Origin of the sequence: Streptomyces coerulescens, assembly GCF_042657965.1 — a bacterium.
GTDB lineage: Bacteria > Actinomycetota > Actinomycetes > Streptomycetales > Streptomycetaceae > Streptomyces > Streptomyces coerulescens.
Genome location: NZ_JBHSKM010000022.1, coordinates 1 through 57,671, shown reverse-complemented (window position 1 = coordinate 57,671; position 57,671 = coordinate 1). Strand labels below are relative to the sequence as shown.

At 70.5% G+C, this 57,671-nt stretch carries 48 protein-coding genes (1 of these 48 running past the window's edge); 28 read left to right on the top strand and 20 right to left on the bottom strand.

Annotated elements, in window-relative coordinates:
* The 4 genes from ACFPQ9_RS27665 to ACFPQ9_RS27650 form a co-directional block, all read left to right on the top strand.
* Positions 1-442 carry the end of a 5-(carboxyamino)imidazole ribonucleotide synthase gene (locus ACFPQ9_RS27665; protein WP_380858866.1) on the top strand. Its footprint begins 698 nt before the window's first position, so 442 of the gene's 1,140 nt are visible here — the last part of the coding sequence; its start codon lies off the left edge, out of view; its stop codon occupies positions 440-442.
* Between the two features lie 77 nt (positions 443-519).
* Complete coding sequence (purE, locus tag ACFPQ9_RS27660) at positions 520-1,023, top strand: 5-(carboxyamino)imidazole ribonucleotide mutase (RefSeq protein ID WP_380858863.1); 504 nt, start codon at positions 520-522, stop codon at positions 1,021-1,023.
* Between the two features lie 5 nt (positions 1,024-1,028).
* Positions 1,029-2,213, top strand: coding sequence for a dipeptidase (locus ACFPQ9_RS27655; protein WP_380858860.1), 1,185 nt, complete (start codon positions 1,029-1,031; stop codon positions 2,211-2,213).
* 151 nt (positions 2,214-2,364) lie between these two features.
* Positions 2,365-3,510: a dipeptidase gene (locus ACFPQ9_RS27650; protein WP_380858857.1), complete on the top strand. Its 1,146-nt coding sequence runs from the start codon at positions 2,365-2,367 to the stop codon at positions 3,508-3,510.
* Positions 3,511-3,795: 285 nt separating this feature from the next.
* Here ACFPQ9_RS27650 and ACFPQ9_RS27645 read toward each other — a convergent pair whose 3' ends face one another.
* Positions 3,796-5,139 carry a UDP-glucose dehydrogenase family protein gene (locus ACFPQ9_RS27645; protein WP_380858854.1) on the bottom strand — a complete coding sequence of 448 codons (1,344 nt, stop codon included), beginning with the start codon at positions 5,137-5,139 and terminating at the stop codon, positions 3,796-3,798.
* Positions 5,140-5,328: 189 nt separating this feature from the next.
* Here ACFPQ9_RS27645 and ACFPQ9_RS27640 point away from each other — a divergent pair, with 189 nt between their 5' ends.
* Positions 5,329-6,486: an acyl-CoA dehydrogenase family protein gene (locus tag ACFPQ9_RS27640; RefSeq protein WP_380858851.1), complete on the top strand. Its 1,158-nt coding sequence runs from the start codon at positions 5,329-5,331 to the stop codon at positions 6,484-6,486.
* A 105-nt stretch (positions 6,487-6,591) separates the two neighbouring features.
* On the opposite strand, the gene ACFPQ9_RS27635 is transcribed toward ACFPQ9_RS27640, so the two are convergent.
* A complete protein-coding gene (locus tag ACFPQ9_RS27635) occupies positions 6,592-7,149 on the bottom strand; it encodes an acyl-CoA thioesterase (RefSeq protein ID WP_380858848.1) in 558 nt (185 codons plus the stop codon).
* A gap of 119 nt (positions 7,150-7,268) precedes the next feature.
* Here ACFPQ9_RS27635 and ACFPQ9_RS27630 point away from each other — a divergent pair, with 119 nt between their 5' ends.
* Entirely contained in the window at positions 7,269-8,555 is a 1,287-nt protein-coding gene (locus ACFPQ9_RS27630) for an LCP family protein (RefSeq protein WP_380858845.1), read from the top strand.
* Positions 8,556-8,720: 165 nt separating this feature from the next.
* On the top strand, positions 8,721-9,086 hold the full coding sequence (locus tag ACFPQ9_RS27625) for a hypothetical protein (protein ID WP_380858842.1): 366 nt from the start codon (positions 8,721-8,723) through the stop codon (positions 9,084-9,086).
* 80 nt (positions 9,087-9,166) lie between these two features.
* On the opposite strand, the gene ACFPQ9_RS27620 is transcribed toward ACFPQ9_RS27625, so the two are convergent.
* Together ACFPQ9_RS27620 and ACFPQ9_RS27615 are read right to left on the bottom strand one after the other, a co-directional pair.
* Positions 9,167-9,526 (bottom strand): four-helix bundle copper-binding protein, encoded by a 360-nt coding sequence (locus tag ACFPQ9_RS27620; protein WP_380858839.1) that lies wholly within the window; start codon positions 9,524-9,526, stop codon positions 9,167-9,169.
* A gap of 203 nt (positions 9,527-9,729) precedes the next feature.
* Positions 9,730-11,184 carry an LCP family protein gene (locus ACFPQ9_RS27615; RefSeq protein ID WP_380858836.1) on the bottom strand — a complete coding sequence of 485 codons (1,455 nt, stop codon included), beginning with the start codon at positions 11,182-11,184 and terminating at the stop codon, positions 9,730-9,732.
* A 142-nt stretch (positions 11,185-11,326) separates the two neighbouring features.
* Between ACFPQ9_RS27615 and ACFPQ9_RS27610 the strand changes: the two genes are divergently transcribed.
* Complete coding sequence (locus tag ACFPQ9_RS27610; protein ID WP_380858833.1) at positions 11,327-12,364, top strand: glycosyltransferase family 2 protein; 1,038 nt, start codon at positions 11,327-11,329, stop codon at positions 12,362-12,364.
* A gap of 59 nt (positions 12,365-12,423) precedes the next feature.
* On the opposite strand, the gene ACFPQ9_RS27605 is transcribed toward ACFPQ9_RS27610, so the two are convergent.
* Genes ACFPQ9_RS27605 through ACFPQ9_RS27590 form a run of 4 tightly spaced genes read right to left on the bottom strand, consistent with a single transcriptional unit; the run spans position 12,424 to position 15,130 of the window.
* Positions 12,424-12,843: a hypothetical protein gene (locus ACFPQ9_RS27605; RefSeq protein ID WP_380858830.1), complete on the bottom strand. Its 420-nt coding sequence runs from the start codon at positions 12,841-12,843 to the stop codon at positions 12,424-12,426.
* 48 nt (positions 12,844-12,891) lie between these two features.
* Positions 12,892-13,761, bottom strand: coding sequence for a BAR domain-containing protein (locus ACFPQ9_RS27600; protein ID WP_380858827.1), 870 nt, complete (start codon positions 13,759-13,761; stop codon positions 12,892-12,894).
* Positions 13,758-14,699, bottom strand: coding sequence for a hypothetical protein (locus tag ACFPQ9_RS27595; RefSeq protein ID WP_380858824.1), 942 nt, complete (start codon positions 14,697-14,699; stop codon positions 13,758-13,760). The genes ACFPQ9_RS27600 and ACFPQ9_RS27595 overlap by 4 nt, the downstream gene beginning before the upstream one ends.
* Before the next feature lie 17 nt (positions 14,700-14,716).
* Complete coding sequence (locus ACFPQ9_RS27590; RefSeq protein WP_380858821.1) at positions 14,717-15,130, bottom strand: hypothetical protein; 414 nt, start codon at positions 15,128-15,130, stop codon at positions 14,717-14,719.
* Between the two features lie 262 nt (positions 15,131-15,392).
* Between ACFPQ9_RS27590 and ACFPQ9_RS27585 the strand changes: the two genes are divergently transcribed.
* From ACFPQ9_RS27585 to ACFPQ9_RS27565, 5 genes are read left to right on the top strand one after another with little or no spacing between them, the layout of a single operon-like run.
* Positions 15,393-16,742, top strand: a complete 1,350-nt coding sequence (locus tag ACFPQ9_RS27585) for a peptidoglycan-binding protein (RefSeq protein WP_380858817.1) — start codon at positions 15,393-15,395, stop codon at positions 16,740-16,742.
* Entirely contained in the window at positions 16,739-17,440 is a 702-nt protein-coding gene (locus tag ACFPQ9_RS27580) for an ABC transporter ATP-binding protein (RefSeq protein ID WP_380858814.1), read from the top strand. The genes ACFPQ9_RS27585 and ACFPQ9_RS27580 overlap by 4 nt, the downstream gene beginning before the upstream one ends.
* A gap of 41 nt (positions 17,441-17,481) precedes the next feature.
* Positions 17,482-18,705, top strand: a complete 1,224-nt coding sequence (locus ACFPQ9_RS27575; protein WP_380859466.1) for an ABC transporter permease — start codon at positions 17,482-17,484, stop codon at positions 18,703-18,705.
* A gap of 60 nt (positions 18,706-18,765) precedes the next feature.
* Complete coding sequence (locus ACFPQ9_RS27570) at positions 18,766-19,647, top strand: hypothetical protein (protein ID WP_380858811.1); 882 nt, start codon at positions 18,766-18,768, stop codon at positions 19,645-19,647.
* Positions 19,648-19,697: 50 nt separating this feature from the next.
* Positions 19,698-20,123 carry a peptidase M23 gene (locus ACFPQ9_RS27565; protein WP_380858808.1) on the top strand — a complete coding sequence of 142 codons (426 nt, stop codon included), beginning with the start codon at positions 19,698-19,700 and terminating at the stop codon, positions 20,121-20,123.
* Between the two features lie 107 nt (positions 20,124-20,230).
* On the opposite strand, the gene ACFPQ9_RS27560 is transcribed toward ACFPQ9_RS27565, so the two are convergent.
* From ACFPQ9_RS27560 to ACFPQ9_RS27545, 4 genes are all read right to left on the bottom strand, one after another.
* Complete coding sequence (locus ACFPQ9_RS27560) at positions 20,231-21,808, bottom strand: LCP family protein (protein WP_380858805.1); 1,578 nt, start codon at positions 21,806-21,808, stop codon at positions 20,231-20,233.
* Between the two features lie 393 nt (positions 21,809-22,201).
* Positions 22,202-23,944, bottom strand: a complete 1,743-nt coding sequence (locus ACFPQ9_RS27555; protein ID WP_380858802.1) for an LCP family protein — start codon at positions 23,942-23,944, stop codon at positions 22,202-22,204.
* A 228-nt stretch (positions 23,945-24,172) separates the two neighbouring features.
* Positions 24,173-25,339: an LCP family protein gene (locus tag ACFPQ9_RS27550; RefSeq protein ID WP_465269585.1), complete on the bottom strand. Its 1,167-nt coding sequence runs from the start codon at positions 25,337-25,339 to the stop codon at positions 24,173-24,175.
* Positions 25,340-25,698: 359 nt separating this feature from the next.
* On the bottom strand, positions 25,699-26,454 hold the full coding sequence (locus ACFPQ9_RS27545) for a TIGR03089 family protein (protein ID WP_380858796.1): 756 nt from the start codon (positions 26,452-26,454) through the stop codon (positions 25,699-25,701).
* Between the two features lie 140 nt (positions 26,455-26,594).
* Between ACFPQ9_RS27545 and ACFPQ9_RS27540 the strand changes: the two genes are divergently transcribed.
* Together ACFPQ9_RS27540 and manB are read left to right on the top strand one after the other, a co-directional pair.
* Positions 26,595-28,340 (top strand): N-acetylmuramoyl-L-alanine amidase, encoded by a 1,746-nt coding sequence (locus ACFPQ9_RS27540; protein WP_380858793.1) that lies wholly within the window; start codon positions 26,595-26,597, stop codon positions 28,338-28,340.
* 240 nt (positions 28,341-28,580) lie between these two features.
* The gene (gene manB, locus ACFPQ9_RS27535; RefSeq protein ID WP_380858790.1) at positions 28,581-29,663 is read left to right on the top strand and encodes a mannose-1-phosphate guanylyltransferase; all 1,083 of its coding nucleotides are present in this window, start codon (positions 28,581-28,583) and stop codon (positions 29,661-29,663) included.
* Between the two features lie 560 nt (positions 29,664-30,223).
* Here manB and ACFPQ9_RS27530 read toward each other — a convergent pair.
* The 4 genes from ACFPQ9_RS27530 to ACFPQ9_RS27515 are packed head-to-tail and all read right to left on the bottom strand — an operon-like array spanning position 30,224 to position 34,101.
* A complete protein-coding gene (locus ACFPQ9_RS27530) occupies positions 30,224-31,225 on the bottom strand; it encodes a DNA-3-methyladenine glycosylase family protein (RefSeq protein WP_380858787.1) in 1,002 nt (333 codons plus the stop codon).
* Positions 31,226-31,284: 59 nt separating this feature from the next.
* Positions 31,285-32,616, bottom strand: coding sequence for a coenzyme F420-0:L-glutamate ligase (locus ACFPQ9_RS27525; protein WP_380858784.1), 1,332 nt, complete (start codon positions 32,614-32,616; stop codon positions 31,285-31,287).
* Entirely contained in the window at positions 32,613-33,572 is a 960-nt protein-coding gene (gene cofD, locus ACFPQ9_RS27520) for a 2-phospho-L-lactate transferase (protein WP_380858781.1), read from the bottom strand. The genes ACFPQ9_RS27525 and cofD overlap by 4 nt, the downstream gene beginning before the upstream one ends.
* A 34-nt stretch (positions 33,573-33,606) precedes the next feature.
* Positions 33,607-34,101, bottom strand: a complete 495-nt coding sequence (locus ACFPQ9_RS27515; RefSeq protein WP_380858778.1) for a cysteine dioxygenase — start codon at positions 34,099-34,101, stop codon at positions 33,607-33,609.
* Between the two features lie 650 nt (positions 34,102-34,751).
* Between ACFPQ9_RS27515 and ACFPQ9_RS27510 the strand changes: the two genes are divergently transcribed.
* The 3 genes from ACFPQ9_RS27510 (at position 34,752) to ACFPQ9_RS27500 (ending at position 40,459) form a co-directional block, all read left to right on the top strand.
* Positions 34,752-35,015, top strand: a complete 264-nt coding sequence (locus tag ACFPQ9_RS27510) for a WhiB family transcriptional regulator (protein WP_010986447.1) — start codon at positions 34,752-34,754, stop codon at positions 35,013-35,015.
* A 246-nt stretch (positions 35,016-35,261) separates the two neighbouring features.
* Positions 35,262-38,933 (top strand): glycosyltransferase family 2 protein, encoded by a 3,672-nt coding sequence (locus ACFPQ9_RS27505; protein WP_380858773.1) that lies wholly within the window; start codon positions 35,262-35,264, stop codon positions 38,931-38,933.
* Complete coding sequence (locus ACFPQ9_RS27500; RefSeq protein WP_380858770.1) at positions 38,930-40,459, top strand: DUF5719 family protein; 1,530 nt, start codon at positions 38,930-38,932, stop codon at positions 40,457-40,459. Before ACFPQ9_RS27505 ends, ACFPQ9_RS27500 begins: the two co-directional genes overlap by 4 nt.
* Positions 40,460-40,506: 47 nt before the next feature.
* Here the strand turns inward: ACFPQ9_RS27500 and ACFPQ9_RS27495 are convergent, their stop codons facing one another.
* Entirely contained in the window at positions 40,507-40,950 is a 444-nt protein-coding gene (locus ACFPQ9_RS27495) for a metallopeptidase family protein (protein WP_125528256.1), read from the bottom strand.
* A 263-nt stretch (positions 40,951-41,213) separates the two neighbouring features.
* Between ACFPQ9_RS27495 and ACFPQ9_RS27490 the strand changes: the two genes are divergently transcribed.
* The 7 genes from ACFPQ9_RS27490 (at position 41,214) to ACFPQ9_RS27460 (ending at position 49,092) form a co-directional block, all read left to right on the top strand.
* Positions 41,214-41,672, top strand: coding sequence for a DUF3499 domain-containing protein (locus ACFPQ9_RS27490; RefSeq protein WP_380858767.1), 459 nt, complete (start codon positions 41,214-41,216; stop codon positions 41,670-41,672).
* A 169-nt stretch (positions 41,673-41,841) separates the two neighbouring features.
* Positions 41,842-43,458, top strand: coding sequence for an L-lactate permease (locus tag ACFPQ9_RS27485; RefSeq protein ID WP_380858764.1), 1,617 nt, complete (start codon positions 41,842-41,844; stop codon positions 43,456-43,458).
* A 104-nt stretch (positions 43,459-43,562) separates the two neighbouring features.
* On the top strand, positions 43,563-44,927 hold the full coding sequence (locus ACFPQ9_RS27480) for a phosphomannomutase/phosphoglucomutase (RefSeq protein ID WP_380858761.1): 1,365 nt from the start codon (positions 43,563-43,565) through the stop codon (positions 44,925-44,927).
* Between the two features lie 151 nt (positions 44,928-45,078).
* A complete protein-coding gene (locus ACFPQ9_RS27475) occupies positions 45,079-45,249 on the top strand; it encodes a Trm112 family protein (protein WP_093746251.1) in 171 nt (56 codons plus the stop codon).
* A gap of 249 nt (positions 45,250-45,498) precedes the next feature.
* Positions 45,499-46,626 carry an SIS domain-containing protein gene (locus ACFPQ9_RS27470; RefSeq protein WP_380858757.1) on the top strand — a complete coding sequence of 376 codons (1,128 nt, stop codon included), beginning with the start codon at positions 45,499-45,501 and terminating at the stop codon, positions 46,624-46,626.
* A gap of 146 nt (positions 46,627-46,772) precedes the next feature.
* The gene (gene manA, locus ACFPQ9_RS27465; protein WP_380858754.1) at positions 46,773-47,924 is read left to right on the top strand and encodes a mannose-6-phosphate isomerase, class I; all 1,152 of its coding nucleotides are present in this window, start codon (positions 46,773-46,775) and stop codon (positions 47,922-47,924) included.
* A 187-nt stretch (positions 47,925-48,111) separates the two neighbouring features.
* Positions 48,112-49,092, top strand: a complete 981-nt coding sequence (locus tag ACFPQ9_RS27460; RefSeq protein ID WP_380858751.1) for a cation diffusion facilitator family transporter — start codon at positions 48,112-48,114, stop codon at positions 49,090-49,092.
* Between the two features lie 150 nt (positions 49,093-49,242).
* Here ACFPQ9_RS27460 and lepB read toward each other — a convergent pair whose 3' ends face one another.
* Positions 49,243-49,923, bottom strand: coding sequence for a signal peptidase I (lepB, locus tag ACFPQ9_RS27455; RefSeq protein ID WP_380858748.1), 681 nt, complete (start codon positions 49,921-49,923; stop codon positions 49,243-49,245).
* 402 nt (positions 49,924-50,325) lie between these two features.
* The gene (locus ACFPQ9_RS27450; RefSeq protein WP_380858745.1) at positions 50,326-52,494 is read right to left on the bottom strand and encodes a fructose-specific PTS transporter subunit EIIC; all 2,169 of its coding nucleotides are present in this window, start codon (positions 52,492-52,494) and stop codon (positions 50,326-50,328) included.
* A 506-nt stretch (positions 52,495-53,000) separates the two neighbouring features.
* On the opposite strand from ACFPQ9_RS27450, the gene ahcY reads away from it, so the two are divergent.
* On the top strand, positions 53,001-54,458 hold the full coding sequence (gene ahcY, locus ACFPQ9_RS27445) for an adenosylhomocysteinase (protein ID WP_380858742.1): 1,458 nt from the start codon (positions 53,001-53,003) through the stop codon (positions 54,456-54,458).
* Between the two features lie 174 nt (positions 54,459-54,632).
* Positions 54,633-55,247, top strand: a complete 615-nt coding sequence (locus ACFPQ9_RS27440; protein ID WP_380858739.1) for a hypothetical protein — start codon at positions 54,633-54,635, stop codon at positions 55,245-55,247.
* 5 nt (positions 55,248-55,252) lie between these two features.
* On the opposite strand, the gene ACFPQ9_RS27435 is transcribed toward ACFPQ9_RS27440, so the two are convergent.
* Positions 55,253-56,206, bottom strand: a complete 954-nt coding sequence (locus tag ACFPQ9_RS27435; RefSeq protein ID WP_380858737.1) for an RDD family protein — start codon at positions 56,204-56,206, stop codon at positions 55,253-55,255.
* A 131-nt stretch (positions 56,207-56,337) separates the two neighbouring features.
* Between ACFPQ9_RS27435 and ACFPQ9_RS27430 the strand changes: the two genes are divergently transcribed.
* Positions 56,338-57,345, top strand: a complete 1,008-nt coding sequence (locus ACFPQ9_RS27430; RefSeq protein WP_380858734.1) for a stage II sporulation protein M — start codon at positions 56,338-56,340, stop codon at positions 57,343-57,345.
* The last annotated feature ends 326 nt before the right edge of the window (positions 57,346-57,671 follow it).

The window sequence follows — 57,671 nt, the reverse complement described above, 5'->3', positions numbered from 1 at the left end:
GATGGCCCTGACCATCGCCAAGGAGCTCGGCGTCGTCGGCCATCTCGCGGTCGAGCTGTTCCAGACCCGCGACGGCCGCATCCTCGTCAACGAGCTCGCGATGCGTCCGCACAACTCGGGCCACTGGAGCCAGGACGGCGCCATCACCTCGCAGTTCGCCAACCATGTCCGGGCCGTCCTCGACCTCCCCCTCGGCGACCCGCGCCCGCGCGCGAAGTGGACCGTCATGGTCAACGTCCTGGGCGGCGACTACCCGGACATGTACTCCGCGTATCTGCACTGCATGGCCCGCGACCCCCAGCTGAAGATCCACATGTACGGCAAGGACGTGAAGCCCGGCCGCAAGGTCGGACATGTCAACACCTACGGCGACGACCTGGACGACGTGCTGGAGCGCGCCCGTCACGCTGCCGGCTACCTGAGAGGCACGATCACCGAATGAGCCCCGCCCACCCGTCGCCCGACCACCACCCCTCAACGAGCGCTGACGCGCGCCCCTATCCATCGGTTGGCATCGTCATGGGTTCGGACTCCGACTGGCCCGTCATGGAGGCAGCCGCCCAGGCCCTCGACGAGTTCGAGATCGACTACGAGGTCGACGTCGTCTCCGCGCACCGCATGCCGCGCGAGATGGTCACCTACGGCGAGCGGGCGGCCGAGCGCGGACTGAAGGTGATCATCGCCGGGGCGGGCGGCGCCGCCCACCTCCCGGGCATGCTCGCCTCCGTCACGCCCCTCCCGGTGATCGGCGTGCCCGTCCCGCTGAAGTACCTCGACGGCATGGACTCCCTGCTGTCGATCGTGCAGATGCCGGCCGGTGTCCCGGTCGCCACGGTCTCGGTCGCCGGTGCGCGCAACGCCGGTCTGCTCGCCGCCCGCATCCTCGCCACCCACGACGAGGACCTGCTCCAGCGGATGCGCGAGTTCCAGCAGGATCTGAACGACCAGGCCACCGAGAAGGGCAAGCGCCTGCGCGCCAAGGTCGAGGGAGCGGGCGGGTTCGGCTTCGGCGCGGGGAAGTGACGCCGATGACCTCCCTGGAGGCAGCCCGGGAACTGCTGCGCGAGTTCCCCGTGGTCGACGGCCACAACGACCTCCCCTGGGCGCTGCGCGCACAGGTCAACTACGACCTCGACGCCCGCGACATCGCCGCCGACCAGGGCGCCCATCTGCACACCGACATCCCCCGCCTGCGCGAGGGCGGCGTCGGCGCGCAGTTCTGGTCGGTGTACGTGCGGTCCGACTACGCCGGCGACAAGGCGGTCAGCGCCACCCTCGAACAGATTGACTGCGTACGGCAGTTGATGGCGCGCTACCCGGCCGACCTGCGCCCGGCGCTGACGGCGGCGGACATGGAGGCGGCCCGCGCGGAGGGCCGTATCGCCTCCCTGATGGGAGCGGAGGGCGGGCACTCCATCGCGAACTCCCTCGCCACGCTGCGGGCCCTGTACGCGCTCGGCGTCCGCTACATGACGCTCACGCACAACGACAACATCGCGTGGGCGGACTCGGCGACGGACGAACCCGGCGTGGGCGGCCTGTCGGCCTTCGGCCGCGAGGTCGTGCGGGAGATGAACCGCGAGGGCATGCTGGTCGACCTCTCGCACGTGGCGCCGACGACGATGCGCGACGCCCTGGACGCCACGTCGGCCCCGGTGATCTTCTCCCACTCCTCCGCCCGCGCGGTGTGCGACCACCCGCGCAACATCCCGGACGACGTGCTGGAGCGGCTGCCCGGCAACGGCGGCGTCGCGATGGTGACGTTCGTGCCGAAGTTCGTGCTCCAGGCGGCGGTCGACTGGACGGTCGCGGCCGACGAGAACATGCGCGCGCACGGCTTCCACCACCTCGACACCACCGCCGAGGCGATGAAGGTGCACCGCGCCTTCGAGGAGTCCAACCCGCGCCCGATCGCCACGGTGTCCACGGTCGCCGACCATCTGGACCATATGCGCGAGGTCGTCGGCGTCGACCACCTCGGCATCGGCGGCGACTACGACGGCACGGCCTTCACCCCGGACGGTCTGAACGACGTCTCCGGCTACCCCAACCTGATCGCCGAGCTGCTGGACCGCGGCTGGTCCGAGCCCGATCTGGCCAAGCTGACCTGGCAGAACGCGGTACGGGTGCTGGGCGCGGCGGAGGACGTGGCCCGTGACCTCCGCACGACGCGGGGCCCGTCCAACGCGACCATCGAGGCGCTGGACGGCTGAGCGCCGAGGGCGGGGCGGCCGGTCGCCCCGCCCGGTGTCCCGAGGTGCCCGGCGTACCCCCGAACGCCCCGTCCACCAGGAAGGACGCGCGGGTCCGTGCGACGGTGAACCGTACTGCTGATCAGTACGTCGATCACGTACGGAGACCGCCATGGCAGACCTCAAGTACGACGCGGACGCCGGCCCCGAGGTCGGTGAGATAGGTGATCTGCCGGAACCGCTGCCCGCCGCCCCGCCCGAGCCCGCCGCCCCGCCCGAACCCGTCGCCGACCCGGGTGAGGACTCCCGCACCGATCGCCTGGCCCGCGCCCACCGCCTGCTGGCCGCACATCCCGTCGCCGACGGCTACAGCGGACTGCCGTGGGCGCTGCGCCGGCTGTCCTGGTTCGACCTGGAGCTCGGCGAGAGCGCCGTCGACACCGATGTGCCGAGGATGCGTGAGGGCCATGTCGGCGCGCTGTTCTGGGCACTGCACCTGCCCGAGGCGCTGGACGGGGACCGGGCCGTCGGCGCCACGCTGGAGCAGCTGGACCTGGTCAAGACCGTCGTACGGGCCCATGCCGAGGGGCTGCGCCTGGCCGACGCCTCCGGCCCGATCACCGACGCACGCCACAGCGGCCGGGTCGCCGTGCTGCCGGGACCGGCGGGAGCCGCCGCGCTCGGCGACTCGCTCGGCATCCTGCGCTCCCTGCACGGCCTCGGGCTGCGTGCCCTGACGCTGTCCGGCGTCTCCTGGGCGAGCGAGTCGGGGCTGACCAGGTTCGGCGAGGAGGTGCTGCGCGAGATGAACCGCCTCGGGGTGCTGGCCGACCTCTCCGGCGCCTCCGAGGACACGGTGCGCCGGGCGTGCGCGGTGTCCAAGGCACCGGTCCTGTGCGCCCGCTCGGCCGCCCGCGCCCTGCGCCCGCATCCTGCCAACCTCCCCGACGACCTGCTGGCCGCGCTGAGCGCGGTGCGGGGCCTGTGCATGGTGCCGCTCACCGCCGAGCAGACCGGCCCGTCCGTCCGGGACGTCGCCGACCATCTCGACCATGTGCGCGAGGTCGCCGGCCCCGAGTGCGTCGGCCTGTCCGGCACCTATGACGCAGGCGCCGCCCATCCGCAGGACCTCAGCGACGCCTCCTGCTACCCGCACCTCATCGCCGAACTGCTGCGCCGGGGCTGGCCGGAGTCCGATATCGCCCTGCTGACCTGGGGCAACGTTCAGCGCGTACTGCGCGAGGCCGACTTCAAGGCCCGGGAGGCACAGCGGCGCCGGGAGCCGTCGACGATGAAGATCGCCGAACTGGACGGGTAGCGGCCCGAGCCGGGTGAGGCCTTGAGTGACGCATCAGATTACGTATCAAGTGATGCATCAAGTGAGGTATTTAGAAAGGTCGTTGAAGATTGATTCGGCGTGATACGCCCGGGTGCGGCAGAATGCGAAGGACGCCGTTTCGGCCGACTGAGCCTCGGCCGAAACGGCGTCGCCCCGAAGGGGCGCGGGGCCGTATCCATGTGGGGCTCCGCCGCGTGGGCGCGACCAGCCACGACGGCGCCGCAGCCGAACGACGGCGCCCATCAGGGCACGGCCGGCGGAGCGCTAGGCGGTCGGCCGGCCCATCGCCCGGTAGCTCCAGCCCGCCTTGCGCCACAGCTCGGGGTCGAGGGCGTTGCGACCGTCCAGGATGACCCGGGCCGCCGCGGCCTCGCCGAGCGCCCTCGGGTCCAGCTCGCGGAACTCCCGCCACTCCGTCAGATGCAGGACGACGTCGGCGCCGCGCACCGCCTCGATCGCGCTGTCGGCGTAGCCGAGGGTGGGGAAGAGACGGCGGGCGTTGCCCATGCCCTTGGGGTCGTAGACCGTGACCTGGCCGCCCTGGAGGTGGATCTGCCCGGCGACGTTCAGCGCGGGCGAGTCCCGTACGTCGTCCGAGTCGGGCTTGAAGGTGGCGCCGAGCACCGCGACCCGCTTGCCGAGGAACGGTCCGCCGCCCAGCGCCTGCCGGGCGAGCTCCACCATCTGCCCGCGCTGGCGCATGTTGATCGAGTCGATCTCGCGCAGGAACGTCAGCGCCTGGTCGGCGCCCAGCTCACCGGCGCGGGCCATGAAGGCGCGGATGTCCTTGGGCAGACAGCCGCCGCCGAAGCCGATCCCGGCCCGCAGGAACTTCTTTCCGATCCGGTCGTCGTGCCCGATGGCCTCCGCGAGCCTGGCGACATCGCCGCCGGCGGCCTCGCAGACCTCCGCCATCGCGTTGATGAAGGAGATCTTGGTGGCCAGGAAGGAGTTGGCGGAGGTCTTCACCAGCTCGGCGGTGGGGAAGTCGGTGACGACGAAGGGGGAGCCGTCGGCGATCGGCGTCGCGTACACCTCGCGCAGCAGCTTCTCGGCGCGCTCGCTGCGCACGCCGACCACGATCCGGTCCGGGTGCAGGGTGTCGTCGACGGCGAAGCCCTCGCGGAGGAACTCCGGGTTCCAGGCCAGCTCCACCTCGCCGCCGCCCGGTGCCAGCTCCAGGATGCGGGCGGCGAGCCGGTCCGCGCTGCCCACCGGCACGGTCGACTTGCCGACGACCAGGTTCGGGCCGCGCAGGTGCTTGGCGAGGGACTCGACGGCGGAGTCGACGTAGCTCATGTCGCAGGCGTACTCGCCGTGCTTCTGCGGAGTGTTCACACAGACGAAGTGCACATCGCCGAACTCGGCGACCTCCGCCCAGTCCATGGTGAAGCGCAGCCGGCCCGTGGAGCCCTCGATGCCGGCGACGTGCTTGCGCAGCAGGTCCTCCAGACCCGGCTCGAACATCGGGACCTGGCCCCGGCCGAGCATCTCGATCTTCTCGGGCACGACATCGAGCCCCAGCACCTCGAACCCGAGCTCGGCCATGGCCGCGGCGTGGGTGGCGCCGAGATAGCCGGTACCGATCACGGTGATCTTGAGGGCCATGGGGGACTCCAGAAGGGGGACGGGGGCGTGCGGGCCCGAGCATAGTCGGAGGGTCTGACGGGCAACTTCCCCGCTGTCGCCAAGCTCACGTATCACTCCCGTGAGCCGACCCCTAAAATTTGAGTTACTTAACGGTAATTAGCACCGGCATCACACTTGCCACCCAGCGTCCTTGGAGCGTGAGAGACCTTGGCCGGATCGGCTGACTTCGACCTGTACCGCCCGTCCGAGGAGCACGACATGCTCCGTGACGCCATCCGCTCCCTGGCCGAGGCGAAGATCGCGCCGCACGCCGCCGCGGTCGACGAGGACGCCCGCTTCCCGCAGGAGGCGCTGGAGGCCCTGGTCGCCAACGATCTGCATGCGGTGCACGTGCCCGAGGAGTACGGCGGCGCCGGCGCCGACGCGCTCGCCACGGTCATCGTGATCGAGGAGGTGTCCCGCGTCTGCGCGTCCTCCTCCCTCATCCCGGCCGTGAACAAGCTGGGCTCGCTCCCGGTGATCCTCTCCGGCTCCGACGACCTGAAGAAGCGGTACATGGCCCCGCTCGCCAAGGGTGAGGGCATGTTCTCGTACTGCCTGTCCGAGCCCGACGCCGGCTCCGACGCGGCCGGCATGAAGACGAAGGCCGTCCGCGACGGCGACCACTACATACTCAACGGCGTGAAGCGCTGGATCACCAACGCCGGCGTCTCCGAGTACTACACGGTGATGGCGGTCACGGACCCGGCCAAGCGCTCCAAGGGCATCTCGGCGTTCGTCGTGGAGAAGTCCGACGAGGGCGTCTCCTTCGGCGCCCCGGAGAAGAAGCTCGGCATCAAGGGCTCCCCGACCCGCGAGGTCTACCTCGACAACGTCCGTATCCCGGCGGACCGCATGATCGGCGAGGAGGGCACCGGCTTCGCCACCGCGATGAAGACGCTGGACCACACCCGCATCACCATCGCCGCCCAGGCCCTCGGTATCGCCCAGGGCGCCCTCGACTACGCCAAGGGCTATGTCCAGGAGCGCAAGCAGTTCGGCAAGCCGATCGCCGACTTCCAGGGCATCCAGTTCATGCTCGCCGACATGGCCATGAAGATCTCGGCCGCCCGCGCCCTGACCTACCAGGCCGCCGCCGCCTCCGAGCGCGGTGACGCCGACCTGACCTACCTGGGCGCCGCCGCCAAGTGCTTCGCCTCGGACGTCGCGATGGAGGTCACCACGGACGCCGTCCAGCTCCTCGGCGGCTACGGCTACACCCGTGACTACCCGGTCGAGCGCATGATGCGCGACGCCAAGATCACGCAGATCTACGAGGGCACGAACCAGGTCCAGCGGATCGTCATGGCAAGGAACCTTCCGTAGCAGGGTGTGAACGAACGACGCAGCCCCCGGCGTGATGCCGGGGGCTGTTGTCGTCCACGGATCGGGCGCATCGCGCCGTCCGAACGGGCGGCCGGCAGCGAAGGCTCAGTCCGCGTAACCCTCGGCCGCCCGCTTCTCCCGCAGCTCCTTGATCGCCCGCCGCCGCGCCAGCCGATGCGTACGCCGGATCTGGGCCTCCTGGTAACGGCGGTTGTCGCGCTCGGTCTCCGGCAGTACCGGGGGCACCCGGCGCGGCTTGCCGTCGGCGTCCACCGCCGCGAACACCAGGTAGGCCGAGCCGACCTGGGTGGGCGGCGTCGACTCGTTCCAGCGCTCGGCCAGGACCCGTACGCCGACCTCCATCGAGGTCCGGCCGGTCCAGTTGACCTGCGCCTTCACATGGACCAGGTCGCCGACGCGGACCGGCTCCAGGAAGACCATCTCGTCCATGGACGCCGTGACGGCGGGGCCGCCGCTGTGCCGCCCGGCCACCGCTCCCGCCGCGTCGTCCACCAACTTCATGATCACACCGCCGTGCACGGTGCCCAGAAGGTTGGTGTCGTTGTGGGTCATGATGTGGCTGAGAGTGGTGCGGGACGCGGATGTCGGCTTGCCCGGGATCTCCGGAGTGCCCGACTCCGCTGTGGTGACCTGGTCTGTCATGGCCTCCACCTTATGCCGAGCTGACATTCGCGGACTTTGTGTTGGGTTCGCAACAGCCGTGCCTCTATTTTTCGCCGACTCTTGTAAGACACGTGGCTGTGCCCTGCACACTGGGGCGCATGAATGACTGGCCCCAGGCATGGTCCGACGACAACCGCGGCAGCCGTTACGGACGCGGCAGCGCCGGCGCACAGCCCGAAGGTGCGCGCGTGATGCGGCAGGTCCGCCGCGGCCCCGCGGCGCCGCCCGGCCAGGGCTACGGAGGTGTGCCGCGCCAGCAGTCGTACGTGAACGGCCAGGGCCACGGCGGCTACGCCGACGACGGCTATGACGACGGGTACGACAGCGGCTACAACACGGGCCAGGTCTACGGCCGCGGTGGTCCCGGCGGCCCCGACGACGACGGCAGATACGAGCCGCGGCCCGCGCCGAACTGGCGGCGCCGTCTCAAGTTGACCGCGATCACGCTGGTGACCGTGCTGGTCGTCACATCCGTCGCCACCTACTTCTGGGCCGACTCCAAGCTCAACCGCGATGTCGACCTGTCCAAGGTCATCGACCGGCCGGAGGCGGGCGAGGGCACCAACTACCTGATCGTCGGCTCCGACAGCCGTGAGGGCATGTCCGCCGAGGAGAAGAAGCAGCTGCACACCGGGTCCGCCACGGGCAAGCGGACGGACTCGATGATGATCCTGCACGTTGGCGACAACGCGCCGACGCTCATCTCACTGCCCCGCGACTCGAACATAACGATCCCTGAGTTCCAGGGCTCCGAGTCCGGCAAGACCAGGGCCGCGATGGGCGCCAACAAGCTCAACGCGGCATATGCGATCGATGGGCCGACGCTGCTGGTGCGTACGGTCGAATTCAACACAGGCCTGCATATCGACCACTACGTCGAGATCGGTTTCGCGGGCTTCGCGAACATCGTGGACTCGGTCGGCGGCGTCGAGATCGACATCCCGCAGGACATCAAGGACTCCAAGTCCGGCGCGGACTTCAAGAAGGGCAAGCAGACCCTGAACGGCGAGGAGGCGCTCGCCTTCGTCCGTACCCGGTACGCGCTGGCCGGCTCCGACCTGGACCGTACGAAGAACCAGCAGAAGTTCCTCTCGGCCCTGGCCAACCAGGTGGCGACCCCGAGCACCGTCCTGAACCCCTTCAAGCTGTACCCGACCATGGGCGCGGGCCTGGACTCCCTGATCGTCGACAAGGACATGAGCCTGTGGGACCTGGCGTCCATGTTCTGGGCGATGAAGGGCGTCAGCGGCGGCGAGGGCAAGTCGATGAACATGCCGATCGCCGGCAACGCCGCCAATGGCAACCTCGCCTGGGACATGACGAAGGTGAAGACGCTGGTGAACCAGTTGAAGAACGATGAGCCCGTGACGGTGTCCAGTAACTGACGGACGATCACGTCCACACCCTGATTTGAGATCTCTTTACTTCAAGTTCATGTGCATGCCATGATCCCCCCGCTCGGTTGATACTGATCAAGAGGGGGGCACATGCGCCCGATCGGACTTTCCCGCCGCCTCGTTGCGAGAGGGATGGCCGTCTCGCTCACTGCGATGGGCCTGTCGGTCCTCGGCAGCCAGAGCGCGTCGGCCGCTTACTGCAGCGAGGACTCAAGCGTCGCGTACAGCGCCTACGGCCACTCGGCCGCGTGGTTCAAGCACGACGGCGACAAGGTCTACGTGAAGGACTCGGTGGCCGACGGCCACTCGGGCGTCGCCGTGGTCTCGGTGTCCTACCCGGACGGCAGCGGCGGGCTCTACGACATCATCTGGAACCGACAGGGTGCCGGCACCACGATCAGCGTGGCATACGGCACCTCCATGCCCGAATGCACCCAGGTCCACGTCTCGGCCTGTGTGGGTGAGTACTCGACGAGGAAGTACTGGGACTGCATCGCCGCACGCCCCGGAATCGCGTAGCGGCTGCATGCCGTAACCCCCCACGGGCATGTCAAGGGCGCCCAGCCGGGCGCCCTTGACATGCCGTCCGCCGCGTGGTGTCACATCGTGGCGCCGGCCATCGCGCGGCAGGTCGCGGCGCAGCGGCGACACGCCTCCGCGCAGCGCATCATCTGCGGATCGTCCGGCATGGACATACACGCCTCGGCGCACATCTCACAGGCCTTGGCGCACATCGCGCACATCTCCGCCGACATGGGCGAGCGGCGCATCATCATGTCCGCGCACATCCGGGTCGTCTCGGCGCAGTCCATGAGCGCCCGCATGATCTGCATCTGGGCCTGGCCGCCCATCTGCATACAGGAGCTCATGGTCTCCTCGCAGATGCCGTGGCAGGTCATGCACGCGTCGACGCAGTCCTGCATCTCCTTGCTCATCGGGATGGTTCCGGGCTGGGTCATGGCTCCTCCTGGGGGACGCGGGAGCCCGGGGCGGGCCCCGTGCCCTTCCGTCCTACGCCCGCCAACGGCGGGGCGCCATCGGGCGGACGCGAACAATTCGCACCAGAAGTCACAAGAGGCGTCGTGCCCGGCATTCCGTCGGACTGTCCCGCGGGGCCATTCGGGTCACGGCTCCCCCTGCGCCCACGCGCGGGGGACGCCCCTCACGAGCACCCCGTCTCGTCCCCCCGCACCACCGCGGAGTGACCCTGCAACGGGTCCACGGCCCGGACCTTGCGGACCTGCCTGAAGTCCTTGCCCACGATCACCTTCAGCGTCGGCCCGAGCCCCTTCACCGCGCGCAGCTCGCTGCCGGGCAGCGCGGCCGCCAGGGACTTCGCCGAGCGGTCCCAGCCGGGGTCGTGGGCGACGACCGTCCGCTTCTGCGTGCGTTCCGCCGCGGCCACCGGGCTTCCCGTCGTGCGGAACCCGACCCCCGCCAACGCCGCGTCGACCCGCTTGCCGAGACCCTCCCGCGTGGTGCCGTTCTCCACCTGGACATGGATCTGCTGCGGGGCGACCTCCACCGGGACGACCCGGTGCTTCGGGCGGTGCTCGGCCAGCGGCCTGTCCTCGCGCAGCGCCCGGAAGAGGCGCTCGGCCCGCTCGGTGTCCCACTTCACCGTGGAACCGAGGCCCTTGACCGTGTACCCGAGCTGCCCGATCGGCACGGTCGTGAACTCCGACGACGACGGCGAGAAGTTCCGCATGGCCCGCCCGAGGTCGAGCAGCTCGCCCGTGCCGAACTCCTTGTCGGCCCGCACCGACCCCAGCACCGCCCGGGTCACGTCCCGGAACCGCATCGGGTTCAGCAGGATCCCCGACGACGTCGCCCGCTCCACCAGCGCCGCCATGAACCGCTGCTGGCGCTGCACCCGCCCCAGATCGGAGTCGTTGTCGATGTGCCGGGCGCGCACGAACTGCAACGCCTCGCCGCCCATCAGCTGATGGGAGCCGGCCGGCAGGTCGAGGCCGGTGTAGGAGTCCTTCAGCGGCTCGGCGGTGCAGATCCGCACCCCGCCGAGCACGTCCACCGTCTTCATGAAGCTGGTGAAGTCGACCTCCAGATAGTGGTCGATCTTGACGTGGGTCATGTGCTCGACGGTGCGCACGGTCAGGTTCGGACCGCCCTCCGCGTACGCCGCGTTGATCTTGATCGGGTGGGCCTTGCGCCCCTCGTCGGCCGGCACCTCGGCGTACGAGTCGCGCGGCAGGCTCACCACGCTCGCCCGCTCCCGGTCCGCCGAGATGTGCACGATCATGATTGTGTCGGTGCAGTGGCACGGGGCGCCGCCCAGCTTGTACTTGCGCCGCTCCTCGTCGCTGATGCGGTCGCGGCCGTCGGTGCCGACGAGCAGGACGTTCATCCCGTGCCCGGCCTGCGGCCGGTTCTTCATGTCCTTGAACGGGTCCACCCGCGCGATCGTCGCGTCCAGGCTGGTGACCACCGCGTGCCCGATGCCGGCGGAGGCGAGCACCACCACGGACAGTGTCGTCACCGCCCGCATCGCCCAGCGTGGCCGCCTGCGCCGCGCCGGGGCGACCGGCCGCTCACCGCCGCGGGACGGCTGTGGGCGTCGCTGCGCGGGGGAGTGGGAGCGGCGGGGCGGCGTGGGCATGGGGCGATACCTCCGCTGGGGCTTGCCCTGGGGGCCGAACGTGGGATCCGTGAGCACCGTAGGGCCATACGATCTGCTGCCCGGAGCACCGTCACCGGCGGGGCGCACCGGTGTCCCCCGTTCGCGGTAACGTGAGCCCCCTATGAACGCCAATCCCGACGTGCAGCTCCCCGCCGTGTCCGTCATCATGCCCGTCCTCGACGAGGAGCGGCATCTGCGCGGAGCCGTCCAAGCGATCCTCGCGCAGGAGTACGCCGGCGAGATGGAGGTCGTGATCGCCCTCGGTCCGTCGACGGACCGTACGGACGAGATCGCCGCGGAGCTGGTCGCCGAAGACCCCCGCGTGCACACCGTCCCGAACCCGACCGGCCGCACGCCCGCCGCCCTGAACGCCGCGATCAAGGCCTCCCGCCACCCGATCGTGGTCCGCGTCGACGGCCACGGCATCCTCTCCCCGAACTACATCGCCACCGCCGTCCGTCTGCTGGCGGAGACCGGCGCGCAGAACGTCGGCGGCATCATGCACGCCGAGGGCGAGAACGACTGGGAGCACGCCGTCGCCGCCGCGATGACCTCGAAGATCGGCGTCGGCAACGCGGCCTTCCACACGGGCGGCGAGGCGCAGTCCGCGGAGACGGTGTACCTCGGTGTGTTCCGGCGCGAGGCGCTGGAGCAGCAGGGCGGCTACAACGAGGAGTTCATCCGTGCCCAGGACTGGGAGCTCAACTTCCGGATCCGCGAGGCGGGCGGCCTGATCTGGTTCTCGCCCGAGCTGAAGGTGTCGTACCGTCCGCGGCCGTCGGTGAAGGCACTCGCCAAGCAGTACAAGGACTACGGCCGCTGGCGCCATGTCGTCGCCCGTTACCACGCCGGCTCCATCAACCTGCGCTACCTCGCCCCGCCGACGGCGGTCTGCGCGATCGCGGCGGGCCTCGTGCTGGGCGCCCTGGTCACCCCGTGGGCCCTGGTGGTCCCCGGCGGCTACCTCGCGGCGATCACCGCGGGCTCGGTCCCGGCCGGCAAGGGACTGCCGCTGAAGGCCCGACTCCAGATCCCCGTCGCCCTCGCGACCATGCACATGTCCTGGGGCTACGGCTTCCTGACCAGCCCGCGTTCGCTGGCGCGGAAGGTCATCGCGTCACGGCGCCCGGCGGTGCTCAGCGCCGACGTCTCGTCCTGAACGTGCGGCAGGCCCCTCTCGGCGGGTGAGAGGGGCCTGGGCGCACCGGGTGAGGACCGTCAGCAGCCGGGGCCGCTGCACCCACCCGAGTAGTAGAACTTGCTGGAGGCGTTGTTGTTCTTCAGCCAGGTGGGCAGGTTGACCCGCTTGCCGCCGAGTGTCTTGAACGAGTCGCCGGACCAGCCGGAGTTGTAGTACGTCTGGCAGGTGAACAGCGGGCCCATGTTGCAGTACAGGGAAGCCGCGTTGTTGCCGACCACCTGGTTCTGGCCGCTTCCACCGGTGATGAAGTAGTCGTCGTGGTGGGTGTACTGGTCGCCCTCGTAGTCGATCATCGAGCCCGAGGTGTTGGAGTTGAAGTAGTAACACGACTCCTGGGCCGTGCAGACGCCGTTGGCGGCCTCGGCGGTACTCGAGTACGCGAGCACCGAGGTCAGCGCGGCGGCACCGGCCGTGACGAACGTCGCCCAGCGGTTCATGTGTGTCCCCTCGTTTCGTTGTCGTCGGTCTTCTGGCTCCGGGGCCGGTCAGTTCTCGCCGGCCCCGAGGATCCGGTCGGCGCGCGCGACGAGCCTCGTCGCTTCCGTGCGCGCCTTCTTCAGCTGCGTGCCCTGGGCATCGACGGTGGCCCTCTGCAGGGCGCTCTCGACGGCCTGCCAGGTGTCCACGAGCCCCGTCCGCTGCTTGCAGGTGATGTCCGCGACGGCCACGGAACGCTCGTAGTCCGTCACCTTCGCGCCCATGACCCTGCGGTCGGCGGGCGGATCCAGCGGGTTGGCGAAGCGGTGCCCGGCGTCTGCCATGCAGCCGGACCAGGCCGCGAACTCCTTGGTCACCCGGGGGTCCTTCAGGGACCGCTGGAAGGAGTCGCGCTTGTACCACTGGGGGAGGTCGACGGCCGTCATGTCGATGTCGGCCTCCAGCTCACGGTGTGCCTCGCCCGCACAGCCGTCGTCGAAATCGCCCTTGTCCCCGGTGGGTCTGCCCGTGCCGGTGAGGGCGTGCTCGTAGCGCTCGGAGCGCTCCGGCTGCCGTGCTTGCTGTGTCGGAGTGCCGCCCAGGTGGTAGCCGTACTTCTTCGCCGTCTTCAGGACGGTGATGCCGTAGCGGCGTTCATGGCCCGTGGCGGCGGTGGCGACGCCGGGTGCGGCCGGTTCGTCGTAGGTGAAGCCCTTCTCGCGCATGCACCGGTCGGTGAGGACGGCTAGGGCGCGCGAGACGGTGTTGTAGTCCTCGTCGGTGATCTGGTACGGGTCGAGGGGCAGCGTGATCCGGGTGGTCGAGGCCGGGTTCCGGGTGGTCTGCGGACGGGGGTCCTCGGGGGATTCCCCGGGTGAGCAGGCCGCGAGGAAGGCCATGGCGATCAACAGGACCGATGCGCCGTGGGCCGCTCTCATCGTGTCGCTCCCGCGCGGGCAGCGGCCTTCAGGACGGCTTCCTTGCGCTGCTTGAGCGTGTCGAGCTGCTGCTGGTTCTGCTCGATGGCCCGTTCCTGGTAGGCGACTTCCACGGCGTACCAGACACCGATGACGTTGTGTTCGCGTTTGCACTCGACATCCGCCTCGGCCACTTGGATCTCCCGCCGGGAGGCGCTGGTGGAATCCTTGAAGGACGGGTCCTCGACCGGGTCCATGGGGCCCTTGTAGGTGTAGCCCTTTCCCTTCATGCAGTCCGACCACTTCGCGAACGCCTGCTTCACCCTGGAGTCCTTCTGGGACTCCTGGTACGTGAAGACGGCCAACTGGGAGGCGAACTCCTCCTTGTCGGGGTGAACCTTCGGACCCTGCGCGGCCAGATCACGCAGCGCCTTGCCCCAACAACCGCCCTGCGGAACGGACTTGCCGTCGGCCGTCCTGCTGGAGTCCTGCCCGTCCGGGAGCCCGAACAGCACCAGGGACTCGGCCGGGGAGTAGTTCTCCTCGGGGGGCCTCGGGCCGCGGTCCGCGGGATCGATCCGGTAACCGAAGCGCGAGGCCGTGTCCAGGTTCGTCACGCCGTAGCGGTTGGCGTCCCGCAGCGCCTTGTCGCCCCGGTACGGGGGACGGGGCTCCAGGTCGAACCCGAAGCCGCGCATGCACTCGGCGGCCAGCAGGTCCTCACCCTGTCGCCGGGTCCGCTCCTCGTCGTCGGTCCATTGGTAGGCCTCCAACGGCAGTTCCAGGCTGGTGGAGGCGCGCATGCTCGGCGTGGCCGAAACCGCGGGCGGTGTCCTGAAGTCGACCGGCGGGGCCTCCTCGGACCGGGCCCGGTCGTCCGGGCCCGCGTCGGAGGAGGAACAGCCGGTGAGCAGGAGAGCTGCACAGCCCACTGCCAGGCCGATCCTTGTGGTGCGCACGATGTGGGTTCCGTGGATCAGAAGGGCTCGTAGCTGGAGGCGTTGTTGTTCTGCAGCCAGCCCGGCGTGTTGCGGCGCACCCCGTCACAGGTGTGGTTGTGGCGCTCGCCCTTGAAGTTGGAGTTGAAGAAGATCGCGTAGTTGTACCGCGTGCCCCAGCACTTGGCGGAGGAGGAGTTGTTGCCGACGACCAGACCCTGGCCCGGGCCGGAGGCCTTGAAGGTGTCGTCGTGGTGGGTCGGCTCCTCGTCGTAGTAGTCCATGAACGACGAGGACGAGTACGAGGTCGAGTGGTAGTACATGCACAGCTCCTCGGCCACGCACTTCCCGTCCTTGTAGTTGTCGAACGAGTAGGCCTGTGCGGGCGTGGCGGTGACCGCCACCGCCCCGGCGGCGAGCAGGACGCCGGCGAGCTTCGATGCGATGCGCATGACAATTCCCCCTAGTTCTGGTGTTCGACTCTGCGAGCCGTCGAGGATCTTGACACGCATCACCACCTGTGAGGCAAGTGTGAAAATCCGAATGGCCGAAGAGTGCTCTAAGTGGCCGAAAACAACCCTCCGTGAAGCTTTGGCCATGGAAAATGGTTTGACATGTCACCGGAAGGGGTGATCATCTCTGGCACGGACATGACGGCGGTTGGGCGGGACTGACCACCACCCGGGACGCCGACACTGAACTTGTGGGGGAATCGTGTCGGAGCCGAGCGGGAGCTCCGGGCTGTCGCGGCGCAAGCGCGCCGTGGCCGCCCTGGCGACAGGTGCGGTGGTCCTTGCGGGCGCCGCGCTGTGGACCTCGACCTTCGTGAAGTCGCCGGCCCAGGCCGCGGCGGAGGCCGGCCCGCCGGCCCCGGACGTGCTCACCGCGCCCGTGGAGCGGCGCGTGCTTTCGGACACCGTCGTCACGCGCGGAGTGGTCTCCGCCTCCCAGACCGTCGACATCGCCCCTGTCGGCGCGGCCGGGGAGGGCTCCGCCGCACCCGTCGTCACCAAGGTGATGATGCGATCCGGGCAGACCTTCAAAGCCGGACGCGTGCTGGTGGAGGTGTCCGGGCGGCCCGTCTTCGCCCTGCCCGGGAAACTCCCGGTGTACCGGGACCTGAAGCCGGGCACGCACGGTGACGACGTACGCCAACTCCAGAAGGCGCTGGGGACGTTGGGCCACTCCACCGGGTCCGACGAAGCCGGCACCTACGGCCCCGGCACCAAGCAAGCCGTCGCCGCGCTGTACGCGGCCCTCGGCTATGAGCCCGTCGTCGCCGGCGCCGGAGACGGCGAGGGCGACGATCCCGTGAGCGCCGCCCGGGACCAGGTCAAGGAAGTGCAGCGCCGGCTCGACGGTCTGCTCGAGGTCGACGCGGACAAGCGGGACGCCGACGACATCCGCTACGCCCGCGAGGACCTGGCCGATGCCAAGACCCGGCTCACCGAGGCCGAGGCGGTCTCGGGCCCCATGGTGCCCGCCTCCGAAGTGGTCTTCCTCGCCGGCTTCCCGGCCCGCGTCGATGCCATGGACGCCGAGGTCGGTGGCGAGGCCGGGGAGAAGCTCGCGACCGTGTCCGCGGGACGACTGGTGATCAGGGGATCGCTCGGCGCCCAGGAGAAGGACCTCGTACGGCCGGGCCAGAAGGTGGAGATGCTGTCGGAGGTGTACGGGGACGAGGTCGCCGGCACGGTCGCCTCCGTGGCCGACGTCCCCACCGCGCCCGAGGACGACAAGGACACGAGCGCGGTCCCCGGCGGCCAGGGATACGTCGTCGTGGTCAAGGCGGACTCCGCGCTGCCTACCCGGCTCGCGGGCCAGGACGTGCGCCTGACCATCGAGGCCGCCACATCGGGCGAGAAGGTGCTCGTCGTCCCCGTGTCCGCCATCTCCGCCGGTGCCGACTCCCGTACCACCGTCACCGTCCTGGAACGTGACGGTGAGCGGCGCCGGGTCGAGGTCCGCCCCGGCACGTCCGGCGACGGCTACACCGAGGTCACCCCGGTGGGCGGCGCGCGCCTCGCACCGGGCGAGAAGGTCGTCGTCGGGGTCGCGCGATGAACACCCAGACCGCCACACCCCCGGTCGTCGAATTCCGGGGCGTCGCCCTGACCTACCCCGGCCCGCCCCCGGTGCGGGCGCTGAAGGCGTGCGAACTGACCATCCGGCAGGGCGAGTACGTCACGATCGTCGGCCCCTCCGGGTCCGGCAAGTCCACCTTCCTCAACATCGCGGGCCTGCTCGACGCGCCCACCGAGGGCCGTTACCTCCTCGACGGCATCGACACCGGAACGCTCTGCGACGCGGACCGCACCGGACTGCGCGGCCGGCGGATCGGCTTCGTCTTCCAGAGCTTCCACCTGCTGCCGCACCGCTCCGCGCTCGAGAACGTGATGCTTGCCATGGTCTACAACACCAGTGCGCGCCGCGGTCGCAGGGAGCGGGCCCGTGACGCACTGGAACGGGTCGGCCTCGGTCACCGCACCGATGCGCTGCCCACCCGGCTGTCGGGAGGCGAACGGCAGCGTGTCGCCATCGCCCGCGCGCTCGTCGCACGCCCTTCCCTGCTGCTGTGCGACGAGCCGACGGGCAACCTCGACACCGCCACGGCCGAGTCGATCCTTCTCCTGCTGGACGAACTCCACCGCAACGGCCTGACCCTTGTGGTGATCACACACGATCCGGACGTCGCCGCCCGCGGTCAGCGCACCCTCGCCATCAGGGACGGCCTGCTCAGTGAGCAGGTGATGGCCGCGTGAAGCTACCGAGACCCGGTGGCCCGAAGAGCGATACGGGCCGTATCGTCCGGGCCGACCGGTCCCGGCTGAGCCTGCGCGACCTGCTGTCCGAGTCCGCCGCCGGCATCCTGCAGCGTCCGGCGCGTTCCGCGCTCACCGCACTCGGCACCGTCCTCGGAGTCGGGACCTTCGTCGCGGTCCTCGGTCTCACCGCCACCACGTCGTCGCAGGTCGACTCCCGCTTCAATGAGCTGACCGCCACCGAGGTCACCGTCGAGGACACCGGCGGCGACCAGCCCGACCTCCTCGAGAACGCCTTCCCGCCGGACGCGGACCGCCGCATCGGAGCGCTCAACGGGGTGCGGGACGCGGGCGTGTACTGGCCGGTGCGACTGCCGCCGGACGACCTCGTTTCGGCCGCGCCCCCCGGGACCGGGGAGGCGGGCGAGCGGACCCAGGTGGTCGCGGCGTCCCCCGGTGTCTTCGCCGCGGCGGGGCCGCTCCTGGAGCAGGGGCGGACGTTCGACACCTACCACGACCGGCAGGGCGAGAACGTGGCCGTGATCGGCTCGGGCCTGGCGGCACGGCTCGGCATCACCACGTTGGAGACCGCTCCGGCGGTCTTCGTGGGCGACCACGCGTTCACCGTCATCGGCATCGTCGAGGACGTCGAGCGCAAGGCGGACCTGCTGCTGTCGGTCGTGGTGCCGCAGACCGCCGCCGAGCGCGTCTGGGGCGGCCCGGACAGCGGTGAGCGAGCGAAGATGCTCATCTCCACCGAACTGGGGGCAGCCCGCCAGATCGCCTCGGAGGCGGCGCTCGCACTCGACCCCGCGCACCCGGAGCACTTCAAGGTCGTACCGCCGCCGGATCCCCGGAGCCTGCGCGGCAGCGTCACCTCCGACCTGAACCAGCTCTTCATGCTGCTGGCCGGCATCTGCCTGGTGATCGGGGCGGTCGGTATCGCCAACACCACCCTCGTCGCGGTGCTGGAACGCACCGGCGAAATCGGACTGCGCAGGGCGCTCGGCGCCCGCGGCCGCCACATCACCGTGCAGTTCCTGGCCGAGTCGGGCGCGCTGGGAGCGCTCGGAGGGCTGATCGGCACCAGCCTCGGCACGGTCACGGTGGTGGCTCTGGCGGTCTTCCGTGAATGGACACCGGTCATCCATCCGGCGACCGTCGTCACCGCCCCGGGTGTCGGCCTGCTCACCGGGGTGCTGGCGGGGCTCTACCCCGCATGGCGCGCCAGCCGCATCCAGCCCGCGGAGGCGCTGCGGCGCTGACGCACGCCGAGGTTCCCCCATCTACCCCCAGCCCCCCCCATGGCGTTCCAAGGAAGAGACGTGCGAAAGACGACAGTGACAGCCCTGCTCGCCGGTGCTCTGCTCATCGCGGGCTGCTCCGGATCCGGCGACGGCGACCCGGCGGCCGCGTCACAGCAGCCGGACAGCTCGATCGCGCCCAGGTCGTCCAGCCTCACGGCGGATCTCGCGCTGCCCATCGAGGGCTATATCTTCTCGGAGTCGGAGATCGGTTACCTGACCCGCGCGATGAGCAGCCTGGCGCAGCGTTGCATGCAACGCGCGGGGTTCGACTACCGCCCGGACGACACCCCGTCCGTCGACATCGGAGTCATGGACCGCCGCTACGGCATCGCCAACTCCCACACGGCGCAGACCTACGGCTACCACTTCCCGACCCCGAGGACCGACCGGGACGGCGCCGCCAAGTCGCTGAGCCCGGCCGGCCGTATCGCGCTCGCCGGCCAGCCGGAGGCGGACGGCTCGCTCGACCCCGACGGCGGGTGCATCGGAGAGGCCAAACGACGACTGGCAGGAGGCGACGGCCGGTTCGGCCCGGACAAGCCCGCCCGGGAACTGAACCTGGAGAGCTACGCCCGCAGTCAGAAGGACCCACGCGTGCTCGCCGTCTTCCGCACATGGTCCTCGTGCATGGCGGCCAAGGGCTATCGCTACGACTCGCCCATGGACGCGATCGACGACCCGGCATTCGGGGCCGAGAAGACGAGCCCCGCCGAGATTTCGACGGCCCGAGCGGACGTCGAATGCAAGAAGAAGACCGGACTCGTCCGTACCTGGTTCGACGTCGAGTCCGAGTGGCAGCGGTCGCAGATCGAGCAGAACGCCGAGGCGTACGCCGAGATCAAGCGGCACAAGACCGAACAGCTCAAGCGTGCCGCCGACGAACTGGGCGAGTCCCGGTGAACCGCTGTCCGTCCACACCCCCTACACACAGCAGAAGGGACCTACGTTCCATGCGTATCCGTACCTCCGCCCTCGCCGTCGCCCTGGCCGCCGCCGGTACCCTCGGCATGCTGGCCACCGCGGCGCCCGCCCAGGCCGACAGCATCCCCGACGACCTGTGCGGCGGTGTCATAGATGTCGACTACTGCCTCTGGTACAACTCCAACCAGAAGGGCGGCTGGACCGCCACCTACGAGAACATCGCGAACTGGGGCGGCAGCAGCCCCTGGCACTTCACCAACGGTGGTCAGGGCACGAACGGCGTCGGCCAGCTCGTGAAGAACAACGCCGCGTCCTACGCCAACAGCCACGACAGCAAGACCGGCGTCTCCTACTTCAACTCGAACTACGCGGGCGCCTCCGACGTCGCCCCGCCGCGCGACAAGGGCAACCTCTCCAACACCTACAACAACAACGCGTCCTTCCGCTGGCGCTGAGCCCGGTGACGGCCGCAGTGAGTGCGGCCGTCGCAACACAGTGATCAACTGACCGTGGCGAGCCCGCCGCCGGCCCTGCGACTCCGGAGGGCCGGCGGTGAGGACGCCTAGGACCAGGAGAAGTTCGGGTTGACGTGCATGCAGGCGTCCTCGTTCGCGCCGTTGAGCGCCTCGGCCGTTTCCGGAGTCTTGTCGTCCTCCTTGGGCGCCTTGTAAGCGGTGCCCTCGCGCCAGTCCGCTCCCACGACGAGCGTGACACCGGAGACGTTCGTCGACTTCTTCACCGAGCTCAGCGGAATGCCCAGTGACTTGGCGACCCGCTGGGCGTCGCCCTCCAACTCGGCGCTCGGGTACCGGACGACCGTACGGTCCTCACTCGGGGACTCGGACGTGTCGGCGATCGCCCTGGTGAACCCCTTCTCCACGAGCATCCCGGCCACCGTTCTCGCTCGCCCGCTGACAGCGGCCAGCGTGTCGGTACGTGAGCCGTTCTGGACCTGGACCGCGATCTCGCCGTCAGCGGCCGCAGGGTCGTCGGAGCTCTTCTCCTCGGTCTTCTTCTTCGCGTCCCTGCCGTCCAGGGCGATGTCGTCACGCACCAGCCGGAAGAGCTGTTCGGCGTCCTCCGTGGGCTCCACCCGCGCGCCCACGTACCGGTTCGGCATCGTGGTCATGGTGATCCGCTTGGGCTCCACCTTCCGCAGCTCGCCGCTGAGGTCGTAGAGCTTCTTGACGGTGTCGAGACCCGGATCGACGGTGAGGGCCCTGGTGGCCTGCTCGACGAGCCTGCGGAGCTTGTTCGGACTGCTCAGAGTGGCGTTCTCGCGCAGCTCCCGGACCATCGAGTTCATGTACATGTGCTGGGCCTTGGCCCGGGCGAGGTCGCTGCCGTCCTCGAAGCCGTAGCGGGTGCGCAGCCACTGAAGCGCCTGCTCGCCCTTCACCGGGTGCGTGCCCTCCTCCAGCTTCAGACCGGAGCCGTGTCCCTCGCTGTCACGTGAGTAGATGTTGGCGTCCACACACACGGGGACACCGCCGATGGCGTCGGCCATCGACACCACACCGGCGAAGTCGACCATCATGAAGTGGTCGATGTGGATGCCGGTGAGCTCCTGCCAGGTGGCCACCGAGCAGCCGGGGCCGCCATGGCCGAGGCTCTGGTTCGTCATCACCCGGCCGTTGCTCGCCGGGTACACCTTGCCGTCGTCCGGGTCAGTGCACTTCGGGATCTGCACGAGGGTGTCACGGGGCATGCTGATGACCGACATGTTGCTTCGGTCGGCCGACAGGTGCAGCAGCATCTGCACGTCCGCCAGCGGTGTGGAACCGAACGTCTCCTTGGCGCCGCCGAGTTTCTGGTTCTCGGCGGTGTCCCGGGCATCGGAGCCGATGAGCAGGATGTTGAGAGGGGTCTGGCCGGCGGCGTTCGGCGTCGGTTCGGCGACCTTGTTGTCGCCCAGATTCAGGTGGTCTTCTTCGATGTTGCCGTTCAGGTGCTGGTAGTAGAGGTAACCGGCACCCGCCGTGCCCAGTATCACCACCGCCAGAGTCGTCGCCGACCAGCGCAGCACCCGCCGTCTGCGGCGTCTGCGGTCGGTTCCCTGGCTCTCCCTGCGTCCCCCACCGCCGTGCCGGCCCCCCTGGTCGGCCGGCGTGTCCTGGTCGGCCTGCGGGGTGAGGGACATGGTGTCCTCCACAGTGGGGGCCTCCCCACGCACACTGCTCTGCGCCAACTCTCTGCCCTTCCCCACCCTTGGCCCGACACGCCATTGCTTCCGCGCCGGACCTCCCTGTCCGGTGCGGAGCGAACCATGTCAGGTCACTCTGTCCGACACCGGTTCGCAACCTCTCAGACCACCGTGGATCCGAGCCAGGTTGGCCACGTGTCGGCAAAATCCACACTCGGCACGGCCGCGCGGTGTGTCAGACCAACGCCGCCTGACACACCTGTGTCGTGTGTCAGACCAACGAATGTCCGGCACGGTTGCGTTCCCCGCCGCAGATTCCGTGCCGGAGATTCCGTGCCGGAACGGGCCCGCGTCAGCTCAAGACGGCTGTGACACGGGCCCGTTGAGGAGTCAGCTGGCGCACTGGGCCTTGTCGGCGGTGGACTTCTCCACATTCGGGGTGGCCGCCGACGAAGAGTTCAGCTTCACGCCCGCGCCCTTGAAGTCCTCTCCCAGGGTGAGTGTCATCGTCGGCAGTCCCTGGGAATTGGTGACGCTCTTGCCCGGCTTCATCGCGGACCCGCTCAGGCCCATGATGTCGGCCAGCCTGCGGGCCTGGTCCGCCTGATCGGGCGCGTACTCGAGCGTCGTCCTGGCCTGCGTGGTGCCCGCGTTGCCCGCGTTCTCGGACTTGGTGACCCCCGCCTCCGTCTGCAGGTAGGTCAGCTGTGCCTGCGCGCTGCCGCCCGGGGCGCCGCCGTTGAGGACCTGCACCCGCACCTGTGAGGGGTCGGCCTTCTCTCCCTTGAGACGGGCGGCGACCGCGGCCTTCTCCTTCGCCTCCTTCTTCTTCACCTCGGTGAAGGAGGTGTCGCTCTTGATCATCTGGAAGACCTGGGGTGCGCTCGACTCGTCGACGACCACGGTCGCCTTGACCTTCTCGGTCGGGTTGTCGCGCACCGGCACCGTCAGGAACGTGATGTTCTTCGTCGGTACCTTCTTCAGCTCCAGGGCCACGTCCTTGAGCGTGCTGACCTTGCCGATGCCGGTGTCCACGGTCAGCGCCTTGGTGGCGGCCTCGGCGAGGCTCAGCAGCTTCGAGGGATTGGTCAGGGTGTCGCCGGAGGACATCTTGCGCATGAGCGAGCCCAGGAACTGCTGCTGCACCTTGATACGGTCGAGGTCGCCCTGGTTGCCGAAGCTGTGCCGGGTGCGGAGGAACGCCAGCGCCTTCTCACCCTCGACCTTGGACTCGCCCGCGGGCAACTTCAGCTTCGACTCCTTGTCGTCGACGGCGTGCTCCACGCAGACCGTGACTCCGTCCACCGCGGTGGTCAGCGTCTTCACCGCGTTGAAGTCCGCCATCATGAAGTGGTCCGGCTGGATGCCGGTGGCCTCCTTCACCGTGCGCATGGTGCAGCCCGCGTTCCGGCCGCTCTCGCCGAGGCTGCGGTTGAAGCGGACGTCCTGCAGCCCCGGGATGACCTTCTCGCTGCCGTCCTCCTGAATGGTCGGGCAGTCGGGGATGTCGACGATCAGGTCCCGGGGGATGCTGAGCGCGGTGGCGTTCGTGCGGTCCTTGGAGACATGCAGCAGGATCGTGGTGTCGGCGTGGCCCACGCTGCCCTTGTCGCCGTAGCCCTCATTGCCCGCACCGGTGCGCTTGTCGGTGCCGATGACCAGGATGTTGAAGGCCTCGTCCTTGCTGAAGCCGTCCTTGCCCGCGTCGCCGACATCCGTCGTCGTGACGTTGTTCTCGAGGTGCTTGAGGTAGAGATAGCCGGCCGTGCCGGCCGCGACGAGGACGAAGGCCATGGTGCCGCCCGTCCACATCACGGCCTTCTTGGCCTTCGACTTCTTCTTCGCCGGCCGCCGCCCCCGCCGCCCCGGGAGGGGCTCCTCCGGGGCGGTACGGCGCCGACGCTGCGGCGGGACCTCGCGACCAGGGGCCTCGGGTGCCCGACGGCCCGGTGCGGTGCTTCTGTTGCGCACCGCCTCACGGGAGCCGCGGTCCGCGGCTCTGCGCTGTCCCGGAACCGATGACTGCGCTCTGGAAGCATTCAGTCGCAGTTCGTATTCACCGGTGTTCGGATTGAGCACCCACTGGTCTGCGGGATCAATGTCATCCGCCCGCCCACGGCCTTGCGCGTCCACGGTTGTCTGAATCCTCCGTCGGGGCCACGCGGCGCCTTTCCCCTCCAAGGCGCTCGGGTCTCTCTCGGTCAAACAGTGCGCAAGCCTAACTACGGCAGGGAGCACCGGATCGCTCACACTATCCGTCCAGTTCAGCGTGGAGCGACGGCGGTGACAAATTCCACGTCCCTACAACTGGGCAATCCGCCCCATTTCTTTGAAGTGGGGTTCGCCGACTTGGTCAGCGCTTTACCCGCAGGGGTTCTCGGCGGCCGTACTGCCGCGGAAGGTGGGTGCCGGGGAAGTGGGCCCGGGGGGTTCGTCCGGGTGGGCGAGTCGGCGCGACGGCCCTGGGTGCATTCCGGACGAATCAGTGACTTCTATCGGAGTGTCGGTGCGCAGCCGCTGAAACAGCCGCTCCGCCTCGGGCTCCACCAGTTGGTCGCGATTGGAGTTGTAGACGTACGACTCCCTCGGAACCGTCAGGAATTGCACGCGTTCGGTGGGGATGTCGCGTACTCCTCGCGCAAGTTCGTACAAACCACGCAAGCTGGCCAGTGCCGGGTCCGTGGTCAGGGACGACGTGGCGGCGTCCAGGACCGGATAGAGCCGGACCGGGTTCAGCAGGACGTCGTTGCTCTGCGCCTTGTGCACGAGTGCGGCGAGGAAACGCTGCTGGCGGTCCATGCGGTCGGTGTCGCTGCCGTTGCCGAGGGACTTGCGGGCCCGGACGTAGCCGAGGGCCTGCTCGCCGTTGAGCGTCACCTTGCCGGCCGGGAGCCTGAGCTTGGCGGCCTTGTCGTTGATGGCTTTCTCGAGGCAGATCTCGACGCCGTCGAGGGCGTCGACCATCTCCTTGAAGCCGTGGAAGTCGATCACCATGTGGTGGTCCATGCGGATGTTCGTCAGCCGTTCCACGGTGCGCACGGTGCAGGCCGAACCGCCCACCTGGAAGGCGTAGTTGAACATCGCGAACATCGGCTCGCTGCGGCGGCCGTCGGCGCGGCGGCAGCCGGGGACGTCGACCATGAGGTCGCGGGGTATCGAGACGGCGGTGGCGCTGCGGCGGCCGGAGGAGAGGTGCAGCAGGATCGTGGTGTCGGAGCGCTCGGTGCCGGAGTCCTTGCCGTAGCGGCGGTTGCCGGAGCCGGCCCGGGAGTCGGAGCCGATCACCAGGATGTTCTGGGCGCCGCGCACCAACGAGGTGGGGCGCTCCTTCTCGTACCTCGCGAGCTCCGCGGCGGCCGCCTCGTCCGGGGTGATGTTGGAGTCGAGCTTGGCGTACACGCCCCAGGCGACGCCCCCCGCGACGACCACCACGAGCCCGACCCCGATCGCCCCTCGCCGGACCCAGCGCCGCACAGGCCCCTTCCTGCTGGCCGACGCCCCCCGGTGCGCATCTGCGGTGTCGGTCACGGCGGTGTCCACCCCTCATTGCGTACAGCGTGTGGTGTGGGCTGCTGTTACGACCATGGCGCGGATGGGGGGTGGGGGGTGGGTGGTGGTGGGCCGAACGGGTGAGGGTGCCTGCGGCGCTCGGGCCGGGGTGTCCGGGACGGGCTGTGGTGTGCTCTGGCGCGTTCTCGTCTCGGTGCCGGTCGCGATATCTCAGCCAGTCCGGCGTTTGAGGACGAGGCCCGTTCAGGGCCGAAGCGGGGGTCTGGGGGCGGCAGCCCCCAGGAAGGCCCACGCTGACGCCGGGTGCCGGTGCTGAACGCCGGGTGCCGGAGCCCGGTGCCGGAGCCGCGCGCCTGCGCCGGGGGCGGTGCCCGGAGCTACCTCGCCGTCGCCGTCACCCGCTCCGCCTCGATCCGCTTGGCCAGGGACTCCTCGCTCAGCGAGTCGAGGTGCCGGCACAGGACCACGGAGCCGCCGGTCGCCAGTGCCGCGTACAGACCGGCGTTCAGGCCCTCCCAGGTGTCGTACGGCAGAGCCGACAGGATCCGTGAGCCCGGACCCGTGAGCCCCAGGGCCGGCGCCTCCGCGCGGGCGCGCTCGACCAGTTCCGCGGCGCTGAACTCCCGGCTCGCCACGATCAGTGCCGGGTCCTCGGGATCGACGGGGACATACGGCGCGAAACGGTCACCCTGGCTCGGCACCTCGACCGCGTAGTCGGCGAAGCCCGCCGGCGGTTGCGGGAAGCGGCCCCCGAGCGGCCGCAGCGCCAGCGCGACCCGCTCACCGCGGCACGCCCGCGCGGCCTCCAGACCGTCCGGCCCGCTCACCACCACGTCGGCCGTCGCCGGGTCCCCGCCCACGTCCGCGATCGTGCCCACCGACGAACACGCCAGCAGCCACACCGCCGTCTGCCAGTGCGTGGGCAGCAACAGCGTCACCCGGTCGCCCGGCCCGGCGCCGAGGTCGCCCTGAAGCAGATTCGCGGTCTTGGCCACCCAATTGGCGAAGGTGGCCACGGACAATTCCACGCGTTCCCCGGTGGCATCGTCGTAGAAGGTCACCAGGGGGCGTCCGGGATCCGCGGCGAGCGCGGAACGCAGCAGGTCGGCGGGGGTGCGATCGGTGGCATTCACCCGCGCAAGGGTACGCGCCGCCGTGGTCGCGCACCCCCCTGCGGGCCGTCCGGCCACCACCGGTTCGGCGGAGCCGGGGATCGACGTGCCGTCAGTTCCCCAATGGACAGCTTTGTCTGGCTATACCCAACATCGGGAGCATGCGTGGATTCCTTGCTTCCTCGATCGGTGTCACGTGCGCGGCCGCCCTCGCTCTCCCGCTCACTCCACCCGCCGCGGCGTCCGTGCGCCCGGCGCTCGGAGCGGAAGCCGCCAAGAGCGGGGCGACGGTGGCCCTCGGATCGGCGGCGCGGCGTGCCGACGCCGGGCCCCACGTCCCCGGCAGCACCCAGTCGCTGCCCCTCGTCCCCCTCACCCGCGACCGTTCCACCGACGCCCCCACCGCACAGGGGCTGACTCGGCGGGACGTACGTCGCTTCTCGCTGGTCGGCGTCGTCTGGGACGACCCGGCCACCGAACTGCACGGCCGCGTCCAGGTCCGCACCCGTGCGGTCGCGACCGGCACCTGGTCCGGCTGGCAGGACGTCGAGACCCACAACGCCGAACACGCGGCCGACCCGGACACCGCCGAGAGCGCCTCGGGCGGGGTGCGCGGGGCGACGGCCCCCCTGTGGGTCGGCGACTCGGACGGCGTCCAGGTGCGGGTGACACCGGAGGGCGCGGGGCCCATGCCGGCGGCGGCCACGCCCAAGCCGAAGTCCGAGGCGGCGAGGCCGCGGCCGAAGCCGGGGGTGACGGATACCAAGCCGAAGCAGGGGGAGACCAAGCCGAAGTCGGAGGCCGGCGCGCCGAAGCTCAAGCCTGACCCGGCGAAGCCCAAGCCTGACGTGGCGAAGCCCAAGCCTGACGTGGCGAAGCCCAAGCCTGACGCGACGAAGCCCAAGCCGAAGTCCGAGGCCGTCACGCTCAAGCCCAAGTCCGAAGCCGCTGGGCCGGAGCCGGAGCCGAAGCCGAAGCCGAAGGCCGAAGCGCGTGACCAGGACGGTGACGACGCGGCGGTCGACCCCACGGCGGCCGTCACGCCGCTGCCCGCCGGCCTCCACCTCGAACTCGTCGACCCGGGCGACCCCGCCCCGACGCAGGGGGAGGCCGGACGCCGTCCCGGCTCACTGAACCCCGAGACCCTCGGCGGCGCCGAGGCCCTCGCCGCATCCGCCGCCAACGCCGAACTCGCGCCCCTGGGCGCCACCGAGATCCCCGCGCTCGGACGCGCCGAGACCGAGCGGGAGATGCTGGCGCTGCGCGGCAGCGAGCTCACCCAGGAGCAGCGGGCGAAGCCCTACGTCGGCCCGCGTCCGCGCATCGTCACCCGACGTGGCTGGGGAGCCAACGAGGCATGGCGGGAGCGGCAGTTCGCCTACACCAAGAAGGTGAAGGCGGCCTGGGTGCACCACACCGCGTCCGGCGGCAAGTACTGGTGCACCCAGGCTCCCTCGCTCATTCGCGGTATCTACCGCTACCACGTCCTGAGCATGGGCTGGCGCGACATCGGCTACAACTTCCTCGTCGACAAGTGCGGAAACATCTACGAGGGCCGCGCCGGGGGCGCGGCGAGGCCGGTCCTGGGGGCGCACACCCGCGGTTTCAACAGCAACAGCATGGGGATCGCCGTCCTCGGCAGCTACGGCTCGACGAAGCCGACCGTGGCCACCGTGAACGCCATCGCCCGACTCACCGCATGGAAACTGGGGCTCTACGGTGCCAATCCGCGCGGAAAGACATACCTGACGTCCGGGGGTGGCAATCTGTACCGAAAGGGCAGGAACGTACGACTGAATGTGATCTCCGGCCACCGGGACGGCTTCTCCACGGAGTGCCCCGGCCGGCTGCTCTACCTCAAGCTCAGCTCGGCCCGCGCCTTCGCGGCCCGTCTCCAGGGTCGCTGAGGCGGGGGGCACTTCACGGGGAAGTACGGGAAAACACGGGAGCACGGGGGAGCCTGGGAGATCCCCGGGAGCCCTGGGAGCACGGGGACTGGGGCGGGAGCACATTCACCGCCGTCGGGGGAGGAGAGGCGGGATGTGTCGTCATACCGCACTGCCGTCGAGGGCGCCGCACAACGGTCTGCATACACTGGCCGGCCGAAAGAGAGTTCGGCCGGTCCCGGCAGGAAGCAGAGACGACAGGTGACAGAAGCGATCCTCCTGGTCGGCGGCAAGGGCACTCGGCTGCGTCCGCTCACCGTGCACACACCGAAGCCCATGGTCCCGGCCGCCGGGGTGCCGTTCCTCACGCACCAGTTGGCGAGAGCGAGAGCGGCGGGCGTGGACCACATCGTCCTGGCGACGTCGTATCTGGCCGAGGTCTTCGAGCCGTACTTCGGAGACGGCTCGGCGCTGGGGCTGCATCTGGAGTACGTGACGGAGGAGGAGCCCCTCGGTACGGGCGGGGCGATCCGGAACGTGGCGTCGCGACTGCGTTCGGGGCCCGAGGACCCGGTCCTGATCTTCAACGGGGACATTCTGACGGGCCTGGACATCAGGGCGCTGATCCGTACGCACGAGACGACGGGAGCGGACGTCTCGCTCCACCTCACGAAGGTGACGGACCCGCGGGCGTACGGGCTCGTCCCCACGGACGACACGGGCCGGGTGACGGCGTTCCTGGAGAAGCCGCAGACGCCCGAGGAGATCGTCACCGACCAGATCAACGCGGGGGCGTATGTCTTCCGGCGGTCGGTCATCGACACGATTCCGGTGGGCCGGCCGGTGTCGGTGGAGCGTGAGACCTTCCCGGACCTGCTGTCGGCCGGGGCGCATCTCCAGGGCATGGTCGACTCGACGTACTGGCTCGACCTCGGCACACCGGCGGCCTTCGTGCGCGGCTCGGCGGACCTGGTCCTGGGCCGGGCTCCGTCCCCGGCGGTCCCGGGGCGCTGCGGCGACCGCCTGATCCTCCCCACGGCCCGGGTGGCCCCTGACGCCAAGCTGACCGGCGGCACGGTGGTGGGCGAGGGCGCGTTCGTGGCGGAAGGCGCCCGGGTCTTCGGCAGCACGATCCTTCCCGGCGCCGTCATCGAACCCGGCGCCATCATCACCGACTCCCTCATCGGCACCCGCGCCCGCGTGGGCGAACGCTCCGTCCTGACCGGCACGGTCATCGGCGACGGCGCGGTGATCGGCGCCGACAACGAGCTGCGGGACGGCGCACGGGTGTGGTGCGACGCCCGGATACCGGCGGGCGCGGTGCGGTTCTCGCCGGATCTGTAGGAGGTATGCCTGCGGCGGCCTGTGGCCGGGGGGTGGGGGGTTCGCGTAGCGCCTTATGGCGGTGGGTGGGTCGGGGCCGCGCCGGGGGGTGTCCGTCCTCGGTCCGGCGGCCGCCGCACCTCGAAAGCCCCCGCCCCTTGACGCCGGCCACTGCGGGCGGACACCCCCCGACACGGCCCCTTAACGCCGTGGGCGACTGCGGGCGCGTGGGGGTTCGCGTAGCGTTCGGGGTCGAGCTCTCACCATCCCGGACCCCACTCACCCGCTGTGGCGTGCACCTCTTGGCGCCGGGTCCGCGCACTTCAGCTCGTCGGGCGTTCGAGGTCGAGCTCTCACCATCCCCAACACCCACCCACCCCCTGGGGCCACACCTCTCAACGCCGGTTCGCCGCTCTCAGCCCGTCCGGCGTTTGAGGACGAGGCCGTTCAGGCCGATGCGGGGTCTGGGGCGGCAGCCCCAGGAGGGGTGGGGTAGAAGGGGCGGTGCCCCTGGAGGATGGGACGGGTAGGGGCGGCGGGGGCGAGGGAATGGTGGGGCGGTGCCGCGACAGGGGACGGCCTCACAACCGCCCGATATCCCCCCGCGGCATCCGCGGAGCCCGCCGCGCCGGCACCCGCCCGCTCAGCAGAATCAACCGAGCCGCCCGATGCCGCTGCCCCGCATACGGCTCCAGCAACTCCAGCATCACGGAGTCATCCGCATCCCGATCCCCGGCGAGCGCGAACCCCACGATCCCCGGCAGATGCAGATCCCCCACGGTCACCGCATCCGCCGCCCCATGACTGCGCTGCACAACCTCCGCCGATGTCCACGGCCCGATCCCCGGCACGAACTCCAACCGGGCCTGCGCCTCCGCCGGAGCCATCCGCACGGCCTCCTCCATCCGCCCGGCCACCCGCACGGCCCGCAGAATCGTCGACGCCCGCTTGTTGTCGACCCCGGCCCGATGCCACTCCCAGGACGGAATCAACGCCCACGTCCGCGCATCCGGCATCACACACATCCGCCCGGGCGCGGGACCGGGCGCTGGCTCCCCGTACTTCCGTACCAGCAACCGCCACGCCCGATACGCCTCATCGGTCGTGACCTTCTGCTCGAGCACCGACGGAATCAACGACTCCATCACCAGCCCGGTCCGCGTCAGCCGGAGCCCCGGCCGCCGATGCCGGGCCATGGCCACGACCCGGTGCCGCGGCACGAAGACGGACGGATCGTCGGCGGCCCCGAGCAGATCGGGCAATCCCTCCAGCAGCCACTCGGCCCCCGGTCCCCACGCCTCGGCCCGCACCTCGGCCCCGCGCGCCGCGACCCGCAGCGTCCCGGGCCCGGCAGGCGTGAGCGTCGCCCGCCACACGGACCCGTCCGGCATCGCCCGGAACGTCGGATCCCCCGGCCCGCGCCGCAAGGGCCCCAGCACCAGCCCGAGATCGAGCGGCTCGTCCGGCACCCACGTCCGCACCCGCCCGGCGGCCGCGGCCTGACGCGGTATCCCGCCGGGCACGGCGACATGCCCACCGCGCACGGTCGTACGCGTGGGCCGCGGGGAGAAACGTCCTGCCACGGATGAGGTCCTAGGGGGAGGGGAGGTGTTCTACGAGCGTAGGCCTTGGACGGCGTGGGTCACCGCACCTCGACAAAGGCCGCAGCATCCCGCTCCGGCCTCGCCCGCGGCTCCTGAGCCGGGTGGCCGACCGCCACCGCCCCCATCGGATCCCAGTCCGCCGGCAGCCCCAGCACCTCGCGCACCACATCCCGGCAGAACATGGTCGACGACACCCACGCCGAGCCCAGCCGCTCCCCGGCCAGCGCGACCAGGAAGTTCTGCACCCCGGCACCGGTGGCGACGACGAACATCTCCCGCTCAGCGCCGTCCCGCCGCGTGTCGCCGTAGGTGTGCGAACCGTCCATGACCAGGCACGGCACCACCAGATACGGCGCGTTGCGCAGCACGTCCCCGCGCCGCACCCGCTTCCTGATCGACTCCTCGCTCTTGCCGTCCCGCCGCAGATCCGCGATCCAGGCATCGCGCATCGCGTCGAGCAGCCCCGTCCGCGACTCCTCCGACTCCAGCAGCACGAACCGCCACGGTGTCGTGTGATGAGGCGCCGGTGCCGTGACCGCCGCGGCTACGGCCCGTCGTACGGCCCCGGGGTCGACCGGCTCGTCCGTGAACGCCCGTACCGTACGGCGCTGGGTCACCGCCTCCCGTACCGCTTCCGACGTCCCCAGCCGGAACATGTCGTCCCGCGCGTCGCGCACCATGGCCCGCGCGCCGTCCCCGTGGTCCCCGGTCACGGTGTGCGCAAGGCCGCGCACGACGGCGACGGGCAGCCCGTCGGCCTTGCCCTTGACCAGATCACCGGCGGCGGCGAGTTCGTCCGCGGTCGCCACCACGGTCGCGCTGAGCGGATTGCCGTGCGCGTCCGTGCCGCCGCGCAGATCGTCGAGCACGCGGATGCCGGCGGCGCCGATCGCTACGTCGGTGAGCCCTGAGCGCCAGGGCCGTCCGAAGGTGTCGGTGACCAGGACGCCGACGTCGACCCCGAGGGTGTCGCGCAGTCCCTCGCGGATCGCCCGCGCGGACGCGTCCGGGTCCTCGGGCAGCAACAGCACGGTCCCGACAGGGGTGTTGGAGGCGTCGACCCCGGCGGCGGCCATCACCAGACCCTGCCGGTTCTCGACGATGCGCAGGGGGCCGCGGCGCGCCACGACCCGTACCGTCTCCGCGTCGATCGCGGACTCCCGGTCGTGCGCCTGCACGATCCGGCCCTCGGCCTTGGACACGATCTTCGAGGTGACGAGCAGGACGTCCCCGTCGACGAGACCGGGCTCGGCGGCCGCGATCAGCTTGGCCAGGTCGTCGCCCGGCGCGACCTCGGGGATGCCGCGGACCGCCCACACCCGGTAGCCGGGGGTGCCGTCGGGCCGGGCTTCCTGCTGCTCGCCGGTCAAATTCCCCGCACCTCCTCGGCCAGCTCCAGGGCCTCGCGGGCCATCTGCGCGGTGGCGTCGAGGTCGTTCATCATCAGCGGTACGGCCCGGCAGCGGATCCCGGCCGCCTCGACCCGCTCCACGGTGGCGGCGTCCACGGTGTCCACGAGCCAGCCGTCGAGCAGCCCGGAGCCGTAGTGCTCGGCGACCGCCGCGGCCGTCGACTCCACGCCCACCGCCGCGAGCACCTTGTCGGCCATCCCGCGCACGGGCGCGTCCCCGACGATCGGGGAGAGACCGACGACCGGCACGCCCGCGTCGGCGATCGCCTCGCGGATGCCGGGTACGGCGAGGATCGTGCCGACCGAGACGACCGGGTTGGACGGCGGGAAGAGGATGACGTCGGCCTGGGTGATGGCCTCCAGGACGCCGGGCGCGGGCTTCGCCTGCTCGGCGCCGACCGGCACGATCGCCTCGGCGGGAACCGAGGCCCGCAGCCGTACCCAGTACTCCTGGAAGTGGACGGCCTTGCGCTCGCCCTCCTCCACGACGGCGACATGCGTCTCGACGCGGTCGTCGGTCATGGGGATGAGGCGCACGCCGGGCTGCCAGCGGTCGCACAGGGCTTCCGTCACCGCGCTCAGCGGATATCCGGCGCCGATCATCTGCGTCCGCACGATGTGCGTGGCGAAGTCCCGGTCGCCGAGCCCGAACCACTCGGGACCCACGCCGTACGCCGCGAGCTCCTCCTTGAGGTGGAAGGTCTCGTCGGCCCGGCCCCAGCCCTGTTCCTCGTTGATACCGCCGCCGAGCGTGTACATCACCGTGTCGAGGTCCGGGCAGACCTTCAGCCCGAAGAGGTGGATGTCGTCCCCGGTGTTGCCGATGACCGTGATGTCCGCGTCCGGCACGGCCCGCTTCAGACCACGCAGGAACCGGGCACCACCGATGCCGCCTGCCAGAACCACAATGCGCATGGGCCCAAGTCTTGCAGGCGGGTACGACAACGCGTCAGGCAGTCACCGAACGTGCCTCGCACGCGAGGGTCGTGTGCATCGGCATCTCCGTCAGGCCCGGGTAGTACACGTGCAGGCTCACCGCCGGCTCCAGCGCGTCGTTGACCACGTCGTGCGCGTAGCCCGGTGCGAACACCCGCTGGGCGCCGGCCGCCAACACGCGCGTGCCGCGCTCCGTGCGCTCGGTCAGGGTGCCGTCCAGGACGGTCAGCACGCCGGAGGAGGGGCCGTGGTCGTGCAGGCCGCTGCCCTGTCCGGGGACCCAGGACAGCAGCCACACCTCGTAGCCGGGGCCCGTGCGCAGCCGGTGGTACCAGCGCGTGGTGGCGTCGTATTGGACGAGGTGCTCCCACTGCGAGCGGTCGGCGGCGATGGAGCGGGCCAGGCCGACGAACTCGGCGACGGTCGCCGGGTGCTCGCGCGGTGCCTGGAGGAGGTGCGGGACTTCGAGGATGTCGCCGGCGATCTGGAGGTCGCTGTCGCTGTTCATAGGGTGGGTGGTTCCTCAGTGAAGAAGGTCAGAGGGAACTGAAGCCGAGGGACGGACGGCTCGGCCTACAGCTGGAGCAGGTAGGGCTCAACAGCTGGAACAGCAACAACAGCTACAGCGAGCGCGGGCAGCACCGTGGGACCCGGCGGTGCGGGTCGAGGTGAGTGCCGAGTTCGCGAGCATGCCCACAAGGACAGCGGTTCACACCCTTCAGTGTCAACTCGGCGCCCGCTCTGTGGGACATGTTTCACCTCATCCGGTTCATCTCTCTGGCGAAAGGTTTGTTCATGAGGTGGACGGGACACATGGCGCACAATCGGGCGCACGGGCGTCGTTGTGATCCTGTGATCCGACTGTGATCCGGTTCGCATCCGCGCGTGTGTGCAACGAGATCGAACTTCTGGGCGTCCTTTTCCGTACAGGCTCTGCGGAGGGCAGGGGGCCCTCCTGGGTCTCGTCTGCGTGTCAAGGTTTATGCCGATTTGAACACTTTCCGCTAGGCCTTGGTTCCGCAGAGTGAATAAGGGGCTCAATAGCAGATCTCGGCTTGACTCGCCCGGAGCAGCACACTTGTAATTTCACTCGTGTCGTTCAGCCGGAATCGGTAACGGCCGCATCACGGGGACGCGAAAGACAGACGAGGGGCGCACATGACCGAGCTGGTGCAGCAACTGCTGGTCGACGACGCGGACGAGGAACTCGGCTGGCAGGAGCGCGCGCTGTGCGCCCAGACCGACCCCGAGTCCTTCTTCCCTGAGAAGGGCGGCTCCACCCGCGAGGCCAAGAAGGTCTGCCTCGCCTGTGAGGTCCGCTCCGAGTGCCTCGAATACGCCCTCGCCAACGACGAGCGCTTCGGAATCTGGGGCGGTCTGTCCGAACGGGAGCGCCGACGGCTGAAGAAGGCGGCCATCTGACCGCACACCGGCCGTCTGACCGCACACCGGTCGTCCGGCCGGTCGTGGGCCCGGCCGCAGGACCGAGCGGCCCCACGCACATACGTCTCGAACAGGTCTCGAACGGCCCGTCGCAGGTGGGTTATCCACAGGCGGCGGGCCGCCGTGATGCCCAGCCGATAGTGTGGTCGCTCGTCCGAGACGCCCCGGTGTCCCCTCGGGGCACGGGCGTCCACCGCAGTCCATCGAACCGGGGCCCGTACCTCGATGTCCGTGCACAGCCACACGGCAGCCCAGCACGACTCCGCTGCCACACCTGAGTTCCCGCGTCATGTGGTGACGGCGGTGCTCGTCTCCCACGACGGCGCCCGCTGGCTGCCCGACGTGCTCGCCGGGCTGCTCGGCCAGGAGCGTCCCGTCCAGTTCGCCGTCGCGGCCGACACCGGCAGCGCGGACACCTCCGCGCAGCTGGTCACCGACGCCCTGGGCGCCGACCGCGTACTGCACCTGGCGCGGCGCACCGGATTCGGCCAGGCCGTCGAGGAGGCCAACCGCACCGCCCCCCTCCTCACCCCGGACGAGCTGACGTATCTCAAACGCCCCAGCGGCTGGGACCCCGTCACGCGCACCTGGCGCGACGACGCCTACGACATGCCCGAACTCCCCCACGGGGAACCGGTCCAGTGGCTGTGGCTCCTGCACGACGACTGCGCCCCCGAACCCGACGCCCTGGCCCAGCTGCTGCGCGTCGTGGAGAACGAGCAGGAGCTGGGGCGCGACGACGTCGCCGTCGTCGGCCCGAAGCTGCGCGGCTGGTACGACCGCCGCCAGCTGCTGGAGGTCGGCGTCACCATCGCCAACTCCGGCCGCCGCTGGACCGGCCTGGACCGCCGTGAACAGGACCAGGGCCAGCACGACCATGTGCGCCCGGTGCTGTCCGTGTCCACCGCGGGCATGCTCATCCGGCGCGACGTCTTCGAGGAGCTCGGCGGCTTCGACCGGCGACTGCCCCTCATGCGGGACGACGTCGACCTGTGCTGGCGCGCCACCGCCGCCGGGCACCGCGTCCTCATCGCCCCCGAGGCGGTCGTACGGCACGCCGAGGCATCGTCCCGCGAGCGCCGCACCGTCGACTGCGTGGGCCGCACCGCCGCCTCCCCGCACAAGGTCGACAAGGCCGGCGCCGTCTACACCCTGCTCGTCAACACCCGCACCGCCGTATTGCCCTGGGTGCTGCTGCGCCTCGTCCTCGGCACCGTCGTGCGCACGCTCGCCTACCTCGTCGGCAAGGTCCCCGGACAGGCCCTCGACGAGATCCGCGGCCTCATGGGCACCCTGCTGCGCCCCGAGCGGATCATCGCCGGCCGGCGCAGGCGGGGGCGCCCCGTCATCGACAAGGCCGAGATGCGGGCCCTGTTCCCGCCGCCCGGCGCGACCGTGCGGGCCACCGTCGAACAGGCCGCGAGCAGCGTCGTCGGCCGCTCCGACCCCGAGGTGACCTCCGGCGCGGGACGGCACGGCAGCGCCGTCGAATCCGGACCCGGCGGCGACGACGCGGACTTCCTGGAGATAGAACAGTTCGCGCGCCTCAAGCGCGTCGCCCGCAAGCCCGGCCCGGTGCTCTTCCTGGTGCTGCTGTTCGTCTCGCTCATCGCCTGCCGCGAGCTCCTCGGCAGCGGCGCGCTCGCGGGCGGCGCCCTGCTGCCCGCCCCGGCCGAATCCGCCGAGCTGTGGTCCCGCTACCTCGACTCCTGGCATCCGGTGGGCGCCGGCGGCACCCCGTCCGCGCCGCCGTACCTCGCGCTGGTGGCGATGCTCGCCTCCACCCTGCTGGGCTCGACCGGGCTCGCGGTCACGGTGCTGCTGGTCTGCTCGGTGCCGCTGGCCGGATTCACCGCCTACTTCGCCTCCCGCCCGCTCGTCGAGTCGCGTCTGCTGCGCGCCTGGGCGGCCGTCGTCTACGCCTTCCTGCCCGCCGCCACCGGCGCCCTCGCCGGCGGCCGCATCGGCACCGCCGTACTCGCCATCCTGCTGCCGCTCATCGCCCGCGCGGGCATCGCGGCCAGTGGCCTGGCGAACAGTTCCGATGCGCGCGGCAGTTGGCGCGCCACCTGGGCCTACGCCCTGCTGCTGACGATCGCCACGGCCTTCACGCCGATCATCTGGCCCATCGCACTGCTCCTCGGCATCGGACTGCTCGCGGTCCGGCGCACCGACATCACGGCGTACGGCCTGCGTTTCCTGGCCCAGTTCGGGGTGCCCCTGCTGGTGCTCGCGCCCTGGTCGCTGTCGCTGCTGCCGTTCGGCTTCTTCCGCGAGGCCGGTCTGGAGTACGGCGCCTCGACCGCGTCCGCCCTGGACCTGCTCGGCGCCAGCCCCGGCGGGCCCGGCACCGTCAGCGGACTGATGCTGATCGGCGTCGTGCTGGCCGCGCTGGCCGCCCTGCTGCGCTCCGAGCGTCAGCTCGGCATCCGGACGGCCTGGGCGGTCGCCCTGCTGGGTTTCGTCTTCGCGGTCCTGTCCAACAGCTCCACCTGGGCCGGCCCCGCGACCCTCGTCTACGGCATCGCCCTGCTGGCCGCCGCCCTGCTCGGCGCCGACGGGGCACGCTCGCGTGTGGCCGAGCAGAGCTTCGGCTGGCGTCAGCCGGTCGCCGCGCTGATCGCCTTCACCGCGGCGGCGGGCCCGCTGCTCGTCGCCGCCGGCTGGATGATCCGCGGTGCCGACGGACCGCTGGAGCGGCGTGACCCCGTGCAGGTGCCCGCGTTCGTCGCCGAGGAGAGCGGCACCCGCGACCAGGCCCGCACCCTCGTCCTCGACAGCGACTCCTCGGCCCACGTCGGCTACATGCTCGTGCGCGGCTCCGGCGCCCGCCTCGGCGACGCCGAACTGGCCGTGGCCGACGGGGAGAACGCCAAGCTCGACAAGATCGTCGCCAACCTCGTCGCCGGTTCCGGCGCCGACCAGGCGGACCAGCTGGGCGCGTTCGCCGTGCGCTACGTCCTCGTCCACAAGGGCGCACCGCGCGACGTCACGCGCGTGCTGGACGCCACGCCGGGACTGTCGCGGCTGAGCCAGCAGCACGGCAGCGCGCTGTGGCGGATCGACCGCCAGGTGTCGCGGGCGGCCATCGTCGCGGGGTCCGGTTCCGGCAGCGCGGCCGGTGAGCCCGTACCGGTCGCCGCCGGGCCCGTCGAGATCCACACCACGATCCCGGCCGGCTCCGACGGACGAGTGCTGCGGCTCGCCGACAGCGTCGACGACGGCTGGACGGCCACGCTCGACGGCAAGGAGCTCGCCCGGACCACGATCGACGACTGGGCCCAGGGCTTCGAGCTGCCCGCCGAGGGCGGCAGACTGGACGTCACCTACGACGACCCGATCGGCCACACCGCCTGGCTGTGGATCCAGGGCTTCCTCGCGCTCGTGCTCGTCGTGATGGCACTGCCCGGACGCCGCCGTGACATCGACGACGACCTGCCCGAGGAGACCCCCGTCCCGGCCGAGGCCATGGCGGGCGAAGGACGCCGCGCCCGCCGGCTGCGCGCCCAGGCCGAGGCCGAAGAAGGGGGCCAGGGCGGCGAGTTCCCGCCGCCTCCCGCGCAGGCGCCGTCCACTCCCATCCCGCAGCAGCCGCCCTACGGAGAGTGGGACACGCCCAGCTACGCCGGCGCCGACTACGGCGACTACGGCGGCGAGCAGTACCAGGGCGGCCAGGCCGGCCGGCAGTATCCAGCGGGCGGCGCCTACGACCAGGGGTATCAGGCGGATCCGTACCAGGGCGGCCAGTACGACCCGTACGCGTACGGCGGGCAGGCACAGGACGGGTCGTACGACCCCTCGTACGACCAGACGTACCAGCAGGGTTACGACGCCACGTACGACCCGGCGCAGCAGCATCAGCACGGCAGCGAGCGTTCCGACGGGAGCCAGCAGTGAACCGCACCACCCTGTCCCTCATCGCCGGCGTCGGTGCCCTCGCCGCCGTCACCGGGTTCGCGGCGCTGACGTCACCGGACGCGTCCGGTGCGAGCCCCACGAAGGCGGCGGCCGAGCTGCCGGTGGAGCGTACGAGTCTGGTGTGTCCGGCGCCGAGCAGTTCGGACCTCGCCGAGACGACGTACACCTCGTTCACGCCGGTCACCAAGGGCACGGCGGGCGACGGCAAGGCGCAACTGCTGCCCGCGGGCGAGGAGTCGGGAGCCGGCGGCAAGAACAGCGAGGACCAGAAGGACGAGAAGTCCGGCAAGGGCGGCAAGACAGCCTCCGCCGACAAGCCCGTCCTAGCGGCTAAGGAGCCGGGGAAGCCGGTGAGCGAGGACGCCTCCGGCGCCGACTCGCCCGCGCTCGTCGGGACCGCCGACGGGAAGTTCGCGCCCGGGTGGACCGTGCAGCAGACCACGCAGGTAGCGGCGGGCACCGGGCGTGGGCTCCAGGGCGTCAACTGCACCGCGCCGGACACCGAGTTCTGGTTCCCGGGTGCCAGCACGGCTCCCGACCGCACGGACTACGTGCACCTGACGAACCCCGACGACTCCGCCGCGGTCGTCGACATCGAGCTGTACGGCAAGGACGGGGCCCTGGAGACCACGGTGGGGGAGGGGATTACGGTCCAGCCGCACTCCGGCGAGCCGATACTCCTGTCCACGCTCACCAGTGAGAAGGCCGACAACGTCACCGTGCACGTGAGCGTGCGCAGCGGTCGGGTCGGCGCCTCGGTGCAGGCGCTGGACGACAAGCTCGGCGGGGACTGGCTCGCGGCGTCCGTCGATCCCACGGGCAGCCTGGTGCTGCCCGGTATCCCCAAGGACGCCACGGCCGTGCGGCTGGTCGTGTTCGCGCCGGGGGAGGAGGACGCGGACCTGAAGGTGCGGCTCGCTTCGCCGACCGGGTCGATCACGCCCGCCGGGAACGAGACGTTGCACGTCAAGGGCGGGATGACCAGCGCGGTGGATCTCGGTGACGTGATGCGGGGCGAGCCGGGGTCCCTCGTGCTGACGCCCTCGGACCACTCCGTGCCCGTGGTCGCGGCGCTGCGGGTGGTGCGCGGAAAGGGCGCCAAGCAGGAGACGGCGTTCATCCCGGCCGGCCGTGCCGTCGGTACGCGCGCGACGGTCGTGGACAACCGCGAGAAGGGCTCCACGCTGTCCGTGACGGCGCCGTCCGGTGCGGCGGAGATCAAGGTCACCGCGTCGGCGGGGAGCGAGGGCGGCGCGGCGGTGTCGAAGACGTACACGGTCAAGTCCGGTACCACCCAGGAGGTGGAGCTGCCCGTCCCGAACGGTCTGAAGGGCACGTACGCCCTCACGGTCGAGACGGTGTCGGGCGGGCCGGTGTACGCCTCCCGCACGCTGACGTCGTCGGAGAACGGGGTGTCCGGCTTCACCGTGCAGACGCTGCCGGACGACCGGGGGATGGTGGCCGTGCCCGAGGCGGACGAGGACCTGTCGGTCCTGCAGAAGTGAGGACCTGCCGGTCCGGCAAGAAGTAGTGGCGGTGGCGCGGGTGGCCGTCAGTCCTCGCCGTAGCGCGGGTCGACCGTCTCCGGCGTGAGGCCCAGCAGCTCCGCCACCTGTTCCACGACCACCTCGTGGACCAGCGCCGCCCGCTCGTCCCGGCCCTTGGTGCGGATCTCCACCGGGCGGCGGTAGATGACCACGCGCGCGGGGCGTCCCTCGCGGGCGGCGATCGTGCCGCCCAGGGGGACCGCCTCGTCGTTCCAGGTCCGGCCGTCGAGGCGGGGGACCTCGAGGACGAGGAAATCGATGTCGGTCAGCTGCGGCCAGCGGCGTTCGAGGCGCTCCACCGAGTCCTGCACCAGGTCCGCGAAGACATCGGCGCGGCTGGCGGCGAGGGGGACCTGGGGTGGTGCGATCGGGCCGCGCATGCCCCGGCCGTGGCGATCACGACGGCGGGGCCCGGGGCCGGCGGCACGGGGCGGTACAGGGGTGTCCATCACTGATGAAGGGTAGTCCTCGCGGCAGGCACGTGTCCGATCGTGGTGCCCGGGCGGGAGCGGCGTCCCTCCGGTCCGTACGGCATGTCGGCAGATGACCATTCCAGCCAAGCTTGGGCTCGATTCCGTATCTCTCCGAGACCGTCGAAGTCGAGGTAAATGATGGGTTTTGTGGTGAGTAGTGACCGGTTCTGTCGCGGTCCGGTATTCCGCAACGCGGCTTTTGGGCAGGTCAGGAAGGTGGGACAACAGGGGCGCACGGGATGCGGCACAACACGACACGGTGGGGTGACCTGGGGGAGAGTCATCGCGGCCCGCTCAAGAGTGCGGTACCGTCCAACGTCGTGAGCCCTGTACGTCGCTGTTCGCGCACCGCTTGCGGCCGTCCCGCCGTCGCGACGCTGACGTACGTCTACGCCGACTCGACCGCGGTCCTCGGCCCGCTCGCCACCTACGCCGAACCCCACTGCTACGACCTCTGCGCCGAGCATTCCGAACGCCTCACCGCCCCGCGCGGGTGGGAGGTCGTACGCCTGCTGGACGGCTCCGCTCCGGCCCGCCCGAGCGGGGACGACCTGGAAGCGCTTGCCAACGCCGTGCGCGAGGCGGCCCGTCCGCAGGAGCGGGCGGCCGAGGCCGGTGGGGGCGGTGGCCGGGGCGCCGACCCGATGGAGGTCGCGCGTCGGGGTCATCTCAGGGTGCTGCGCTCGCCCGACAACTGACGGTCGGTTCCCTTCGTCTGGCTTCGCCTCCCGCCTTCGTCGTGCCCTTGCTGTGTCTTCGTTTGGTTGAGTGCTGCACAAGCATTGACGGGTAGTTGTCGCGGACACGACCATTCCGTATGCCGGAACGAGAAATCGCTTTCCGCATGGCGGAATCCCGGAGGTGCCCGTGTACATCCAGGAACTGGAGCCCGTAGCAGGCTCACTGGGGCTGTCCGCCCTCGTGGCGGCCCTGCCCCTGGTGATCGTGCTCGTCCTGCTGGGCGGGGTCCGGATGAAGGCGCATCTCGCGGGGCTCACCGGGCTTCTGGCGGCCGTACTGGTCGCCTGGCTCGCGTACGGCATGCCGCTCGACCAGACGCTCTCCAGCGGCGCCCAGGGAGCCGTCTTCGGGCTCTTCCCCATCCTGTGGATCGTCGTCAACGCCCTGTGGGTGTACCGGATGACCGTCCGCACGCGGCACTTCGACATCCTCAGGCGGTCGTTCGGACGGCTGTCGGACGATCCGCGCATCCAGGCGCTCGTCATCGCCTTCTGCTTCGGCGCCCTGCTGGAGGCCCTCGCCGGGTTCGGGGCGCCCGTCGCGATCTGCTCGGTCATGCTGGTGGCGCTCGGGTTCGAGCCGGTGCGCGCGGCCGTCGTCGCGCTGGTCGCCAACACGGCGCCCGTCGCCTTCGGCGCGATGGGCACGCCCGTGGTGACGCTCGCCCAGGTCACCGGGCTGCCGTTGGACGACGTGGCCTCCGTGGTCGGCCGCCAGACGCCCCTGCTGGCGCTGGTCGTGCCGCTCGTGCTGGTCGGGCTCGTGGACGGCAGGCGCGGGCTGCGGGAGACCTGGGTGCCCGCCCTGGTGTGCGGAGTCGCCTTCGCCGTCGCCCAGTTCGCCGCCTCGAACTACGTCTCCGCGCAACTCGCCGACATCGGCGCCGCCTTGGCCGGCGCGGGCGCCCTGGTCGCCGTACCGCACGCACGCGTGCCGGCCACCGAGGCCGTACGCGCGTCCGTGCTGACCGGTTCGCGCAGCGAGGAACTGGACGAGGCGGACCCGCGCGGGGAGGTCGTGCGTGCCTACGCGCCCTACGCCCTGATCGTCGTGATCTTCTCCCTCGCCCAGATCCCGGTGGTCAAGGACTGGCTGGCCGGGGCGACCCGGACGCAGGACTGGCCCTTCCTGAACGTCGCGAACCCGGACGGCGAGGCGGTCAGCGGCAATGTCTTCAGCTGGCCGATCGTGTCCACCGGCGGCACGCTCGTGCTGATCGCCGGGCTGTTCACCGCGGTCGTTCTCGGCGTGCACGCGCGCGTGGCCGTCAAGGAGTGGGCCGCCACCGTGCACGAGCTGCGGTTCGCCATCCTGACCGTGACGTCCGTGCTCGCGCTCGCCTACGTCATGAACCTGTCCGGGCAGGCCGCCACCATCGGCCACTTCGTGGCGGCGGCCGGCGCCGGGCTCGCCTTCCTGTCGCCGGTGCTCGGCTGGTTCGGGGTGGCGGTGTCCGGGTCGGACACCTCGGCCAACGCGCTCTTCGGGGCGCTGCAGGTGACGGCCGCGCGGGAGTCCGGCCTTTCGCCGGAACTCCTGGCCGCCGCCAACAGTTCAGGAGGTGTGCTCGGCAAGATGATCTCGCCGCAGAACCTCACCATCGCGTGCGCGGCCGTGGGACTCGCGGGCAAGGAGGGCGACCTGCTGCGGCGGGTGCTGCCGTGGAGCCTGGGGCTGCTGCTGGTGATGTGCCTGATCGTCGTCGGACAGAGTTCACCGGTGCTGGGCTGGATGCTGCCCTGACCTCGAGGTTACGGCTCGGGGTCCACTCAGCGGGCGCCCGGCGCGCTGTCGGTGCGGGCGGGTAGTTTGTCGGTGACCGACAGGATGTTCAGGGAGGGGTGGCCGTGGCTGCTGATCTGTCACAGCTGGTGAAGGCGTACGACGTGCGCGGGGTCGTACCGGATCAGTGGGACGAGTCACTGGCCGAGCTCTTCGGCGCCGCCTTCGTCCGGGTGACGGACGCGAGCGCGATCGTGATCGGCCATGACATGCGCCCCTCGTCGCCCGGCCTGTCCCGCGCCTTCGCGCGCGGCGCGGCCGCTCAGGGCGTCGACGTCACCGAGATCGGCCTGTGCTCCACGGACCAGCTCTACTACGCCTCCGGCGCGCTGAACCTGCCGGGCGCGATGTTCACGGCCTCGCACAACCCGGCCCAGTACAACGGCATCAAGCTGTGCCGCGCCGGCGCCGCCCCGGTCGGCCAGGACACCGGCCTGGCCGAGATCCGCGAACTGGTGGAGAACTGGACCGAGTCGGGTGCCCCGGCCCCGGCCGCGGAGGCGGGCGGGATCACCGGGCGCGACACGCTCGCGGACTACGCGACCCACCTCCGCTCCCTCGTCGACCTGACCTCCGTCCGCCCCCTGAAGGTCGTCGTCGACGCGGGCAACGGCATGGGCGGCCACACCGTGCCGACCGTGTTCGGCGGCCTCCCGCTGGACGTCGTCCCGATGTACTTCGAGCTGGACGGCACGTTCCCGAACCACGAGGCGAACCCGCTGGACCCGGCCAACATCGTGGACCTCCAGAAGCGGGTCCGTGCCGAGTCCGCCGACCTGGGCATCGCCTTCGACGGCGACGCCGACCGCTGCTTCGTCGTCGACGAGCGCGGCGAGCCCGTCTCCCCGTCCGCCATCACCGCCCTGGTGGCCTCGCGCGAGCTCGCCAAGAACGGCGGCGAGGGCACGATCATCCACAACCTGATCACCTCCTGGTCGGTCCCGGAGGTCGTCAGGGAGAACGGCGGCAGCCCGGTCCGCACCCGCGTCGGTCACTCCTTCATCAAGGCCGAGATGGCGAAGTCCGGTGCGATCTTCGGCGGCGAGCACTCCGCCCACTACTACTTCAAGGACTTCTGGAACGCCGACACCGGCATGCTGGCCGCCCTCCACGTCCTCGCCGCCCTCGGCGGCCAGGAGGGCCCCCTGTCCGGCCTGGTCGCCCAGTACGACCGCTACGTCGGCTCCGGCGAGATCAACTCCACCGTCACCGACCAGACGGCCCGCCTCGCCGCGATCAGAACGGCCTACGAAGGCCGTGACGACATCCAACTGGACAACCTCGACGGCCTGACCGTCACCTCCACCGACTGGTGGTTCAACGTCCGCCCCTCCAACACGGAGCCCCTGCTCCGCCTCAACGCGGAGGCCCGGGACGAGGCGACGATGAGAAAGGTACGGGACGAGGCGCTGGCGATCATCAGAGGCTGAGCCGCGGTGGGTGGCTTGGGGCGCCGGGCGGGGGGCCTGCCTGCCCGGCGAAGTCCCAACCCCGGCACCCCGCCCCCACCGGCGGTACGCTGACCAGGCACATCCGCACGCACGCCCGTACCCCCGACCCCCACCCCAGAAGGGACCCGCCATGCCGCTGGAAGCCGGCCTCCTGGAGATCCTCGCCTGCCCGGCCTGCCACGCCTCCCTCAAGGAGCAGGAAGCCGAGCTGATCTGCACCGGCCAGGACTGCGGCCTGGCCTACCCGGTCCGCGACGGCATCCCCGTCCTCCTCGTCGACGAGGCCCGCCGCCCCGCATAACAGGGCCCCACAGCCGAGGGGTCAACGCCGCCGTACCGGAGGCCACGGTCAGCAGACCCGGCATCACGCCATGGCCACACCCACGGCAACACCCACGGCAACAACGACACCCCGCACGAAGAAGCCAACCCACAGCCGCCCCGGCAACGCACCGTCCGCCCAGACCCAGCGGCGCCCCAGCAACGCACAGCCGCCCAACACCCCGCACAACAGACCCCAAAGAAACCCGGCGATCGGAGGCCGTCGCCCATGCTCGACGAATCGCTGCTCGACACGCCGGCGGCACTCGCCGAAGCCGATCGCCGTGCCCTGCTCCGCGGCGCGGCCGAAGCCGGCGCCCGCGTCCGCACCGCCCTCCGGCACGCCGCCGAGGCAGGCGTGAACGACCTCAAGCCGGACGGCCGCCCCCGAGCCATCCTCATCGCGGGCCCCGGCGCCGCCGCCATCTGCGTCGCCGACCTCCTCGGCACCCTCGCCGGCGCCACCAGCCCGGTCACCCGACTGGACCCGGCCGGCGTGGCCCCCGCCGCGGGCGCCCTGCGCTGGGAGCTCCCCGGCTGGGCCGGCTCCGTGGACCTCCTGCTGATCGCCACCCCCGACGGCACCGAGCCCGGCCTCTCCCTGCTCGCCGAGCAGGCCTACCGCCGCGGCTGCACGGTCGTCACCGTGGCCCCCGCCGGCACCCCCCTCACCGAGGCGACACACGGCAACCACGGCCTGTTCGTGCCGATGGCGACCGCCCCGTACGAGCAGGACGAGACCCTCGCCGCCTCCGCCCCCGGCGTCCTGTGGGCCCTGCTCACCCCGCTCCTCGCACTCCTCGACCGCACCGGTCTGCTCACCGCCCCGCCCGACGCCGTCGAGAAGGTCGCCGACCGCCTCGACCACATCGCCGAGCGCTGCGGCCCCGCCATCGCGACGTACAGCAACCCCGCCAAGACCCTCGCCGCCGAACTCGCCGACGCGCTCCCGCTGATCTGGACCGAGGGCGTCTCCGCCGGCCCGGCCGGCCGCCGCTTCGCCGCCGCGCTCGCCGAGCTCTCCGGCCACCCCGCCCTCGTCGCCGAACTGCCCGAGGCACTCGCCTCGCACAGCGCCCTGCTCGCAGGACGCCTCGCGGCGAGCGCGGACCCCGACGACTTCTTCCGGGACCGCGTGGAGGAGACACCGGCGCTGCACGCGCGCGTGGTCCTGCTGCGCGACCGCCCGATCGGCGGCCTCACCGCCGCGCCCGCGGCCCGGGACCTCGCCCTCAGCCACGACACACCGATCAGCGAGCTGGAGCCGGAACCCGGCGATGAGCTGGAGACCCTCGCCGAACTGATCGCCATCACGGATTTCGCCGCCGTTTACCTGGCGCTCGCCTCGGGGGCCTGATCTGTCCCTGGGCGCCCTGACAGCCGTACGCCGACGGAACCGGCAGACGTACACCAGGCGAACCGGCGTCCTCCACGAAGAACCCGTGTACCCGCGTACTCGTACCCGCGTACCCGCGCACCAGCAGAGAGCAGGCTGACAACCGCATGGACCGCCTCGACAACACCGTCCGCCCCTACGCCTGGGGTTCCACCACCGCGATCCCGACCCTCCTCGGCGTCGAGCCGACCGGCGAACCGCAGGCGGAGATGTGGATGGGCGCGCACCCGGGCGCACCTTCGCGCACCGGGCGCGGCACCCTCGTCGAGGTGATCGAGGCCGACCCGGAGCGCGAACTGGGCGCGAGGGCGGTCGCGAAGTTCGGCCCCCGCCTCCCCTTCCTCCTCAAGATCCTCGCCGCCGGCGCCCCGCTCTCCCTCCAGGTGCACCCCGATCTGGCGCAGGCGAAGGAGGGTTACGAGGACGAGGAGCGCCGCGGCATCCCGATCGACGCCGGCCACCGCAACTACAAGGACGCCAACCACAAGCCGGAACTGATCTGCGCGCTCACCGAGTTCGACGGCCTGTGCGGCTTCCGCGACCCCCTGCGGACCGCCGACCTCCTGGACGGCCTCGGCATCGACTCCCTCAAGCCGTACGTAGACCTGCTGCACGCCCACCCCGAGGAAGCGGCCCTGCGCGAGGTGCTCACCGCGATCCTCAGCGCCGACCCGGACGAGATGGCCCACACCGTCGCCGAGGCCGCGGCCGCCTGCTCCCGCCTCGGCGGCGAGTACGCCCCGTACGCCGACATCGCCCATCACTACCCCGGCGACCCCGGCGTCATCGCCGCCATGCTCCTCAACTACGTCCGCCTCCAGCCCGGCGAGGCCCTGTTCCTCGGCGCCGGCATCCCGCACGCGTACCTGAACGGCCTCGGCGTCGAGATCATGGCCAACTCCGACAACGTCCTGCGCTGCGGCCTGACCCCCAAGCACGTCGACGTCCCCGAACTCCTGCGCATCGTCCGCTTCGAGGCGGGCGACGCGGGAGTGCTGCGCCCCGAGGCCGCCCCGGACGGCGAAGAGGTCTACGAGACCCCGATCGACGAGTTCCGGCTGTCCCGGTACGTCCTCCCGGAGGGCACCACCGCCCACGACCTCACCCGCGCGACCCCGCAGATCCTGCTCTGCACGGCGGGTGCCGTCCGCGCCGGGGAGCACGAGCTGACGCCGGGCCGTTCCGTCTTCGTACCGGCGGGTGAGAAGGCCGAAGTGTCCGGAGCCGGCACGGTCTTCCGGGCCACCGTCGTCGCCTGACCGAGGGCATACGACGACCCGGCGCACCATTGTCGGACCGGGCTGCAACAATGGCCCACCGGCAAAGGAAGGGCAAAGCCGATGGGCGCGCACGCTCCCCTCGACGAGGCCCCGCACGGCGCACCGGCGTACGTAGGAAGCTCACGCAGGCCACGAAGGCTACGAAGGCGAAGGGACAACGCGACACATGAGCGCGTCAGGCGGTACCAAAGCGATCGTGGCGGCACTCGCCGCCAACCTCGCGATCGCGGCATCGAAGTTCGTGGCGTTCGCGTTCAGCGGTTCGTCGTCGATGCTCGCCGAGGGCGTGCACTCGCTCGCCGACTCGGGCAACCAGGCCCTGCTGCTGGTCGGCGGCAAGAAGGCCCAGCGCGAGGCGACCCCGCAACACCCCTTCGGCTACGGCCGCGAGCGCTACATCTACGCCTTCCTCGTCTCGATCATCCTCTTCTCCGTCGGCGGCATGTTCGCCCTCTACGAGGGCTACGAGAAGATCAAGCACCCGCACGAGGTCGAGCACTGGTACTGGCCCGTCGGCGTCCTCGTCTTCGCGATCATCGCCGAGGCCTTCTCCTTCCGCACGGCCATCAAGGAGTCCAACGTCCTGCGGGGCCGGAAGTCCTGGAAGGAGTTCGTCCGCCACGCCAAGGCGCCCGAGCTGCCCGTCGTCCTCCTGGAGGACCTCGGCGCGCTGGTCGGCCTGGTTCTCGCCCTGGGCGGCGTCGGCCTGGCGCTGATCACCGGCGACGGCGTCTGGGACGGCATCGGCACGATCTGCATCGGCATCCTGCTCGTCCTGATCGCGGTCGTCCTGGCCATCGAGACCAAGTCGCTGCTGCTCGGCGAGTCCGCGGACGTCGAGGTCGTCGGCAAGATCGAGGCCGCCGCCGTCGACGGGGACGTCGTCACTCGCATCATCCACATGCGCACGCTCCACCTCGGCCCCGAGGAGCTCCTGGTCGCCGCCAAGATCGCGGTGAAGCACGACGACACGGCCGCCGAGGTCGCCTCCGCGATCGACGCCGCCGAGGCCCGCATCCGCGAGGCCGTCCCGATCGCCCGCGTCATCTACCTGGAGCCCGACATCTACAGCGAGGCCGAAGCGGCCAAGGGCGCCGACCGCGAGGCCACGCCCGGGGGCCCGGCACAGCACGGCACCGATCACTGACACGTACGGTGACGGGGCCCGCCGAGTCGATCGGCGGGCCCCGTTGTCATTGCCGCGGTGCCGGTGTCATTCGCCGCGGTGCCGTTGTCATTGCCCGTGGCGCCGGCTGTTCGGTTGTCATACCGGTGGTTGCTGCCGGCTGTTCGGTCGTCATGCCGGGATTTGCCAGTTCGGGGTGATCGGCGCCGGTCTGCGCCGCCGTACGACCCGGGCGGCGATCCCCAGCCCGACCCCGGCCAGTATCAGCACCGCCCCGAGCGCGATCGCCGTACCGACGACGGCAGGCACGGTATAGCCGTCGGTCACGCGCCCCCGGATCTCGGACTCGGCGAACGTCCCGCCCCGGTCGTCGAGAAAGGCCCGCGAATCACGGGCGTTCGCCCGGTTGTCACCCAGCAGGAACAGCCGCCCCTCGGGAACCCGCACGTCGTAGGCCGGAATCCCGAACCCGCCGCCCGCCTCCCCGCCCTTCAGATACGGCTCCTCGATCGGCTTCCCGTTCACGGTGACGCGCGCGGCCGTCCCCGTCCCGGTGCAGCACGCCACGCGATCGCCGCCCACCCCGATGACCCGCTTGACCACCAGCGCGTCGAAGCCGTACCGCTCCGGCGCCGAGAACAGCACGACGTCCCCGCGTCGCACCTCGTCCCCGCCGGTCCGCTCATAGAAGATCCGGTCACCCGGCTCGTACGTCGGCGCCATGCTCTCGCTCGACACGACAGCGCCGCCGAGCTCGAGCCGCGCGTACGCAACTCCGCCCAGCCCCAACACCAGCCCCAGCAGCCCCACTACGACGGCCGCAACCCCAAGTCTCCGCCCCGCACCGGACATTACGCCCCTCCCCAAACGGCCTCTCCGACGGCGGAGCGTACCTGCACCTCTAGGACCCGACAGCGCGGGCCCCGCGCCCCCCATGAAGGCGGGCCCGGGCCCTATCCATGAAAACGTGGGCCCACGCCTTACCCATGAACGCGGGCCGGCGCCATGCCATGGGCCCGCGCCCTACGCATGAACGCGGGCCCACGCCCTACCCATGAAGGCGGGCCCGCGCCCTACGCATGAAGGCGGGCCCGCGCCCTACGCATGAAGGCGGGCCCGCGCCCTACGCATGAAGGCGGGCCCACGCCCTACGCATGAAGGCGGGCCCACGCCCTACGCATGAAGGCGGGCCCACGCCCTACCCACGAAGGCGGGCCCGCGCCCTTACAAATGAACGCGGACCCGCCCACCCGGCTAGCCGACCTCGCGCAGCACCCCGAGCACGGCCGGCTCGTCCGGCGCCACCAGCAGCCGCTCCCGGAACTCCGCGTCCATCAACTTCCGCGACAGCAGCGCCAGAATCCGCAGATGCTCGTCCCCGGCGGCCGCCTCCGGTACGGCGATCATGAACACGAGCCTCGCCTTCGTACCGTCCGGCGAGCCCCACTCGACGCCCTCCGCGGACCCCGCGAAACCGACGACCGGCGCGCTCACCGCGTCCGTCTTGGCATGCGGAATCGCGATCTCCTCACCGAGCCCGGTCGTCCCCTGCTCCTCCCGGCGCAGCGCCGTCGCCACGAGTTCGTCCGGATCCACGACCTTGCCGGTCCGCCCCAGCAGCTCCGCCATCTCACGGATCGCGGACTCCTTGTCACCGGCGTCGAGCCGAACCTTCACGGTCTGCTCGGTGACATACCCGGAGAGGACCTCGTCAGAGGCGCCGTCGCCGTCGCCCTCGGCGTTGCCCTCGGCGCCGCTGTCACCGTCGCTCTCGCCTTCGCCGTCGGCCTCATCGGCCGACTGGCCGGCGCCGGTCCCCCCGGCCCCTGCGGCGGAAGCGCCGCCCGGGACGACAGCGTCGGCGGACTCGGCCGAGCCGGCCTGCTGCGGCACGCCCCCCTGCGCCCCGACGCCAGCTCCCACCAGCACAGCCTCACGCGCACCGACGCCCAGACCGGAACCCGCGTCCCCGCGCCGCCTGCGCTCACCCAGGTCGACGAGGGCGACCGTCGTCAACGCGGTGACGACCGAGCCGATCACCACGGCCACGAAGAACATCGGCACGCCGCTCACCGCACCCAGCACGGCCACGATCGGCCCGCCGTGCGGCACCGCGTCCTCGACGCCGGCGACCCCGGCGATCGCACCGGCGACCGCGCCGCCCAGCATGTTGGCGGGGATGACCTGCGCGGGCCGCGCCGCCGCGAACGGGATCGCGCCCTCGGAGATGCCGAAGCAGCCCATGAACAGCGAGGCGAGCCCGGTCTCCCGCTCCTGCTCGGTGTACAGCCGCTTCCGTATCAGCGTGGCCAGACCCTGACCGAGCGGCATGACGGGGATGGCCGCGGCGCACATGCCCATGACCGTCTGGTTGCCGGTCGCGATAAGCCCGGCGCCGAACAGGAACGCCGTCTTGTTGACCGGTCCGCCCATGTCGAACGCGATCATCAGCCCGAGAATCGCCCCGAGCAGGATCGCGCTCGTGCCGGTCATCCCGCTGAGCCAGTCGGTCAGGTTCTCGAACACCCAGGAGATCGGCTCGCCGATGACGTAGATGAAGAACATGCCCAGCACCGTGGTCGCGACGATCGGGATCACGATGATCGGCATGATCGGCTGCGCGAACTTCGGGACCTTGACCTTCTTGATCCACAACACCAGATACCCGGCGAGGAACCCGGTCACGATCGCACCGATGAACCCGGCGCCCGCCTTGGAGTCGTACAGCTCACCGGTGTTGGCGATCCAGCCGCCGACCATGCCGGGCACGAGGGCCGGCCGATCCCCGATGGCGTACGCGATGTAGCCGGACAGGATCGGCACCATCAGCGTGAAGCCGATGACGCCGATGTTGTTCACGTCCATCCAGAAGGAGTCCTTCGGGATGACCAGACCGCCGGACGGGTCCGTGTGCCCGCCGAGCGACAGCGAGATCGCGATCAGCAGCCCACCGACCACGACGAACGGGATCATGTAACTGACCCCGTTCATCAGCGCCTTGTACCCGACGCTGCGCTCCTTGCCACCGCCGGACGCGGGAGCTGTGGGGGCGCTCCCCGCCGCGTGCACGGGCGCCGACATCACACGCTCGATCAGCTGCTCGGGATGGCGAATACCTTCGGCCACCCCCACGCTCAGCACCCGCTTGCCCGCGAAACGGCTCAGGTCCACGTCCTTGTCCGCGGCGATGATGATGCCGTCGGCGTGGTTGACATCGTTGTCATCGAGGACGTTCTCAGCCCCGATGGATCCCTGGGTCTCCACCTTCATGTCGATGCCACGACTCTCGGCAGCCTGCGCGAGCTTCTCGGCTGCCATATATGTGTGGGCGATGCCGGTCGGGCACGCGGTCACGGCAAGCAGCTTCAACCGCTGCTGCTCACCGCCGCTGCCCGTGGGGGGAGGGCCGGCCGGAATGGTCACGTCGATCTCCTAACGCCATTGTCATGCGGAAACGCCGTCCCGGGCGCCCCACAAGATCGATCAGATGTTCCGATCTGCAGGCATCCTGCCCCACCTCCCCGCAAGCTCAAAGGGGCAAAGTTCCCGGAACATCCCGGTCTGCCGCCACCTGTGAACCGTTCGTTGGTGTCCTGTTATCGCTCCCGCACGCGACCGTCACCCGACCCGCCACCCTCCCACGAGCGCCCCCTCGACCCACCCCACCGCCCTCCACCTCGATGGAGACAGCTGTTCGGAGGCGGAATGAGGGCGGCCGGGCGTCCCGGTGTAGCTTGGAACCAGCCAGACGTCGCTGCTGATGGCGGTCGGGCGGTCCCGATACGGACCGGCCGAGGGAGAGAGGGCCTCCGACGGACTGCGCTGCGCGTACGCGGGCATGCCTGTGTCCTCTTCGGGCGCCCCGATGTCCGCCGCCGCGCAGACCAGCCGTACCCACCCTCGACCCACACCCCGAGGAGCAGCACGCAATGACGACTGTCGAGAACCGACAGGACTTCAAGGTCGCCGACATCTCCCTCGCCGCGTTCGGCCGCAAGGAGATCACCCTCGCCGAGCACGAGATGCCCGGCCTGATGGCGATCCGCAAGGAGTACGCCGAGACCCAGCCGCTGGCCGGTGCCCGCGTCACCGGCTCCCTGCACATGACCGTGCAGACCGCCGTCCTCATCGAGACCCTGGTCGCCCTCGGCGCCGAGGTCCGCTGGGCCTCCTGCAACATCTTCTCCACCCAGGACCACGCCGCCGCCGCGATCGCGGTCGGCCCGAACGGCACGCCCGAGAACCCCCAGGGCGTCCCGGTCTTCGCCTGGAAGGGCGAGACCCTGGAGGAGTACTGGTGGTGCACGGAGCAGGCCCTGACCTGGCCGAACAGCCCCACCGGCGGCCCGAACATGATCCTGGACGACGGCGGTGACGCCACCCTCCTCGTCCACAAGGGTGTCGAGTACGAGAAGGACGGCAAAGTCCCCTCCGTCGACACGGCCGAGTCCGACGAGCACCGCGTCATCCTCGAACTCCTGCACCGCACCATCACGGACGGTTCGCAGAAGTGGACCCAGCTGGCGTCCGAGATCCGCGGCGTCACCGAGGAGACCACCACCGGCGTCCACCGCCTGTACGAGATGCAGCGAGACGGCGACCTCCTCTTCCCCGCGATCAACGTGAACGACGCCGTCACCAAGTCGAAGTTCGACAACAAGTACGGCTGCCGCCACTCCCTGATCGACGGCATCAACCGTGCCACCGACGTCCTGATCGGCGGCAAGACCGCGGTCGTCTGCGGCTACGGCGACGTGGGCAAGGGCTGCGCCGAGTCCCTGCGCGGCCAGGGCGCCCGCGTGATCATCACCGAGATCGACCCAATCTGCGCCCTCCAGGCGGCGATGGACGGCTACCAGGTCACGACCCTCGACGAGGTCGTCGACAAGGCCGACATCTTCATCACCACGACCGGCAACAAGGACATCATCATGGCCTCGGACATGGCCAAGATGAAGCACCAGGCGATCGTCGGCAACATCGGTCACTTCGACAACGAGATCGACATGGCCGGCCTCGCCAAGGTCCCGGGCATCGTCAAGGACGAGGTCAAGCCGCAGGTCCACACCTGGACCTTCCCCGACGGCAAGGTCCTCATCGTCCTGTCCGAGGGCCGCCTGCTGAACCTGGGCAACGCGACCGGTCACCCGTCCTTCGTGATGTCCAACTCCTTCGCGGACCAGACCCTGGCCCAGATCGAGCTGTTCACGAAGCAGGACGAGTACCCGATCGGCGTGTACACGCTGCCCAAGCACCTGGACGAGAAGGTCGCCCGCCTCCACCTGGACTCGCTCGGCGTGAAGCTGACGACGCTCCGCCCGGAGCAGGCCGCCTACATCGGCGTCGAGGTCGAGGGCCCGTACAAGTCGGACCACTACCGCTACTGAGCGGAGCCGAGCCGGTTCCGCGGCACGACCCCGCTTCGCAACGGCAGTTCCTCCGAGGCAGGCCCCCGCACCCCCGTGTCGGGGGCCTGCCCCTTCGGTCCACATGGCCGGCCCACGTAGCCTCATCAGCCGAAGAGGCCGGGACCAGCCCGTCCGTCAAGCCCCAGGACCCCGATGCCCCGCGGCCGTTATTCGCTCCACGATCCGCACGATCACACCCCCCTCGCAGAAGAACACTTCCACTGCGCCCCCGGCCCTTCCGGCTGGCGCTACGTATCCCAGCTGACCACCCCCGAGGGCGATCACAGCGGCTCCGTCGACCTTGCCCTGGACGAACTGGGCCGCCCCATCCGCCTCGAACTCCACGCCGGAGGCTGGCAGGTACGCGGCGCCGCCCTGGACGGCGTCACCTGGGTACGCACCGACCCCACCGGAGTCCACGCCACGGAAGGCAATGTGCGCGCCCACGCCTTCACCGGCACGTCTCCCGCGTTCCTCATCGCCACCACCCGTCTCCTCCGCCTCACCCATTCCGCCTCGGCCACCCGCGTCCGCCTCGTGGCCTTCACGGATCCGGTCCTCGCCCCGCGCACCGTGGACCAGTCCTGGGCCTTGGTGGAAAGACAAACACACGCCACTGACAACGGCCCCCTGACCGTGGACGAATACCAGGTCACAGCCCTGGACACGGGCGAGCAGCACGCCGTGCACATCTCCGGCGACGTGGTCCTCGCGGCGCCCGGCATCGAGTTGGAGGACCTGGAGTCACCGCCGTCGACGCTCGCTTGAGCCGGTCAGGCAGGAGGAGCGAAGCCCGTGGCAGGCGGGCCGTCCGACGACGCATCCTGCGAAGCCGGAGCGGCCGACTGCCGTACGGCGTCCCGCGCGACCGATGATTGCCCGGCAGACGCCGGCGCCACGTACGGACCACCGCCCGGGGCAACACCCCCGCCGTACCCGGCCGGCGCCGGCGGAGGAGCCGGCGAAGCCACAGCGGCCCCATTGCCGAAGGCGCGCCGCGCCTCCCGAGCCTGCCGCTCCTGAAGCACCGCAGCCAGATAGGCGGCCGGCGGTACACCGTGCGGCGCCGGAGCGCCCGTGCGCCCCGCCAGATCCGTCGCGAGCCGCTCGCCCATGCTCCAGGCGACCTGCGGATCGAGCTGCTGCATCCGCGTCAGGTACTGACGAATGGCGAGCCACAGGCCATCGGGGACCGCCGACAGGTCGAGCCCCGAGAACCGCCCGGCCAACCACGGCGGAGGCGGCGGAACGAAGCCCGCGCGCGTGAGGGGCACGCGCTCCCGAACGACGAGAGTCCCGGCGAACACATCACCGAGCCGCCGCCCGCGCGCGGACACCAGCGAAGCGATGACGGCCACGACACCGAGCGTCATCAGAATCTCGATCACACCGATGAGGCCCCGCACCAGCGCGTGCCGGAACCGGATCGGCCCGCCGTCGTCACGCACCACCCGCAGCCCACAGGCCAACTTCCCGAGCGAACGCCCATGGCTGAGCGTCTCGACCGCAATCGGCCCGCCGACCAGCACCAACACGAACATGGCGATGGACAGCGCGGTCTGCGCCGCCTCGTCCAGAGAAGCGGTGGCGATCACGACACCCGTCGTCACGACGAGGTAGGCGATGAACGCCACGGCCAGATCGAGCAGCACGGCCAGCGCCCTGCTGGGCAGCTTCGCAGGGCGCAACTCCAGCGCCACCGCCTCGCCCGTCACCAGCTCACTCACGCCGTCCGTCCTTCCCCTGACCTGCCTTTGGAATGGCCAGTCTGCCAAGCTGAGGGCGCATCGCGCCGCAGTACGACAAGCTGACGTCCAACGACGAGTCGCCGACGAACAGCCGGGGAGCAGAAAAGCAGATGGACCTCGACGTCTTCGTCACCGCCCACCGTGCCGAGTGGGACCGCCTCGACACCCTCCTCGGACGCCAGCGCCGCCTGACCGGCGCCGAGGCCGACGAACTCGTCGCCCTCTACCAGCGCACCGCCACTCACCTGTCCCTGATCCAGTCCAGCGCACCCGACCCCCAGCTGACCGGCCGGCTCAGCCAACTCGTGGCACGCGCGCGTAGCGCGGTGACAGGCACACGCCGCGCCTCTTGGCGCGACGTCACACGCTTCCTCACCAACGGCTTCCCGGCCGCGGTCTACCGAGCGCGCCACTGGTGGGTACCCACGGCACTCCTGTCCACCCTCATAGCGGCCCTCCTTGGCTGGTGGATAGGCACCCACCCCGAAGTGCAGGCCACGATCGCGGCCCCCAGCGAACTACGCGAGCTCACCCGCCCGGGCGGTCAGTACGAGACGTACTACTCCAGCCACCCCGCAGCCTCCTTCGCGGCCCAGGTCTGGACGAACAACGCCTGGGCAGCCGCCCTCTGCCTGATCCTCGGCGTCTTCCTGGGCCTCCCGGTCCTCTGGATCCTCTTCCAGAACATGCTGAACCTCGGAGTGGGCTTCGGCCTGATGTCGTCAGCCGGCCGCCTTGACACCTTCCTCGGCCTCATCCTTCCGCACGGCCTACTCGAACTGACAGCGGTCTTCGTAGCCGCCGGCACCGGCCTGCGCCTCGGCTGGACACTCATCGACCCCGGCCCCCGCACCCGACGATCAGCCCTCGCCGAAGAAGGCCGGGCCGCAATCGGCATGGCAATCGGCCTAGCCCTGGTCCTCTTCATATCCGGCGCCATCGAAGGCTTCGTCACTCCCTCGGGCCTGCCCACCTGGGCACGCATCACCATCGGCGTCGTCGCTGAGCTGGCCTTCCTCGCATACGTCTATGTACTCGGCGGCCGTGCCGCGCGCGCCGGAGACACGGGTGACCTTGAGGCAGCGGAACGCAGCGCGGCGGTTCCGACGGCGGCCTGATGTGCGGGCACGCCTCCTGAGCTGCTAGTCTCCTCTTCGCCCCACAAGAGCCGTTGACACGGAGCGAGCGGGGAGGTAGATTCGAACAGTTGCCTGGAAGTGGATGTGAGTCCAGCCGGGCGGAGTGAGAATCTATCTGCTTCAGCGGAACATTGATTCCCGAGAAGCCTCTCCCGATGATTCGGAAATGAGTGGCTGGTCAGTCCGGCCCGAAAGTTCTGATAAAGTCGGAACCGCTGGAAAGGGAAACGCGAGAGCGAGAACCTGGAAAGCACCGAGGAAATCGGATCGGAAAGATCTGATAGAGTCGGAAACGCAAGACCGAA

What these genes read in the sequence shown, in the direction of transcription:
- purE (WP_380858863.1), top strand. Translation starts at nt 520, where the DNA reads ATGGGTTCGGACTCCGACTGGCCCGTCATGGAGGCAGCCGCCCAGGCC.
- ACFPQ9_RS27655 (WP_380858860.1), top strand. Translation starts at nt 1,029, where the DNA reads ATGACCTCCCTGGAGGCAGCCCGGGAACTGCTGCGCGAGTTCCCCGTG.
- ACFPQ9_RS27650 (WP_380858857.1), top strand. Translation starts at nt 2,365, where the DNA reads ATGGCAGACCTCAAGTACGACGCGGACGCCGGCCCCGAGGTCGGTGAG.
- ACFPQ9_RS27645 (WP_380858854.1), bottom strand. Translation starts at nt 5,139, where the DNA reads ATGGCCCTCAAGATCACCGTGATCGGTACCGGCTATCTCGGCGCCACC.
- ACFPQ9_RS27635 (WP_380858848.1), bottom strand. Translation starts at nt 7,149, where the DNA reads ATGACAGACCAGGTCACCACAGCGGAGTCGGGCACTCCGGAGATCCCG.
- ACFPQ9_RS27630 (WP_380858845.1), top strand. Translation starts at nt 7,269, where the DNA reads ATGAATGACTGGCCCCAGGCATGGTCCGACGACAACCGCGGCAGCCGT.
- ACFPQ9_RS27625 (WP_380858842.1), top strand. Translation starts at nt 8,721, where the DNA reads ATGGGCCTGTCGGTCCTCGGCAGCCAGAGCGCGTCGGCCGCTTACTGC.
- ACFPQ9_RS27620 (WP_380858839.1), bottom strand. Translation starts at nt 9,526, where the DNA reads ATGACCCAGCCCGGAACCATCCCGATGAGCAAGGAGATGCAGGACTGC.
- ACFPQ9_RS27615 (WP_380858836.1), bottom strand. Translation starts at nt 11,184, where the DNA reads ATGCCCACGCCGCCCCGCCGCTCCCACTCCCCCGCGCAGCGACGCCCA.
- ACFPQ9_RS27610 (WP_380858833.1), top strand. Translation starts at nt 11,327, where the DNA reads ATGAACGCCAATCCCGACGTGCAGCTCCCCGCCGTGTCCGTCATCATG.
- ACFPQ9_RS27605 (WP_380858830.1), bottom strand. Translation starts at nt 12,843, where the DNA reads ATGAACCGCTGGGCGACGTTCGTCACGGCCGGTGCCGCCGCGCTGACC.
- ACFPQ9_RS27600 (WP_380858827.1), bottom strand. Translation starts at nt 13,761, where the DNA reads ATGAGAGCGGCCCACGGCGCATCGGTCCTGTTGATCGCCATGGCCTTC.
- ACFPQ9_RS27590 (WP_380858821.1), bottom strand. Translation starts at nt 15,130, where the DNA reads ATGCGCATCGCATCGAAGCTCGCCGGCGTCCTGCTCGCCGCCGGGGCG.
- ACFPQ9_RS27580 (WP_380858814.1), top strand. Translation starts at nt 16,739, where the DNA reads ATGAACACCCAGACCGCCACACCCCCGGTCGTCGAATTCCGGGGCGTC.
- ACFPQ9_RS27565 (WP_380858808.1), top strand. Translation starts at nt 19,698, where the DNA reads ATGCGTATCCGTACCTCCGCCCTCGCCGTCGCCCTGGCCGCCGCCGGT.
- ACFPQ9_RS27560 (WP_380858805.1), bottom strand. Translation starts at nt 21,808, where the DNA reads ATGTCCCTCACCCCGCAGGCCGACCAGGACACGCCGGCCGACCAGGGG.
- ACFPQ9_RS27540 (WP_380858793.1), top strand. Translation starts at nt 26,595, where the DNA reads ATGCGTGGATTCCTTGCTTCCTCGATCGGTGTCACGTGCGCGGCCGCC.
- cofD (WP_380858781.1), bottom strand. Translation starts at nt 33,572, where the DNA reads ATGCGCATTGTGGTTCTGGCAGGCGGCATCGGTGGTGCCCGGTTCCTG.
- ACFPQ9_RS27515 (WP_380858778.1), bottom strand. Translation starts at nt 34,101, where the DNA reads ATGAACAGCGACAGCGACCTCCAGATCGCCGGCGACATCCTCGAAGTC.
- ACFPQ9_RS27510 (WP_010986447.1), top strand. Translation starts at nt 34,752, where the DNA reads ATGACCGAGCTGGTGCAGCAACTGCTGGTCGACGACGCGGACGAGGAA.
- ACFPQ9_RS27505 (WP_380858773.1), top strand. Translation starts at nt 35,262, where the DNA reads ATGTCCGTGCACAGCCACACGGCAGCCCAGCACGACTCCGCTGCCACA.
- ACFPQ9_RS27495 (WP_125528256.1), bottom strand. Translation starts at nt 40,950, where the DNA reads ATGGACACCCCTGTACCGCCCCGTGCCGCCGGCCCCGGGCCCCGCCGT.
- ACFPQ9_RS27490 (WP_380858767.1), top strand. Translation starts at nt 41,214, where the DNA reads ATGCGGCACAACACGACACGGTGGGGTGACCTGGGGGAGAGTCATCGC.
- ACFPQ9_RS27475 (WP_093746251.1), top strand. Translation starts at nt 45,079, where the DNA reads ATGCCGCTGGAAGCCGGCCTCCTGGAGATCCTCGCCTGCCCGGCCTGC.
- ACFPQ9_RS27470 (WP_380858757.1), top strand. Translation starts at nt 45,499, where the DNA reads ATGCTCGACGAATCGCTGCTCGACACGCCGGCGGCACTCGCCGAAGCC.
- manA (WP_380858754.1), top strand. Translation starts at nt 46,773, where the DNA reads ATGGACCGCCTCGACAACACCGTCCGCCCCTACGCCTGGGGTTCCACC.
- ACFPQ9_RS27460 (WP_380858751.1), top strand. Translation starts at nt 48,112, where the DNA reads ATGAGCGCGTCAGGCGGTACCAAAGCGATCGTGGCGGCACTCGCCGCC.
- lepB (WP_380858748.1), bottom strand. Translation starts at nt 49,923, where the DNA reads ATGTCCGGTGCGGGGCGGAGACTTGGGGTTGCGGCCGTCGTAGTGGGG.
- ahcY (WP_380858742.1), top strand. Translation starts at nt 53,001, where the DNA reads ATGACGACTGTCGAGAACCGACAGGACTTCAAGGTCGCCGACATCTCC.
- ACFPQ9_RS27440 (WP_380858739.1), top strand. Translation starts at nt 54,633, where the DNA reads ATGCCCCGCGGCCGTTATTCGCTCCACGATCCGCACGATCACACCCCC.
- ACFPQ9_RS27430 (WP_380858734.1), top strand. Translation starts at nt 56,338, where the DNA reads ATGGACCTCGACGTCTTCGTCACCGCCCACCGTGCCGAGTGGGACCGC.